Source organism: Spirosoma agri (assembly GCF_010747415.1).
Lineage (GTDB): Bacteria > Bacteroidota > Bacteroidia > Cytophagales > Spirosomataceae > Spirosoma > Spirosoma agri.
Map to the genome: position 1 here is coordinate 865,068 of NZ_JAAGNZ010000001.1, position 57,671 is coordinate 922,738.

Annotated in this window: 54 protein-coding genes and 1 riboswitch (1 of these 55 only partly in view); of the genes, 25 read left to right on the forward strand and 29 right to left on the reverse strand. The window is 48.7% G+C overall.

All coding sequences use genetic code 11. The features are described 5' to 3' along the window. Positions 1 to 824: 824 nt before the first annotated feature. The 3 genes from GK091_RS03635 to GK091_RS03645 all read right to left on the reverse strand — a co-directional run bounded on the left by GK091_RS03635 (position 825) and on the right by GK091_RS03645 (position 5,761). The gene (locus GK091_RS03635) at positions 825 to 2,255 is read right to left on the reverse strand and encodes a hypothetical protein (RefSeq protein WP_164035252.1); all 1,431 of its coding nucleotides are present in this window, start codon (positions 2,253 to 2,255) and stop codon (positions 825 to 827) included. Between the two features lie 155 nt (positions 2,256 to 2,410). Further along, complete coding sequence (locus GK091_RS03640; protein WP_164035253.1) at positions 2,411 to 3,718, reverse strand: BT4734/BF3469 family protein; 1,308 nt, start codon at positions 3,716 to 3,718, stop codon at positions 2,411 to 2,413. Positions 3,719 to 4,369: 651 nt separating this feature from the next. After that, entirely contained in the window at positions 4,370 to 5,761 is a 1,392-nt protein-coding gene (locus GK091_RS03645) for a site-specific integrase (protein WP_164035254.1), read from the reverse strand. Between the two features lie 445 nt (positions 5,762 to 6,206). On the opposite strand from GK091_RS03645, the gene GK091_RS03650 reads away from it, so the two are divergent. The 4 genes from GK091_RS03650 (at position 6,207) to GK091_RS03665 (ending at position 10,955) form a co-directional block, all read left to right on the forward strand. Then, complete coding sequence (locus tag GK091_RS03650; RefSeq protein ID WP_164035255.1) at positions 6,207 to 6,551, forward strand: hypothetical protein; 345 nt, start codon at positions 6,207 to 6,209, stop codon at positions 6,549 to 6,551. Positions 6,552 to 6,787: 236 nt separating this feature from the next. Further along, positions 6,788 to 7,183 (forward strand): hypothetical protein, encoded by a 396-nt coding sequence (locus GK091_RS03655; protein ID WP_164035256.1) that lies wholly within the window; start codon positions 6,788 to 6,790, stop codon positions 7,181 to 7,183. 623 nt (positions 7,184 to 7,806) lie between these two features. Continuing rightward, positions 7,807 to 10,194: a family 78 glycoside hydrolase catalytic domain gene (locus tag GK091_RS03660; protein ID WP_394351873.1), complete on the forward strand. Its 2,388-nt coding sequence runs from the start codon at positions 7,807 to 7,809 to the stop codon at positions 10,192 to 10,194. A gap of 293 nt (positions 10,195 to 10,487) precedes the next feature. Further along, complete coding sequence (locus tag GK091_RS03665; protein ID WP_164035257.1) at positions 10,488 to 10,955, forward strand: hypothetical protein; 468 nt, start codon at positions 10,488 to 10,490, stop codon at positions 10,953 to 10,955. A gap of 398 nt (positions 10,956 to 11,353) precedes the next feature. Here GK091_RS03665 and GK091_RS03670 read toward each other — a convergent pair whose 3' ends face one another. Continuing rightward, a complete protein-coding gene (locus tag GK091_RS03670) occupies positions 11,354 to 12,100 on the reverse strand; it encodes an SDR family NAD(P)-dependent oxidoreductase (protein WP_164035258.1) in 747 nt (248 codons plus the stop codon). A 371-nt stretch (positions 12,101 to 12,471) separates the two neighbouring features. Between GK091_RS03670 and GK091_RS03675 the strand changes: the two genes are divergently transcribed. Then, the gene (locus tag GK091_RS03675; protein ID WP_164035259.1) at positions 12,472 to 13,458 is read left to right on the forward strand and encodes a glycosyltransferase family 2 protein; all 987 of its coding nucleotides are present in this window, start codon (positions 12,472 to 12,474) and stop codon (positions 13,456 to 13,458) included. Between the two features lie 96 nt (positions 13,459 to 13,554). Here GK091_RS03675 and GK091_RS03680 read toward each other — a convergent pair whose 3' ends face one another. Continuing rightward, entirely contained in the window at positions 13,555 to 14,496 is a 942-nt protein-coding gene (locus GK091_RS03680; RefSeq protein WP_164035260.1) for a hypothetical protein, read from the reverse strand. Positions 14,497 to 14,722: 226 nt separating this feature from the next. Here GK091_RS03680 and GK091_RS03685 point away from each other — a divergent pair, with 226 nt between their 5' ends. The 7 genes from GK091_RS03685 to GK091_RS03715 all read left to right on the forward strand — a co-directional run bounded on the left by GK091_RS03685 (position 14,723) and on the right by GK091_RS03715 (position 23,642). Continuing rightward, a complete protein-coding gene (locus GK091_RS03685) occupies positions 14,723 to 15,886 on the forward strand; it encodes a 3-dehydroquinate synthase (protein ID WP_164035261.1) in 1,164 nt (387 codons plus the stop codon). After that, positions 15,883 to 17,121, forward strand: coding sequence for a metabolite traffic protein EboE (gene eboE / locus GK091_RS03690; protein WP_164035262.1), 1,239 nt, complete (start codon positions 15,883 to 15,885; stop codon positions 17,119 to 17,121). Before GK091_RS03685 ends, eboE begins: the two co-directional genes overlap by 4 nt. Beyond that, a complete protein-coding gene (locus tag GK091_RS03695; RefSeq protein ID WP_164035263.1) occupies positions 17,118 to 18,506 on the forward strand; it encodes an alkaline phosphatase family protein in 1,389 nt (462 codons plus the stop codon). The genes eboE and GK091_RS03695 overlap by 4 nt, the downstream gene beginning before the upstream one ends. Before the next feature lie 39 nt (positions 18,507 to 18,545). Continuing rightward, a complete protein-coding gene (locus tag GK091_RS03700) occupies positions 18,546 to 19,103 on the forward strand; it encodes a hypothetical protein (protein WP_164035264.1) in 558 nt (185 codons plus the stop codon). Between the two features lie 83 nt (positions 19,104 to 19,186). Further along, positions 19,187 to 19,696: a hypothetical protein gene (locus GK091_RS03705; RefSeq protein ID WP_164035265.1), complete on the forward strand. Its 510-nt coding sequence runs from the start codon at positions 19,187 to 19,189 to the stop codon at positions 19,694 to 19,696. A 1,020-nt stretch (positions 19,697 to 20,716) separates the two neighbouring features. After that, complete coding sequence (locus tag GK091_RS03710) at positions 20,717 to 22,015, forward strand: glycosyltransferase family 4 protein (RefSeq protein WP_164035266.1); 1,299 nt, start codon at positions 20,717 to 20,719, stop codon at positions 22,013 to 22,015. A gap of 250 nt (positions 22,016 to 22,265) precedes the next feature. After that, positions 22,266 to 23,642, forward strand: a complete 1,377-nt coding sequence (locus GK091_RS03715; RefSeq protein ID WP_164035267.1) for a Gfo/Idh/MocA family protein — start codon at positions 22,266 to 22,268, stop codon at positions 23,640 to 23,642. Between the two features lie 78 nt (positions 23,643 to 23,720). On the opposite strand, the gene GK091_RS03720 is transcribed toward GK091_RS03715, so the two are convergent. The 7 genes from GK091_RS03720 to GK091_RS03750 all read right to left on the reverse strand — a co-directional run bounded on the left by GK091_RS03720 (position 23,721) and on the right by GK091_RS03750 (position 30,566). Beyond that, entirely contained in the window at positions 23,721 to 24,428 is a 708-nt protein-coding gene (locus GK091_RS03720) for a carboxylesterase family protein (RefSeq protein ID WP_164035268.1), read from the reverse strand. Between the two features lie 93 nt (positions 24,429 to 24,521). After that, positions 24,522 to 26,081, reverse strand: coding sequence for a sensor histidine kinase (locus GK091_RS03725; RefSeq protein ID WP_164035269.1), 1,560 nt, complete (start codon positions 26,079 to 26,081; stop codon positions 24,522 to 24,524). A gap of 75 nt (positions 26,082 to 26,156) precedes the next feature. Then, positions 26,157 to 26,954, reverse strand: coding sequence for an alpha/beta fold hydrolase (locus GK091_RS03730; RefSeq protein ID WP_164035270.1), 798 nt, complete (start codon positions 26,952 to 26,954; stop codon positions 26,157 to 26,159). Positions 26,955 to 27,193: 239 nt separating this feature from the next. Next, positions 27,194 to 27,847, reverse strand: a complete 654-nt coding sequence (locus GK091_RS03735) for an alpha/beta hydrolase (protein ID WP_164035271.1) — start codon at positions 27,845 to 27,847, stop codon at positions 27,194 to 27,196. Positions 27,848 to 28,049: 202 nt separating this feature from the next. After that, a complete protein-coding gene (locus GK091_RS03740) occupies positions 28,050 to 28,448 on the reverse strand; it encodes a hypothetical protein (RefSeq protein ID WP_164035272.1) in 399 nt (132 codons plus the stop codon). Positions 28,449 to 28,512: 64 nt separating this feature from the next. Further along, positions 28,513 to 29,514, reverse strand: a complete 1,002-nt coding sequence (locus tag GK091_RS03745; protein ID WP_164035273.1) for a bile acid:sodium symporter family protein — start codon at positions 29,512 to 29,514, stop codon at positions 28,513 to 28,515. A 113-nt stretch (positions 29,515 to 29,627) separates the two neighbouring features. Next, a complete protein-coding gene (locus GK091_RS03750) occupies positions 29,628 to 30,566 on the reverse strand; it encodes a Ppx/GppA phosphatase family protein (RefSeq protein WP_164035274.1) in 939 nt (312 codons plus the stop codon). 57 nt (positions 30,567 to 30,623) lie between these two features. On the opposite strand from GK091_RS03750, the gene rpsU reads away from it, so the two are divergent. The 3 genes from rpsU (at position 30,624) to GK091_RS03765 (ending at position 32,695) form a co-directional block, all read left to right on the forward strand. Beyond that, entirely contained in the window at positions 30,624 to 30,821 is a 198-nt protein-coding gene (gene rpsU, locus GK091_RS03755) for a 30S ribosomal protein S21 (protein WP_018622005.1), read from the forward strand. Positions 30,822 to 31,041: 220 nt separating this feature from the next. Next, positions 31,042 to 31,965 carry a tyrosine-type recombinase/integrase gene (locus GK091_RS03760; protein ID WP_164035275.1) on the forward strand — a complete coding sequence of 308 codons (924 nt, stop codon included), beginning with the start codon at positions 31,042 to 31,044 and terminating at the stop codon, positions 31,963 to 31,965. Positions 31,966 to 32,020: 55 nt separating this feature from the next. Beyond that, positions 32,021 to 32,695: an EboA domain-containing protein gene (locus tag GK091_RS03765; RefSeq protein ID WP_164035276.1), complete on the forward strand. Its 675-nt coding sequence runs from the start codon at positions 32,021 to 32,023 to the stop codon at positions 32,693 to 32,695. 161 nt (positions 32,696 to 32,856) lie between these two features. On the opposite strand, the gene GK091_RS03770 is transcribed toward GK091_RS03765, so the two are convergent. Then, on the reverse strand, positions 32,857 to 33,528 hold the full coding sequence (locus GK091_RS03770; RefSeq protein ID WP_164035277.1) for a porin family protein: 672 nt from the start codon (positions 33,526 to 33,528) through the stop codon (positions 32,857 to 32,859). Between the two features lie 6 nt (positions 33,529 to 33,534). Next, positions 33,535 to 34,200 (reverse strand): DUF4136 domain-containing protein, encoded by a 666-nt coding sequence (locus tag GK091_RS03775; RefSeq protein ID WP_164035278.1) that lies wholly within the window; start codon positions 34,198 to 34,200, stop codon positions 33,535 to 33,537. 225 nt (positions 34,201 to 34,425) lie between these two features. On the opposite strand from GK091_RS03775, the gene GK091_RS03780 reads away from it, so the two are divergent. The 4 genes from GK091_RS03780 to GK091_RS03795 all read left to right on the forward strand — a co-directional run bounded on the left by GK091_RS03780 (position 34,426) and on the right by GK091_RS03795 (position 38,615). Continuing rightward, on the forward strand, positions 34,426 to 35,358 hold the full coding sequence (locus tag GK091_RS03780) for a TatD family hydrolase (protein ID WP_164035279.1): 933 nt from the start codon (positions 34,426 to 34,428) through the stop codon (positions 35,356 to 35,358). A 72-nt stretch (positions 35,359 to 35,430) separates the two neighbouring features. Continuing rightward, positions 35,431 to 36,312, forward strand: a complete 882-nt coding sequence (gene eboC / locus GK091_RS03785) for a UbiA-like protein EboC (protein ID WP_164035280.1) — start codon at positions 35,431 to 35,433, stop codon at positions 36,310 to 36,312. A 138-nt stretch (positions 36,313 to 36,450) separates the two neighbouring features. Next, a complete protein-coding gene (locus tag GK091_RS03790; protein ID WP_164035281.1) occupies positions 36,451 to 37,287 on the forward strand; it encodes a 5'-methylthioadenosine/adenosylhomocysteine nucleosidase in 837 nt (278 codons plus the stop codon). A 113-nt stretch (positions 37,288 to 37,400) separates the two neighbouring features. Further along, entirely contained in the window at positions 37,401 to 38,615 is a 1,215-nt protein-coding gene (locus GK091_RS03795; RefSeq protein WP_246202136.1) for an amine oxidase, read from the forward strand. A 141-nt stretch (positions 38,616 to 38,756) separates the two neighbouring features. On the opposite strand, the gene GK091_RS03800 is transcribed toward GK091_RS03795, so the two are convergent. The 3 genes from GK091_RS03800 to GK091_RS03810 all read right to left on the reverse strand — a co-directional run bounded on the left by GK091_RS03800 (position 38,757) and on the right by GK091_RS03810 (position 41,388). Next, entirely contained in the window at positions 38,757 to 39,485 is a 729-nt protein-coding gene (locus tag GK091_RS03800) for an esterase family protein (protein WP_164035282.1), read from the reverse strand. A gap of 54 nt (positions 39,486 to 39,539) precedes the next feature. After that, a complete protein-coding gene (locus GK091_RS03805; RefSeq protein ID WP_164035283.1) occupies positions 39,540 to 40,148 on the reverse strand; it encodes an SGNH/GDSL hydrolase family protein in 609 nt (202 codons plus the stop codon). 181 nt (positions 40,149 to 40,329) lie between these two features. Continuing rightward, complete coding sequence (locus tag GK091_RS03810) at positions 40,330 to 41,388, reverse strand: homoserine O-acetyltransferase family protein (RefSeq protein WP_164035284.1); 1,059 nt, start codon at positions 41,386 to 41,388, stop codon at positions 40,330 to 40,332. A gap of 174 nt (positions 41,389 to 41,562) precedes the next feature. Further along, positions 41,563 to 41,681, reverse strand: a riboswitch (SAM riboswitch). Between the two features lie 189 nt (positions 41,682 to 41,870). Between GK091_RS03810 and GK091_RS03815 the strand changes: the two genes are divergently transcribed. Then, on the forward strand, positions 41,871 to 42,197 hold the full coding sequence (locus GK091_RS03815) for a DUF721 domain-containing protein (RefSeq protein ID WP_164035285.1): 327 nt from the start codon (positions 41,871 to 41,873) through the stop codon (positions 42,195 to 42,197). An 8-nt stretch (positions 42,198 to 42,205) separates the two neighbouring features. Here the strand turns inward: GK091_RS03815 and GK091_RS03820 are convergent, their stop codons facing one another. The 4 genes from GK091_RS03820 to GK091_RS03835 all read right to left on the reverse strand — a co-directional run bounded on the left by GK091_RS03820 (position 42,206) and on the right by GK091_RS03835 (position 45,983). Beyond that, a complete protein-coding gene (locus tag GK091_RS03820; protein WP_164035286.1) occupies positions 42,206 to 42,916 on the reverse strand; it encodes a class I SAM-dependent methyltransferase in 711 nt (236 codons plus the stop codon). 87 nt (positions 42,917 to 43,003) lie between these two features. Then, positions 43,004 to 44,185, reverse strand: coding sequence for a glycosyltransferase family 87 protein (locus GK091_RS03825; RefSeq protein ID WP_164035287.1), 1,182 nt, complete (start codon positions 44,183 to 44,185; stop codon positions 43,004 to 43,006). Positions 44,186 to 44,217: 32 nt separating this feature from the next. Further along, positions 44,218 to 45,033: a polysaccharide deacetylase family protein gene (locus GK091_RS03830; RefSeq protein WP_164035288.1), complete on the reverse strand. Its 816-nt coding sequence runs from the start codon at positions 45,031 to 45,033 to the stop codon at positions 44,218 to 44,220. Beyond that, a complete protein-coding gene (locus GK091_RS03835) occupies positions 44,970 to 45,983 on the reverse strand; it encodes a glycosyltransferase family 2 protein (protein ID WP_246202137.1) in 1,014 nt (337 codons plus the stop codon). The genes GK091_RS03830 and GK091_RS03835 overlap by 64 nt, the downstream gene beginning before the upstream one ends. Before the next feature lie 162 nt (positions 45,984 to 46,145). Here GK091_RS03835 and GK091_RS03840 point away from each other — a divergent pair, with 162 nt between their 5' ends. The 3 genes from GK091_RS03840 to GK091_RS03850 all read left to right on the forward strand — a co-directional run bounded on the left by GK091_RS03840 (position 46,146) and on the right by GK091_RS03850 (position 48,991). After that, positions 46,146 to 47,132, forward strand: coding sequence for an ion channel (locus tag GK091_RS03840; RefSeq protein WP_164035289.1), 987 nt, complete (start codon positions 46,146 to 46,148; stop codon positions 47,130 to 47,132). A gap of 78 nt (positions 47,133 to 47,210) precedes the next feature. Then, complete coding sequence (locus tag GK091_RS03845) at positions 47,211 to 48,116, forward strand: S66 peptidase family protein (RefSeq protein ID WP_164035290.1); 906 nt, start codon at positions 47,211 to 47,213, stop codon at positions 48,114 to 48,116. A 68-nt stretch (positions 48,117 to 48,184) separates the two neighbouring features. Next, positions 48,185 to 48,991 carry a hypothetical protein gene (locus GK091_RS03850; protein ID WP_164035291.1) on the forward strand — a complete coding sequence of 269 codons (807 nt, stop codon included), beginning with the start codon at positions 48,185 to 48,187 and terminating at the stop codon, positions 48,989 to 48,991. A 99-nt stretch (positions 48,992 to 49,090) separates the two neighbouring features. On the opposite strand, the gene GK091_RS03855 is transcribed toward GK091_RS03850, so the two are convergent. Continuing rightward, positions 49,091 to 50,161: a M42 family metallopeptidase gene (locus GK091_RS03855; protein WP_164035292.1), complete on the reverse strand. Its 1,071-nt coding sequence runs from the start codon at positions 50,159 to 50,161 to the stop codon at positions 49,091 to 49,093. 136 nt (positions 50,162 to 50,297) lie between these two features. Continuing rightward, positions 50,298 to 50,966, reverse strand: a complete 669-nt coding sequence (locus tag GK091_RS03860; protein WP_164035293.1) for a peptidoglycan DD-metalloendopeptidase family protein — start codon at positions 50,964 to 50,966, stop codon at positions 50,298 to 50,300. A gap of 137 nt (positions 50,967 to 51,103) precedes the next feature. On the opposite strand from GK091_RS03860, the gene GK091_RS03865 reads away from it, so the two are divergent. After that, positions 51,104 to 52,078: a Kelch repeat-containing protein gene (locus GK091_RS03865; RefSeq protein WP_246202138.1), complete on the forward strand. Its 975-nt coding sequence runs from the start codon at positions 51,104 to 51,106 to the stop codon at positions 52,076 to 52,078. Between the two features lie 98 nt (positions 52,079 to 52,176). Continuing rightward, positions 52,177 to 53,682, forward strand: a complete 1,506-nt coding sequence (locus tag GK091_RS03870) for a peptide MFS transporter (protein ID WP_164035294.1) — start codon at positions 52,177 to 52,179, stop codon at positions 53,680 to 53,682. Between the two features lies 1 nt (position 53,683). Here GK091_RS03870 and GK091_RS03875 read toward each other — a convergent pair whose 3' ends face one another. From GK091_RS03875 to GK091_RS03900, 6 genes are all read right to left on the reverse strand, one after another. Continuing rightward, the gene (locus tag GK091_RS03875; protein ID WP_164035295.1) at positions 53,684 to 54,019 is read right to left on the reverse strand and encodes a translation initiation factor; all 336 of its coding nucleotides are present in this window, start codon (positions 54,017 to 54,019) and stop codon (positions 53,684 to 53,686) included. Positions 54,020 to 54,072: 53 nt separating this feature from the next. Continuing rightward, positions 54,073 to 54,309, reverse strand: a complete 237-nt coding sequence (locus GK091_RS03880) for a hypothetical protein (RefSeq protein ID WP_164035296.1) — start codon at positions 54,307 to 54,309, stop codon at positions 54,073 to 54,075. An 11-nt stretch (positions 54,310 to 54,320) separates the two neighbouring features. Next, positions 54,321 to 55,103, reverse strand: coding sequence for a LytR/AlgR family response regulator transcription factor (locus GK091_RS03885; protein WP_164035297.1), 783 nt, complete (start codon positions 55,101 to 55,103; stop codon positions 54,321 to 54,323). 11 nt (positions 55,104 to 55,114) lie between these two features. After that, positions 55,115 to 56,608 carry a histidine kinase gene (locus GK091_RS03890; protein ID WP_164035298.1) on the reverse strand — a complete coding sequence of 498 codons (1,494 nt, stop codon included), beginning with the start codon at positions 56,606 to 56,608 and terminating at the stop codon, positions 55,115 to 55,117. Between the two features lie 116 nt (positions 56,609 to 56,724). Then, on the reverse strand, positions 56,725 to 57,378 hold the full coding sequence (locus GK091_RS03895) for a hypothetical protein (RefSeq protein ID WP_164035299.1): 654 nt from the start codon (positions 57,376 to 57,378) through the stop codon (positions 56,725 to 56,727). Between the two features lie 88 nt (positions 57,379 to 57,466). Continuing rightward, positions 57,467 to 57,671, reverse strand: partial view of a TonB-dependent receptor gene (locus GK091_RS03900; RefSeq protein ID WP_164035300.1) — the 3' end only. The gene runs 2,000 nt beyond the window's last position; 205 of the gene's 2,205 nt are visible here — the last part of the coding sequence; the start codon falls outside the window, past its right edge; its stop codon occupies positions 57,467 to 57,469.

Sequence of the window (57,671 nt, forward strand, 5' to 3'; positions counted from 1 at the left end):
TTTTACCTTAAAAGTCTAACTATCAACACTTTATAAAAAATTTACTGAAGTACCCAGATTCTTCCCTTATATTATACCCCTTCAAATAGTTTAATTACTACTTTTATACTTATTTAATCTTTATTATTATATTATAGCTCACTCTATTCATTAATTCATACTCATAATAGTTCTATTGTATGTTAATACTTTTACTCTAACCATTCAACCTATTTTTAATAAATTTTATACTTATTTTTTTTCTTGTTTAACAAATAAGTCAAATAGTTTTATGTATTTATTTGCAGATAGTCAACCTTTGAATCAACAATTTAGCAATTAACCTTAAAAAGGATAAATCAATTACTAATCTTTCAGTATATTTTTACTTAATTCTGTTTATTTATTTCTTTTTATTCACTAGTGTTCACTAATTTAATTTAAAAAATAGTTCATTTTAAATTTTCATAATTTGTCTCACGTATAAGATAGTTTTCATTATTAACTAGAATGCTTTCTTAGTAACGGTAGTGGCAGCTTTATCTTCGATTTAATTATTACCATTATCAGTTTCCTAACAACCAGTTAGTCTAAACCAAATCTTATTTTAGCTTTTATTTTGTAACTAGTAAAAATAAATTAGAACTTATGCATTGAACAAACTTCTTTTAGTAGCTCAATTCAATGTATAAGTTCTGAACAGTTATGTTATTTCAACAGTAGATACCTTTTCAACATCCACAATTGAGCTACAGGCAATTATCTCTACCTAAATGGATAACTATATCATTTAAGCACATATAACGTCTTAAATCAACTTTTTAGAGTTTTGACAGATACAAATTCTATTCAAACTTGTCTGGATGCCAACGTTCCAATTTTAATTTAGGTGGTAGTCCAGTAAAAGCCATCAATTCTTCATACATGATAGTTTGCAATGGTTTCACAAAGGGCTCTGTAGTGGCTACACTATCATGAATGGTGAATATGGGTGCCTTGGGATGTTGTTTGGCAAATCGTTTCGTTATGACTTGAAGTACCATATAGGACTCGATACATTGAAGTAGGCAGGGTAATACTTCTTTTTGAGTTTGTTTGAACTGACGTAATAAGGCGTCAACTGTTGGAAAAAGCGTTTGAAAGCATTTCTTCGATTTTGTTGAATACTGATTGGCAGTATATAAAATCTCAATCACAACTTGTTTTACCTCATCTCTACTGTTGTAATCGATACCCATTTTTTTAAATTCATCCTTCATGTAGAGGTACAAATCAGATGGATTGTCATCCACTCCACTAACCAACGACTTATACTGAATAACATCATGATTGGTAAACTTTCCGAAGAAATCATCCGAACTCATCAGACCATCTGGAAATAGCACAGATTCAACGGTGGAATACAGATCTTTGTTGATTTTGTACAGATTGATCGTTTTTTTATCGTCTATGTATATTTCCTTCTTGAACAGGGCTGTTATAAAATAGGGTTGACTATTCTTGATGTCAATGGACGTTAAATAGTTACCTTTGTAGGTTATAAATTTTCTATTTTGGCTGGACATATTCGTTAATGCGGTATGGAGTCTTTGACCTTTATCATCTACAGAAAAATGAGTATGGCCAATAGATAAAGAAATTATATTCACTTTGTTGCAGTTGTATTGCGTTATTGGATTTTTCACCTCAATTGTATGCTTCCGTTTGTTATACTTTTTTTCACGTAGCTCAGGATGGAGAAGTAACATAGTACGTTTCCGTTCGGCCTCTTTTAATGCAGATTGATGATCAATAGATAGTGAACAGACCGGCCATAGATCTCTTAATAAGTGCCCATAATTAGGCTTCAATTCAGTAAACTTGTTCTTATCTTTTTTCTTTAGAATGTTGACGAAATTTTTACTGTAATCTACCGTCTTTATTTCAGCACTGCTAAATTTAAAAGTAAACCTATATCCGTAACTTTTTGCTTTATCACTGTTAGTACCGCGGATGAAATAATTATCTGATTCAATTACATGCGTACTGATGAAGTAGTCTATATACTGCCGGTAACTGTGGACATATTCCTGCAATCGATTAGAATATAATGGCGTGAAGTTTTTAGTGATGTCCATGTTGTCAAGTAGTTCATGATCCTGAGCTGGGGCAATAATAATCTGGCTCAAACAATACAGTCCATGATCCCTATTAAAATTAGAAATTCCGTAAAAATTGGGTGGATACTGGTCTAAATGCTCTTCAAGATTGAAGTTTTCTGGTACTATGGCTTTCATTGCTCAAATTAGTAAGTAATAATTAGCTAGTAGAATGATTACAGCAACTAGCAGGGATGAAGCTATACTTATAGTTGAACGAATAGTCTAAACATTTTAAGTGAGTAATGGCAACACAGAGTTTTATGAATTGCCATTACAATTCCCGAAGAACATCAATCAATTTGGCTTAGATACAAGTAATGTTTATTGCCATCACTACGTTTTGCCACTATAACTGATTTGCCGCTAGTATTTTTATGAATCGATTGGTCAGCAATAATCCGTGTTATCGTATTTCGAATAGTTCTGTTTTTACGATTATATTTCATTTCGAGTAGTTGTTGAACTTCTCCTTGTGGTATCTGACCAGTTTCTAATAACGCTACTAAATATACGTTAACTTCAGGATGATCAATTGCCTCCCTATGACCCTTTGATGAGTTAGGTTCTCCTACCTTATTGCTACAAATTATGATTGCCTTACTTATTGAGTCGTATTCAAAATTGATTGATTCTCTCTTTTTACCTTCTGTTCTTCCAAAACTGATCTGAATCAATTCTTTGTTATTAGAATTAGGTTTAACTAAAATCTCTGTACTTGTTTTTGTATCATAATGGTTACTATGCCACTTGTAGATGTTAAATATGCTACTTAATACAGAAGCAGTTTCTCGTTCATCATCGAATGAACTACCATCATGATTTTGGTTATTCGTTGAAGTAATTAAACTCAGTGTATTCTCAACTGGTGCGTCTTCTAAAACTGGTTGCCTCATCTCTTTGATTTCCTTAACAATGGGTTCATTATCATCAAATAAAGTAATGACCTTACTCACTGGGTTGTAGTGTACATTTGGATTATGGCAAACACTAAAACCTCGGCTTATCGAAATTTTAAGTAATGCAGAGTTAATTGGCATTAATGATTGGTAATGGCTTGCTACCTTTTTCGAATAATTTTTTTCATTTATTTCGTCTTGACATCCAGTTTCTACTATTATAACTAGACTTGAACCTTTTTTATATGTATAGGTCAAACGTGTATATGGATCGTTAGCTACAATCGACTGCATTTGTCTACTGGTCTTATAACTTAAACCATAAAAGCGAATACACACGTAACCAGAAATCTTTGTTATATCAACTTTTCCGTCAATAGCTTTAATACTCTGGTTCCAACATACATAACCAAAACTATTTCTTGAATTAACTTTAAATTTGTTTGGTAAATAGTCAGTCATGTGCTGACTCCGTGGAAAACCAAATTGAATTAGGTGGGCTATTTCTGTTACAGTTAAGTGTAATTTTATAGTTTTCCCTTGATCGTCTTTGCATTTTGTAGTTAGACTGATTAAAGGAATAGTTTTGTCCGTAGAACTGACTCGATTTGCACTATTGATCGAAAAATTACATAAAAGATCTGAAACAGACTTCTGTATTTCAGTTGGTATTGAAATAGTTGAATTGATTGAAATTTCCATAGTAATTTAAAATAAATTTCCCACAACGGCCAAATTTTTAGCCGCATTGCATAAATTGCGTTAAAATAATTGTGATGATTGTACTTGTAGTTATCCCGTTACTTCACCTGCTATTTTGTCCTGTTATCTCTTATCCGTTCTCGTTATCCTAATAAAGTAGCCTAATCAATTTTCCGTTTCTATTCCTAGTTTTATTTCCTACTTTGTATCTTCTTTTGTTTGTACCTTCTTCCGTTTTTATGTGCAACCAGAATTTCACATACGATAGTTCCCCAACTTTAAAAGTAAACAGAATCTTATAGAGGTAGTTTATAAACTACTTTATATATTATTCTTGTATTAAAAGATTTTGCAATATATTATTCTTAAAATGTTCAATAAGCAATCTTTACATTTTATAGAAAATTACTCAAGCAAAATCAAAAAAATCATACAAAGTTCTGTAAATTTTTGAATTTGGTCATAATAACTATTAATAGAGTGAAATATCTTACTTATGTCTTTGTTCAAGTGATGAGTTAGCCACCTTTGTATTTGTCTTGGAGCTAGGTTAAAAATAGTTAAAGTAGGCTTAGCAAAATAGTTTTAATCATAGATGTGATCGATAATGAACCAAAACAAAGTTTAATTATATCTATTTCATATAAATGGTTACAATAATGCTTCATAAGCAGAATCAATTGCTTCAGATGCAAACGAATCCAGATAGATGGCAGTAACCGCTTCGGTTTTATGACCCATTGCCTGACTTATAACAGCAGTACTAGTACCCTTTTGTCGTAATGTAGTGGCAAAGGAATGTCGGGCTACGTATGTCGTTAGTGGAGTTTCAATGCCGACTCGTTTCCCTAAAACCTTTAGATCTTTGTTTACTTGACCTAACACCTTATGCAATCGGTTATTAATCTGTGTTTCGGTTTTATGCTGTCCAATGCTTAGGATAGGGAATACATAACTGTCGGGACTAACGTATGTCGATTGTCTGTAATCGTTGATAAGGGCAACTGCAGATTGGATTAAGCGAATTGTGAATTTTCCGCCAGTTTTCTGTCTAATGTAGATTAGTCTGGTATACCCTTCGGCATCAGTACTAATGTTGTGCCAACGAAGTTTAGACAAATCGACAAAATTGATGCCTCCACAGTAGAAAGAAAACAGAAATACATGTTTTGAAAGACTTAGTCGTTCAGTCTCCGCTAAGTTCTTTATTTTAGCAATTGCAATCGCATTGCGTTTACCTTTGAAATCATCAGCAGAATATAATCCGATCGGCGTAAAATTTTCGATTTTCCGTATGTCATCTCGACTAATAGCGCGTTTCTGAGTTGAGGTATCGAATTTACCTATACTAAATTTATGTTTGTCAGCAGCACTTCGAGCAAAAGGATAGTGTTCTGGTTTGGCTACACCTTCAGCAATAGCTTTGTTTATAACAGCCCGTAAAGTCCTGAATCTGTTGCTTAAGGTTGTATCCGAATTTCCTCTCTGACGAAAGAAGGCTTCCAGTTGATTACACAATCGAACAGTAACTTCACTAATGGCTAAATCCTCCTTTTTGTAGACACCGTCAATAAAGTCAGTAAGTTGGTTTCTAAGATCCCTATAGATTGTACTGTTACCATTTTGACGGGCTATAACCATAGTCGATGTTATTTCATCTATGTAAGCTAACAGCGAAATGCTACGAATCTGTTTGCGGCTTTCTACGGCTTTATTGGCTACTGCTTTCGCATCGTGCTGTTCATCGGCCATAGACAGTGTACTAGCAGCTTGACTATACTTTTTCTCCCAATTCTCTAATTCTGTAATAAGGTCGTTGCGAAGTTCTTCCGTATAACTACGCCTTATTGCTTCCTTGTAACCAGTGTATTTGCTGTTCCAGTACTTAGGGTGTAAGCTCAAACCAGTTGCAACAAACTTGCTTTTACGGTCTTTTGTAATGCGTAACCAGAACGGATGAGAACCATCTTGTAACACTTTATGAGTGCGATATATGATCTTTACTGTTGCCTTACCTTCTTTAAATTCAGTAGTCCTTGCCATTTGTTGTACCTAATCATTCGAGGTACAACGTTAGGTACAACAAATATAAAAAACTTTGTTGTACCTATAAAAAATTTGTGTAGAAATTTACAAAAAATCTCTGTAAATCAATAAGTTAAGTAGTTATTTTCTGTTAAGTTATACTGCCTTACAAGCAGAGGGTCGGGGGTTCGAATCCCTCAACTCCCACACTAGAAATCAAGCACTTAGCAGCAATGTTAAGTGCTTTTTGCTTTTAGGTACAACGACAGTATGCACTGTGTTTACTCCTCCGTAAAGTGCATACCTGCAAAAGCTACTCAGTCTGCGCTGTAGCTATTTTAGTCTAGCTGTATAAAACTTACAAAGACTTTCTGTTGAAGCCATACAATCAGTTGTAGGCTTAGTTGTAGCCAAACTCGTCATAATCGTTGTTCTAAGGGGAGAATTTCAATCATATCAGGCTATGAAAACTAGAATGCTATCTGCTGTTGCGTTGGTTATGTTGATGACCCACTTCAGCGTACAGGCACAAACGACGCCAAGAGCGGCTGCAACCGGTAAGCCAGCCAATTCTCAAATGAATGGACGGTCACCGAAGAATTCAAATGCGATGAGCCGGGCAACGGTAGACGGTTCAGATGGTAGCGCGACTAATGATGGAGCCAGCGGTCAGAGTGGCCGCCCGGCTCCTTTGCCGGTAGTTGCCACTGATAAGAAAACGATCAAAAGCAGCCGGAATATGAAAAACAAGTCCGTCAATATGAATCGTACATCAGCATCGCCCGGTAAAAAATCAGCGGACCAATAGAAAGGCAAAACAGTTCAGTATGATTGATGTTAATCGCAGGATATTAGTTGTCAGTGCGTTAACGTGTAAGAACACCCGCGTCTTATCGAATGGCGTTGGGAGAGCGTGTACCAGATGCAGTTACCCCAGTCTATTGTTTTGGAAACAGGCAACCAGTTTACGGTTTCGCTGCCACTGCTTGCCTGACTGGCTGGCCGGGCCTTAGTTGGAGAAAGCCATTCATTAACTTACTTCTGATGAAGTTATTCTTTCTGCTTCTGGTTATCAGTATAACCGGCACGTATGGACAATCCGCTTTATATGGCGAAAAGCTAGATAGCCCGTTGACGTTGCGCAATGGGCTGGTAATAGTTGTTGGCGATACAATCCATTTTGGCAAAGGAACACTACCAAATGGTGATTTCAACTACATCACCAGATCAGGTAAAACGCCACTGACTCGTCAGTGGTGTGGGCGTTATGCCATCGTTCAGGCAATACGTGGTAATGAGCGAAAAAAATACATTGTTGTTCGGGCTGGTCGGACTGCGGTAATTGACATAACGGCCGCTATCAGCGTAGCAGAAATAGTGGGAATAAATAAATCTAGCTTAACGCTTACACCTGTCCATATTCGGGGCGATTACAGATGAATGCCTGTAATACATGTGACTAGACATATAGTAGGATATGACCTCCCGGGCAGTCAGCAATGCGCTTCTGTTCCGTTCAGATAGGGTACGCGGTCAACGTAAATGCGTCTTCTGGCTTGACCTATTTGTTTAGCTTACAGCAAGTGAGGCTGGCTAATCCGACAAGTAAAAACCCGGCAGCTCTGTTACAAGCTACCGGGCCGCGGTTAAACTACTCCACAAAGCATCCTGCATGATGAAGTTACCCCAAAATTAAGACCTAATCATGATCGTATCAACTAGTATTGATTCATGTGTGTTGAATTACATCACTAGTTCTGCCTTTTTTCATCCACGTGTGATTCGTTTAGGTCGGTACAGGCTCGTTGGTAGTTTACATGCGGTATCTTGCCCCCGTGCTCATCACCGGGTACACACGACGCAGTAGCTCATTATTGAAGAATATCGTCAGGTAATCTGCCGGTCAACTCTTTAGCAATAGTTTAGAAACAACGGTTTGGAACTGTTACTTTACTTCAGGGGGTATCAGTCGTAAAACGGGCGGAAGTCGTATTTTTGTCAAAAATCGTATCCGTGTGACTGTTCTTTTCCGAGTATATCGTTCGTTGCTACCAGTTGTAGGGTTGCTGGTCTTCGCCAATCTCCTTTGGGCCCAGACACCACCTCCCGACTGGACCTCCCAATACTGGACAGCCCGCTGGATTTTGCACCCTACCGCTCCGTCGCGGCAATACGGCGTTTTTCATTTTCGCAAAACCGTCGAACTGGCCCAGAAACCAACGCGCTTTGTAGTTCACGTGTCGGCCGATAATCGTTATAGGCTCTTTGTAAATGGCAAATCGGTAGCGATGGGCCCCGCCCGCAGCGATACACAAAACTGGAATTACGAAACGATTGATCTTGCTCCTTATTTACAGGCAGGGCGAAATGTGCTGGCGGCACAGGTATGGTACATGGGTGAGGGCGCTCCCTTCGCGCAGATGAGTTACCAGCTCGGGTTTCTGGTACAGGGTGACAGCGATACCGAAAAAGTAGTCAACACGGACGCTACGTGGAAAATTTTCCAGAATCCGGCGTACTCACCCATTAAAAACGATATTCCTAAACTGCGTACCTATATTGTGGTGGGCGATGGGGATCGGGTCGATGCGGCAACGTACCCGTGGGGGTGGGAGCAGCCGAGTTTTGACGATAAAGCCTGGGTTGCGGCCAAAACGCTTAATTTTCCGGCCAAGCCACGCGGTCTGGGCACCGATGGGAACTGGGGACTGGTGCCACGAACAATTCCGATGATGACCGAGAAACCCCTCCGGCTGACTACGGTTCGGCGGAGTGAACACGGTAAAATGGATAACGCCTTTCTACAGGGCAAATCGCCGGTGACGATTTCAACGAATACGAAAGCCGTTTTTCTGCTGGATCAGGGATACCTCACCAATGCCTATCCTGAACTGACCGTTTCTCAGGGAAAAGGGGCAACCATAACACTGAGCTACGCCGAAGCACTGGTTGACAGCAAAGGCCAGAAAGGAAACCGGAACGAACTGGAAGGGCGGACACTACGCGGCTTCGATGATCAGTTTGTTGCCGATGGCGGTAGTAAACGTACGTTCCGACCGTTGTGGTTTCGAACGTATCGCTATCTGCAACTGACGGTTGAGACCAAAGGCGAATCGCTGGTGCTGGATGAGTTGATCGGGCAGTACACGGCTTATCCATTCGAGGAAAAGGCGCAGGTCGTAACCAGTGATACAACCCTGAAAGCGATCTGGAATGTCGGCTGGCGAACGGCGCAACTTTGTGCGGGCGAAAACTATTACGACTGTCCGTACTACGAACAACTGCAATACACGGGCGACACCCGCATTCAATCGCTGATTTCGTTGTATGTAACGGGCGATGATCGACTGATGCGGAAAGCCATTGCCGATTATGACCATAGCCGGTTCAATGATGGACTGACCCAAAGCCGTTACCCTTCCGCCGATTTTCAGGTTATTCCAACGTTTTCGCTGTTCTGGGTCTGCATGATTCACGATTACTGGATGCATCGGCAGGACGACGCATTTGTGAAGTCGATGCTGCCGGGCATACTGGGCGTGCTGAACTGGCACGAACAGCGAATTGCCAAAACAGGGCTGAACGGTCCGCTGGAGTGGTGGAACTTCGTTGACTGGTCGACGTGGCAGAATGCGAAAGATGAAACAGCCGGTGGTGTTCCGGCGGGTGCGCGGAAGGGCGGATCGAGTATCTTGTCGCTTCAACAGGCATACACTTATTTTCGGGCGGGTGATCTGTTGGCACACTACGGACAGAACGAACGGGCCGAACATTACCGCGAACTAGGGCGTAAGCTAAATAAAGCCGTATATGCGCAATGCTGGGATGCTGGTCGGGGCTTAATGGCTGATACGCCCATCGTTCCTGCCGGACAGGCTGGCAAGACGAGCTATAGCCAACACGCCAATATTCTGGCCGTATTGACCGATGCCGTGCCAGCTGCTCAGCAAGCGGCCCTGTTACAGAAGGTCATGGCCGATCCCAAGGGCGGGCCGGATTCGCTAACCCAAGCTACGTTCTATTTTAAATTCTATCTGTTCGAAGCGTTGAAGAAAACGGGCCTTGGTGATCAGTTTGTGAGCCAGTTGAAGCCCTGGCGTGACATGCTGGCTATTGGCCTGACCACTTTTGCCGAAAACCCCGAGCCAACCCGTTCCGACTGCCACGCCTGGAGCGCATCGCCACTCTACGAACTGTTATCGATCACCTGTGGCATTCGACCGGCAGAGCCAGGATTTAAGTCCGTTCGGATTGAGCCGTATCTGGGCAATTTAACGACGGTTAATGGACGGATGCCGCATCCACTCGGCGACATTGCGGTACAATTCCAGAAGACAGCGACGGGCGGATTGACGGGCACCGTTACGCTACCTACCAACGTGACCGGGACACTCCGTTGGAAAGGGAAGGCGTTGCCCCTGAAAGCTGGTCAACAAACGGTGACTCTATAGATGGCTTACGAACCTGTAGTCGTTCCTGAAGTTACTGTTTATATACATGTATCCTCTTTGATTAACTTGATATTGTTAGCTTCTTTTTTTACAGATGAGTGCTCCCTAATCCCCGTAGCTCAGCAATACATTCGACGTTTTTTCTATTTTTGTCATTTACAAGTTACGGTGGGTATCAAAACGCTCGGGCAGATTGGCCGGGCGTTTTTTGTTTCTCCACGACCGGGACGATTCGGTAAAAGCTGGTTACTAATGCCACGTACACGGCTATCCATACATTGCTTATGCACACGATGATGAAGTTATTTCTCTGTCTTGTTTTTAATCTGCTGGTTCTTTCACTGGTCGCCGAAGCGCAGAAGATACCCAAAGATGCCGATGCGATCGAACTGACCACCAGCTTGGCTGATTCGGCACTGTTTGAGTCGGTGCAATCGTACCTCGAAGAAGCCGGTTTTGATATTGAGATCGCCAATCAGGAGGATGGTACAATCGTGACCGAATACCGACTTATTGCTGAGTTTAAGACGATAAAGGAGCCTATCGAAATACGCATAACTGCTACACTATCCGGCGAAGTCGTACTGTTCAAGGCGCAGGCTACATCGCATAGAGCAGGTAACTCCTACGAAAATGAACCGATCGTCAATAAAGAGTCGGCTGATGGTGTCAGTAATGGCGAGTTCCTGCTTTTTAACGAAGTGATAACCAAATACGCTAAAACGCTGGACCAGGTAACCGTAGATTACAACGTGCCCTGATCGGAGCCGTTTCATCGAAAAGATGGTCGCGTATGGCCCGGAAATCGTTTGCGCACAAACACTTAACTCGCACACGGGGTTAGGCAATTGTGCCTGTGTGTGGGCACTGTGTTAATGTACACTACCAAGGAGGGGCCCGGTTTATCCGGGCTTTTTTTATCAAAGAGGTGCCGCTACTACAAGAGGGGCAAAAAAATAGGCCACTCCCGAAAGAGCAGCCCGCGAAAAGAAAAGTGTTATCGCACATACATACGCGCTCGAAACAGATTCAGATTTCTCACATCGGAGAAAAGATAAATTTTAGGTCGGTTTTCGGTTAGACTACTTTTCTTTACTATAATAGTTCGTTGTTAATCAGTCCTTAACGCAAATTAGTAAGCTTCTTGATCAGACAAAAATCACTTCCGATGAATCGTTGTAGCTGCTGCCTGAGCACTGGCTAAAATGGTAATATCGGCGATGGTGACGTGAGCAGGAGCGGTTACCACATAAACAATTGTATCGGCTATATCGGTCGGTGTCAAAGGGGTGAAGCCCTTGTATACGTTGGCCGCCCGCTCGGTGTCTCCTTTAAAACGCACGACCGAAAACTCGGTTTCAACAGCCCCCGGCGCAACGTTGGTAACTTTGATGCCGTGCTGAGTGAGATCCAGTCGCATGCCCGTACTTAAGGCTTCGACGGCCGCTTTGCTGGCGCAGTAAACGGCTCCATTAGCATATGTTTCTTTCCCCGCAATCGAGCTGATATTGATGATGTGGCCGCGTTTCCGCTCAACCATGCCCGGTATCACTGCTTTCGACACATACAGAAGGCCCTGAACATTGCCGTCGATCATTTGGTCCCAATCGGCTGGGTCACCGTCCTGAATGGGCGACAGACCATGTGCATTGCCGGCGCTGTTCACCAGGATGTCAATCGTTTTCCAGTCATCAGGTAAGGTGCGGATGGCGTGATCCACTTCGTCCCAGGTCCGTACGTCGAAATTGAGGGTAGTCACAGGCGTTTTTGCGCTGAGCGTTTCCTGTAGTTCGTCTAACCGTTCCTGCCGACGTCCACACAGAATGAGCCGATAGTTGAGGTCGGCAAAGGCTTCGGCGGTAGCACGGCCAATGCCAGAGGTTGCGCCGGTGATGAGAGCAATCATAGTAGTCGGGTTGTAAAGTATTCGACAAAACTAACAGAATCCCGTCTTATCAATTCTTCTTAAAGCACAAAACTGAACTAAGCGCATCGATACGTGTAAACCGGATACTACGTTAGCCACAACTGGCGCAAAAATTGTGGTGTGTATCCAGTACTTTATTTTAGTCTCATACACTAAATTGTCGTCACAAATTTGGGTAATAAGTATATTTTTAGTTACCGTTCGATTGGTTAGCAAGGAAGTCATAAACGGCTTTATCAGTTTTTTTGTTAAGCACTGAAAACCAGTAAATCACCGTTGTTCAGGGCGCGTTTGGTCATGACGTTGCCGAGCGTTAATTATGCATCAAATGAGCTAAACTCGCTTCCTCTATGCTACCCGATTTTTCGGTGGTGATACCAACGTGTCAGCAACCGGCTCTACTTCTTACTTGCCTCGAGGCACTGGCTCAGCAGCGGCTCCCCCGCGACCAGTATGAGATCATTGTTGTGGACGATGCAAATTCGCCCGAAACGGCAACGGCTGTTGCTTTACTAACAAAACAGATCGCCCGATCAGGTGGACCGCTTGAAATTCGCTACTTAGGCCAACCGCAGCCGAAAGGACCTGCTGCGGCCCGCAATCGGGGTTGGCGGGCCGCAAGGGGCCACGTAATCGCCTTTACCGACGACGATTGTTTGCCCGATTCCAACTGGCTCTTATCGGCACTGACGGGTTTCCAGCGTGGAGCGCAGGTCATGACGGGCCAGTTATGTTTGAGGTTCACCACGAACACAACGCCGACAAATGCCCGAACGGCTTACCTAGACATGAGTGAGTTTATTTCGGCCAACTGTTTCTGCCGTAAATCGGCCATCGAGCGGGTAGGCGGTTTTGAAGAAGCGTTTGATCTGGCCTGGCACGAAGATAATGATTTACAATTCAAGTTCATTCAGGCGGGCATCCCCATCAGCAAGTGTCCACAGGCCATTGTGGTTCACCCGATGCGCGAAACGCCGTGGTACACCCCCTTGACAAATGAGCGGAAAAATCGCTACGATGCCCTGTTGTTCAAGCGGCATCCTGAACTGTTCCGACAGCGCATTGCCACCGACCGGAGTTTGATGCTTGAACAGTATGCCGCTGTCCTGGGGGTGATGTTTGGTGTTGCTGGTACGTTATCGGGTAGCGCCATTACCTCAACCGTCGGCTTTGGCATGTGGGGGATCGTATCCGCAAACCATATCTGGCACCGGTTGTCCGAGGAAGCCAATACGGCAAGTTTGATACAAACCGTCACAACAACACTGGCTACTCCCTTTGTGGCCGTGTATTGGCGACTGTACGGTGCCGTAAAATACCGAGTACTATACTGGTAGCCTGGAAACTTATCACGAGCCTTGACCCATTCGCGGATTAGCCAGGCAGCGGATTAAAACTCGTAATATGTTGTAGTGGCAAAGTACTAGATTGCGTCAAACTTCTTCGAGGAACGTTTGCAGGGCTAAACTTTTCGTGGCCAGTGCATCCTTGAACGGACCGATCTGGTTGGCAAGCTGATTAACGACCGGGATCAGAATTTGGCGCACTTCTTCCGAAGCATCCAGCGCATTCTCGATGCGCGTCTGCGTGATTCTATCGCTGAACGCATTATCGAAGAACGCATCGCCGATCAGATACCAGCCGGTTATGTGGACCTCCCGTCGCAGTTCGTAACCCAGATCAGCGTATTCCCGCTGGAACTGGTAGAGTGCCTGCTGTAACGCAAACGTCTGCGCCCGAACGTCGTCCAGCTTCTTCAATTTGGCATAGGATGCCAACGTCAGGCCCACCAGATCCAGATAGCCAATGTGCTGGGCATCCATGAGCATTGTGTTCGTTTTGTAAAGTTCATCGAGCGCCAGTCGGCCAGCTCTGAATGCCTGTTGCGCTTCGATGAACTGACGATCGGCCGCTTCAACGTCAGCCACGAGTTGGTCATACTGCCGACCGATACTATCCCAACGCAGCTGAATGACCGCTCGCTTCTGGGCCATCAGAGCCTCGTAATCACGATCGACCGATGCGTAGGCGGTAAGTTTCTGGCTGTATGTCTCGATAAGCTGCCTTGTCTGCTGGAGTTCGTCAGTCGCTGTACCGTAGGCAAGTTCAAGTTGAGCGACTTCTGCTTCTTCGTTTGTCAGCTGTTCCTGCTTTCGCTGGAGAATCGTGTAGTAGATAGTACGCCAACTCAGGCCCGTTAGCTGATCGACATCCCGTTGCTCCTGACTCAGCTGATCGGTCAGCATAGCCAGTTTCGCCAGTTGACTGGTTTGCACGGCTTCGGCGTCGGCTAAAAAACGGGTAAGTCGTTCTCGTTCATTGCGTTGGTTAACTAACGAAAGTAACTGGTGCTGTTGATTGGAGGTCCAGGCCATTAGGGTGTGGTGTGAATTGTCATGCAAATCAATGCGTTTCTGACATGGATACAATCAGCTTTGTATGGGTGGTCATTAGTGGCGACAAACGAGCCGGTAACTGCTGCGATCGGTCATCAGATGAATTTATGCATCAAATGAAGATACTGTAATGCACTTTTTTGGGCAATACTATTGTTTATTCGGTAATTTTGAAATTTTACAGCCAGGGTGAATTTATATGGAGATGAGCCATTTGCAGCAGTCTTTCACGGTTCGATTTGCGTACAACGTTTTCTTTACTGAAAAACTTTTCGATACAGCTAATCCGCTCCTTGCCGATTTTTTTGTCCAACAGGCCAGCGAAACCCGAAAAAAAATACTGGTCGTGATCGACTCCGGTGTTACGGAAACGCACCCTGATCTGTTAACGACCATCAACACCTATTTTGCTCAGCATACGGATGTTGTTGAACTGGTGCCGGACCTTCTCGTGATTCCGGGCGGTGAGGTGGCCAAGAACAACCCGGCTTTTGTCGAACAGATTGTCGATGCGGTCGATCGCTATGGCATCGACCGGCACTCGTATGTAGTGGCTATCGGGGGTGGATCCATACTCGATATGGTCGGTTATGCGGCTGCCATATCACACCGGGGCATTCGCCACATCCGGATTCCAACAACGGTGCTGTCGCAGAATGATTCCGGAATCGGTGTAAAGAACAGCGTCAACTACCGGGGTAAGAAAAATTTTCTTGGCACGTTTGCTCCGCCCGTAGCGGTTTTCAACGACAGTGATTTTCTGCTGACCCTCGACGATCGCGACTGGCGGGCGGGGATCTCCGAAGCCGTTAAAGTAGCGCTCATCAAAGACGCCCGGTTTTTCGAGTGGATCGAAGCCAACGCCGAAGCCCTCGCTGCCCGCGACATGGCGACGATGGCGTACCTTATTCACCGCTGTGCGCAAATGCACCTTGACCACATTGCGGGGGGCGATCCGTTCGAAATGGGTTCATCTCGACCGCTTGATTTTGGCCATTGGAGCGCTCACAAACTGGAACAACTCACCAATTTTGAACTGCGGCATGGCGAAGCGGTAGCCATCGGTATTGCCCTGGACAGTCTGTACTCGCAGCAGCTCGGTTGGCTCACGGGCGTTGACACCGACCGGATACTGAAGACGTTGCGCACGCTGGGCTTTTCCCTCTATCAAGCCATGCTCGACGCCGACAAAAGCGCCGGTATCGTGAAAGGGCTGGCCGAATTCCGGGAACATCTCGGTGGTCAGCTGACCATCATGTTGCTGGAAGGGATTGGCAAAGGCGTAGAGGTTCACGAAATCGATACTGACAAAGTGCGCCAGTCGATTGCCACCTTAAAAGAACAGGAGCAATCGGCTCAACTGGTATGAGGACACCACTGGGACACCTCGGTTACTGCACAAACATCCATGCGGGTGAAACGTGGACCGATCATTTTGCCGCGCTTCAGCAGGCGATTCCTGAACTGAAACAGCGGCTGTCGCCCGGTGCGCCGTTTGGCATTGGCCTGCGGCTGTCGGACGTGGCCAGTGAAGAACTGGAAATACCCGAAAATCTGGTAGTCTTTCAGCATTGGCTGGCGGCTAACGATTGCTACGTATTCACGATGAATGGTTTTCCGTTCGGAGGCTTTCACGACACAGTTGTTAAAGATCAGGTTCACGCACCCGACTGGACGACCGAAGCGCGGGTCGAATACACCAAGCGATTGTTCCGGATCTTGTCTGTGCTGCTGCCGGTCGATGAACTGGGCAACGCCATTCAGGGCGGTGTTTCTACGTCGCCCCTATCGTATCGTCGCTGGTTCGAGTGGGAGCAACCCGCAGCCCGCGACTATATTCTTTCGCAGACGACTCAGAATGTGCTCGAAGTCGTTGCGGACCTGATTCGGCTGCGGCAGCAAACGGATCGATTGATGCACCTTGATCTGGAACCAGAACCCGATGGCGTAATTGAAACCGCCGACGAGTTCATCACCTGGTATACCGATTACCTGTTGCCAATGGGTATCGAGCAGCTGACGTCGCAATTCGGTTTGACCGACGAAGAAGCCGAGGCCCGAATATGCGAACACGTGCGGTTGTGTTACGATGTCTGTCATTTTGCCGTTGGCTACGAGCGTCCGGCTGCCGTGCTGGACAAACTAAAGGAATTTGGTCTTCGCGTTGGTAAAATTCAGATCAGTGCGGCTTTAAAAGCTGAATTCCCTGTAGAAACTGCGGATCGGGAGGTCGTCAAAATGGCGTTTGACCAGTTTAATGAGCCAACGTATCTGCACCAGGTTGTGGCGCGAACACAGGCAAACGAACTACGCCGATTCCCGGATTTGCCGCAGGCACTGGCTGCGTTCAACGAAGACCATGCGGAGTGGCGGGCACATTTCCATGTTCCGCTTTTTGTGGCGGATTATGGGGTGTTGCAATCGACACAGGACGATATAGTAGAGGTGCTTCGTCTTCAGGCCGAACGGCGATTTACGAATCAGCTGGAGGTAGAAACCTACACCTGGGGTGTGTTGCCGGATGAACTGAAAGCACCACTGGTCGATTCGATTGAGCGCGAAATGAACTGGGTGATAACAAACGGAATAGAGTCGAATACATGAAAAAGACGGTAGTACTCGATGTTGTGGGGTTGTCTTACTCGCTGATTGGCGACCACACGCCCTTTTTGAAACAGTGGTTTGCCAGCAAGCATCAGGCCACCATCGATCCTATGCTTCCGGCCCTGACAACATCGGTGCAGTCTACGTATGTAACGGGTAAATGGCCGAGTGAAACTGGTATTGTCGGCAATGGTTGGTACGACCGGACCGATTCGGAAGTGAAATTCTGGAAACAGTCGAATAAACTCGTCGCGGGCGAAAAAATTTGGGAACGGGCCAAAAAGCTTGATCCTTCGTTCACCGTTTCGAAAATGTTCTGGTGGTACAACATGTACTCATCCGCCGACTATTCAGCAACGCCCCGCCCACAGTACCCATCCGACGGGATGAAACTTCCCGATTGCTACACCCAGCCTGGCGATCTGCGCGACAGGCTTCAGAAGGAACTTGGCACGTTTCCGCTCTTTCAGTTCTGGGGACCCGCAACGACCATAAAAAGTAGCCGTTGGATTGCCGACGCATCGATGCTGGTCGATAAATGGCATGACCCGACCCTCACGCTAATTTACCTGCCCCATCTGGATTATTGTTTGCAGAAATTCGGCCAGGATTTCGCAAAAATCGGTACTGACCTTCGCGAGATCGACGACGTCTGCCGCGATCTGATTCAGTATTATGAGCAGCAGAATGCCGAGGTCATCGTGTTGTCGGAATATGGGATAACCAACGTCAGCAAGCCAATTCACATCAACCGGATTCTGCGGGAAGCCGGTATGATTCGCTATCGGGAAGAGCGCGGTCTGGAAATGTTCGATGGGGGCGCATCACCCGCCTTTGCCACACCCGATCACCAGATTGCTCACGTGTACATCAACGACCCCACGGTTTTTGATGACGTACGATCACTGCTCGAACAGACGCCGGGGATTGAACTGGTATTGGATAAAGAACAACAGAAAGACTACCACATTGATCACGAACGCTCCGGCGACCTTGTCGTCGTGGCTGATGCCGATAGCTGGTTCACCTATTATTACTGGCTCGATGATGCCCGTGCCCCGGATTATGCCCGGTTAGTGGCCATTCACCAGAAGCCCGGCTATGACCCCGTCGAAATGTTTATGGACCAGACGAATCCGCTCATTAAACTCAAGGCGGGGTATAAGTTAGGGCGTAAGTTGCTGGGTTTCCGCTACCTCATGAACGTCATTTCGCTCGACGCGACGCTTGTCAAAGGATCGCACGGACGCATTGATACGGCGCGGGAGCATCATCCGGTATTCGTGAGTAGTCGTAACGTAGGTAACGCCTTATCGGCAGTTGACGTTTATGATCAGATTTGGACTGCGATGACCACGGGAGTGTCTGAAAAACAGACGATTTAACTTCTTGGTTATTCAGCCGAAAGGATGTAATTTAACTTCATGAAAGCCCTCGTCGTTGTTTTTCTGCTTGCTTCGGCCTGTGCGTCGAACCGGCTGCCGAAGGTGAATGCCCCGGCTGACGGCGCTGAATATTACTTGCCTAATCAGCCAACGCATGCCCTTCAGTCGCGGATTCTACCAGACCCGCACGGTGGGCTTGGCCATTCTCAGGACCCCGATATTCGCGTAACCGACATTCGGCTGACGGCCACCTATACGGTCGTTTACCTCACATATGGTAAAGACAAAAGTGATCGCTACTTTAATTACGCCGGCACAAGTAGTATCTCATTTAATCCAAAGGCGGTTCTGGCTTCGTCGGATGGCAAACGGACGTTTGCCCTGCTGAAGACCGAAGGCATTCCTATGTCACCGCAGACGACGGAAATCAAGAATGACGAAAAGCTGTCCTTTATTCTGTACTTTGAGCGGCTGGACAAGGGTATTGAAGCGTTCGATCTGTTTGAATGTAAGAGCGATACCGAAAATTCATGCTTCAACGTAGCCGGAATAACGATCGAGAATCCAGCTGATTCGGGCGTACAACTACCGAAATAATCAATTTTTTGCCGGTCAACAGCATACTGACGGTCCACCGCCGGACGTTAGCACTGTATTGCTGTAGTCCTGTTCCCCGTAGTATGTCGTTTTTTGCTTTTTTCCAGCGCCGTTTATGTACCCCATTTGTTGCTGCTGCCTGCTTGCTCATAAGTCTGGTTACGCTCGCTCAGGTCACCCTGAAATACCGGGTCCTGAATGGCTACTTTCTAAGCAGTGAGGCTCCTGTCAATAAAGGAAAACCGACGTTGTTTGTGTTTGAACAGGCCGATACATTCGCTGATGTTTTCAAGCCAGCCACGACAATGAGCAGACGGCCCGATATGCCGAATTTCAACAAAGAAATGGTTGTTGGTATTACGCTCCCCGCCACAAATAAGCCGCCTAAATTATCGATTAGCCGCGTGTTTGTGCAGGACTCTGTCATGACCGTTCGCTACATCCGTATAGCCGATACGACCCTGACCAAAACGCCCCAATCGTTTACATCCCAGCCTATGCTGCTGGTGGCTATACCCGCACAGGTTGTATTGAGTACCCGACTCATCGAGAACGGAAAAGTTGTATTAACACTTAAGAAACGGAACGACTAACCCAGTCGGCGAAAATAGTGCCTTTGGTTTGGGCGATAGGACAACCAATTGTTCGTTGACTGACAGACTGAAATACAGCCGCGCACAGTTTACATGAATGCGTTCTTTTGCAGGCTTTTTTACCGGAAACAATCTTATTGAAGAAGATTATTGGTCGCACCTCCCGGACTGATGACGCGCAGTGGTATAGCACTGATGACGACCACAATTATCGTCGAATACACGTAAGTTTTCATACGAATGAAAAGCGGCCTTTCTAACTTGATAAGCCAACGATGAGCGCGTTACGGACTAACCAATATTATTGGTTTACGGGACTGAATTTAGGTATGAATGACAAGGAAAGTTGGGCGATAAAAGTAGATACAGTAACTGAAAAGAATAGTGGTTAAGGGGTACATGTCAAACCGTTACGCGAAAATCAGGTGCATGTTGTTACATGATAAACATGTAGAAGCAGGCAACGGTTTAGTCACTACGTAGTCAGCAAGGATTTGTTTAAAATAGATTACTGGCAGTAACACAACTATGAAGGACACAATCCATAAGTCAATAAACTTGGCTCATCACGAATCAAGTAAAAACAAGTTCTCTTAATTTGTGAAACTTATATCTTAGTATACCAAATAAGGTATATTAATTCCAATATTTTAACAAAATAAAAAATCTGATACAGCTAAATAGGTTTGGTATTCTTTTTGAGTGAGTAATTGATAAATTAAATGGTTATTTTTTGTAAATTGGTTGCAAGCTTGTCGAGCAAGAACAGAGAGAAATGAGTCAATAATTTTGCTGAACGACAGGTCGACGCGTTCGAAAATACCGTTCGCGAAATATAGACGATTATTTCTAAAGTCAATTTTGAATAATTGATTCACCGTAATAGTTTAAACCGCCATTAGTCAACGTATACGTCTTTAATGTGTCGATATACTGTATAACAACTACTATTGAGTCTTACTGAAAATACAATTGTCAGTGCTACTGACTTAGTCTATTCATACCATTAACCAAATGCGGATGAGAATCGCAGTATGGCATAACTTGCCCAGTGGAGGGGCAAGCCGGGCTTTGCATCAACACATTAAAGGACTAGCTGAGCGTGGTCATTATATTGAGGTCTGGACATCATCATTAGCCGACAGCCGTTTTCTGGACGTCGATCAGTACGTTGCCAAAACACACATTGTTCCCCTAAAAATTGCCACCCGAGTTCGTATCGATCGGATTGACGACGTTCGTTCAGTTGCATTCCAGAACAGCACCCGTATCAACAGAATGCTGGCTTTTTGTAAAGAATGCGCTCAACAGATTGGGGAAGGTGATTTCGATGTTTTATTTGCCAATTCCTGCCATTATTTTAACATGCCGTTTATCGGCCGGTTCATCAACAAGATTCCCAAATTACTGTACTTGCAGGAACCAAACCGGTCGCTTTATGAGGCTTATCCAAACCTGCTCTGGCGAGGTTTGGCAGCCTGGTCCGAAAATTGGGCTTCGTTGTCTTACTATGAGCGTGTCTGGCAGGATATGGTAACGACTCACCGGGCACGGGTACTAGTCCGCGAAGAATTTACAAATTACCGTAGCTACGACAAAGTACTGGTCAATTCGTATTTCAGCAATGAGAGCCTATTGCGGGCCTACGGCGGAGGGGGCGAGGTGTGTTACCTGGGTGTCGATCTCGACCTTTTTCCTTTCCTCGATCTGCCCCGTGAACCGTTCGTGATGGGGCTAGGCTCCTTTCATCAGCCGAAACAACCTGATCTGGCCATCAAAGCGCTGGCTCAGATTCCGGAATCGATCCGACCCCGACTGGTTTGGGTTGGCAACATTGGCAATAAAGAATACATGGCAACGCTGATGACGCTGAGCAGCCAGCTTAACGTTGCGTTTGAGCCAAGGCAGTATGTGCCCCATCAGGAATTGATTGAGTTACTGAATACAGCATCGTGTCTATTGTATACATCGGCACTGGAACCCTTTGGTTTCGCTCCGCTGGAAGCCAATGCGTGTGGACTTCCCGTCGTTGCCGTGGGTGAGGGCGGTGTTCGGGAAACGGTGCGGGATGGCTACAATGGGTTGCTTACGGGACGCAATCCTGTCGATATCGCAAATGCCGTCCAACGGATACTAGAAGATCCGGTCCTGTTTCAAACACTATCAGCGAATGGGCGGCATGTAGTGCGCGAACGATGGGGTATCGAACACGCTGTTGATCGAATCGAAGAGGCTTTACTATCGATGGCAGCGCCCAAACGCTATGTGTCCGACGGCCATACGTCAACGAAACAACTCTTAAATAAAGAAAATCGCTAACGTGTAGGCAACCTACCGCCGGTGACATCAATAGTCCCTGTCCATAACGTATGGGCAGGGACTATTTTTTGGCCTGCTTGTGGGGACTGTCAAAAGCATCAGATTCTTATCGATGGACTGGTAGTTTCGGTATTTTTTTGCTTTTAACTATATCGGGCTCGTCATTTGATCGCGCTTTAAGAAGGAGTGCTAAGCCCGGAGTAAAGTATCCATAAAACTCGGCTGTAGCCGCCTGAACCCCTCAACTTGCATGCATAATTTCAATATTAACCGGCGCCGTTTTCTTCAGGGAACCACGGCTTCGCTTGCCCTTAGCACATTTGGAGCCAGAGGCATGGACCTGATCAACCCCGCAAAAACGCTTCGTGTAGGACTGATTGGCACGGGATGGTATGGGAAAAGCGATCTGTTTCGTCTGATTCAGGTAGCCCCCGTTGAGGTTATCGCGCTCTGTGACGTCGACAAAAATATGATGGCGGGCGCGGCAAAACTCGTCAGCCAGCGCCAAAAATCGGGGAAGACTCCGCGCCTGTATGGTGATTACCGGAAAATGCTGGCTGAGAACCAATTCGATATTGTGCTGATCGGTACGCCCGACCACTGGCACGCGCTCCAGACAATCGACGCCCTGAAGGCGGGTGCCAACGTGTACGTGCAAAAGCCAATCAGTGTCGATGTTATAGAAGGGGAGGCTATGGTAGCTGCCGCTCGAAAGTATAATAAGGTCGTGCAAGTGGGAACGCAGCGCAAAAGTACACCCCACCTGATCGATGCGAAAACCAATATTGTCGATGCGGGCTTACTAGGAAAAGTGTCGCACGTCGATATGTGCTGTTATTACCACATGCGCAATAATGGCAACCCACCCGTACAGGCTGTCCCCGATTTCCTGGATTATGAAATGTGGACCGGCCCAGCCCCCCTGCGTCCTTACGACGGACTGCCGCACGTACGCTGGTGGCGAGCGTTTATGGAATATGGCAACGGAATCACAGGTGACATGTGCGTTCATATGTTCGATACGGTGCGCTGGATGCTGAAACTTGGCTGGCCCAACCGGATCAGTTCTACGGGGGGGATTTATGTGCAGAAGGAAGGGAAATCCAACATTTCGGATACGCAGTCGGCGCTGTTTGAGTACGATGGGCTGACCTGTTCCTGGCAGCATCGGACCTGGGGAACGCCCGCCAATCCGGACTATCCCTGGTCGTTTACGCTCTACGGCGAAAAGGGAACGCTGTGGGCGAGCACGATGGCCTACGATTTCATTCCGGAGGGGAAAGGTGAAAAAATCCACAAGGATGTTGTCTACGAAAAAGAGAAATATCCGGAGGATGTAACCGAACCTACCGAGCCCAAAATCGAGTTGAATGCGGCTCCGGCTACGCGCCTGCACATGCTCAACTTCCTGGATGCGATCGATAAGGGGAGCCGCCCGGTTGCCGATATTGAGGAAGGGCATATCTCGACGGCCAGTTGCATTCTGGCTAATATGTCGATGAAAACAGGTCGCCCAATCGTTTATGATCCCAAGAAGCGTGAGATCATTGGTGATCGGGAGGCCAACGGCCTTCTCCAGCGGCCCTATCGCCAGCCTTATACTCACCCCGATCCGAATAAGGTCTAGGTTGGAACGTTCGTCGTTGCCCAGTTTGATCGTCTGATTTCAGACGGGAAATCTGAGCAACGATGAGCTATCTAATCGTCACTTATGCTGCTTCAGCAGCCAGGCATAGATCGATTTGTCTTCGTAGAGATACCGGATATCGTGCCCTTCGTTTTCCAATCGGGTAAATTTTACGGACCCATGGCATTGTTTCAGGCGATTGACCAATCGCTCCGTTTCGTTGATTGGAATAAGATCGTCGGCTGTTCCGTGAAAGGTCCAGACGGGAACTTGCCTGATCGTACAGATTTGTGTTGAATCGTCGCAGCCTCCACACAGCGGGACGACTGCCGCAAATTTATCCGGATAAGCCACCGCTGTCTGCCAGGCACCGTAGCCCCCCATGCTGATGCCGGTCAGGTAAACACGCTTCGGATCGATACGGTATTTTGTTGCCAGGTCAGCATAGAGTGAATCGAACCAATTATCGGTCGACCAGAATTTGCCGTCCGGACACTGGGGCGACGCAATGATAAACGGAAAATCGGTTCCCTTCTCGACCAGATGAGGCAAACCGTAGATCTTGAGCTTGTTCAGATCAGTACCCCGCTGTGACCCGCCATGAAGATAGATGACTACCGGATAGGCTGTTTTGCTCGTTGCATAATCCCTGGGTAAGTAAAGCAGATAGTTATATTTCTCTTTGGCTTTGGCGATAGATGCAGACTGAGCGATGACGCTTATGGACAGTAAGAAGAGGCATAGAAACCCAGCTACTGCGCGCGAGTATTGACTTGTGAAAACCATATAGTAACGAGTACCAATTTCCTGCAAAATAGTAACGTGGGTGGAAACCCGCGATCTATCTCAACAAATTGCAAGTTTCCACCCACGTTACCACTATTTCGTGACCAGCGATTCGCCAATACGAACGTAATCGGCAGGGAACACCAGCCGGAACGTTGTGCCGCTATTCAGCACGCTATCGACTTCAATGGCTGCACCTAACTTATCGGAAAGGGCTTTGACAATGGACAGACCGAGCCCCGATGAGCCTTCGTTGTTGGTGGGCTGCGCCGATAGCCGCTGAAATCGCTTGAATAACTTCGTGCGGTCATCCGATGAGATACCCGGTCCTTCATCTTTCACCGAAATCGTGAGCTGATTATCCCGCAACCCAATCTGAACGTAAACATTACGACCGAAGGGCGAGAATTTTACCGCGTTACTGATCAGGTTGTCGAGGATTCGGACCAGCGATTCCGGGTCGGAGTGGAGCAGAATGGCCTGATCGCTGTGCTGAGCGTGTAGCGTTATTCCTTTTTGATAAGCCTGCGCCGAAAATCCTTCGACAAGTACATCGATCAGCTCCCTGATCTCGATATCTTCCATCTGCACCGGCAGGTTCGACGAGATCAATTTGTTGAAGTAGACAATACTGTCGATGAGATTAAGGCCACGCTTGATTGTTTTCTGTCCATACTCGATGTTTTCGTTCTGTTCTTCATTCAACGGCCCGTGCATGGGCAGAAAATTGAAGATGAAGCTTAACGTTGCCAGTGGCGACTTCAGGTCATGCGCAATAACACTGATCAGGTTCTCGATTTCGCGATTGGCGTCCGACAACTGCTGATTTTTATGGTATAATTCCGTTACGTCGTTAAATAACCAGATACGACCTTTGAAGTAGGGTGAAAAAATGGGCCTTGTCAGCACCGATAAAATCTGGTCCGTAAAAATCCAGAGCCACTCCTTAATGCTAAAATTTGGATTACGAACAAACTCGTTTGCCGTATGATTGATCGCATCCAGATTAAGCGCCCGGTTGCGAAGTTTGAGCATACCCATCGATAAACTGGTCGGTGATGGCCGCAGGTCGCCCTGTTCAAGATCCAGCAATTCGATGGCTGCCTGATTTACCCAGCTTGTTTCATCCTCCTCGTTGACAAGTACGATGCCCTGGGGAACAATGCCGAAGATGAACCGGTATTGCTGTTCGAGGGCGATACGCTGAAGTGATAAATTGCTGATCAGCACCTTGTCCCCAAAGCGATACAAGGCATCTTCGACATCGTCGGCCGGACTATCCGTTAGTGTTTCCCAACCTATTAGAATCCAGCCTTTGAATGTGTAATTCGTTAGCCGGAACCCCGCGACCTGTCGGTAGTCGCTAAGCATTCCCTTCAGCGCCCGGCGTGGCGTAAAATTTTTGATCAGGAAAAAGGGACTTTCCTGCGTCAGTTCTTGTAATTGGGTTGGATTGAGCGACAGCAGATCCAGTTTTTGTGGACTGGAAAACTGGATGGTTGCTGTCCACTCATCACGCTCCTGTACAATATAGCAGCCATCCGCTTCCAGAAAAGCCAGCATCTCAGCTATATAGGCTTCTAGAAGTTTCGGGCCGATTTCGGTGGCTTCAATAGTCCGGAAACGTTTTTCAAGAACTTTAAAGTCCATCATACAAGAGTAGCCACCAGTCGGTCTGCCAACAGTGTTCTGACAGTCACCTTAGACAATACGTGGGATCGGAAACAGTTAATTCAAAAAGGGTTTGATTGCTTTTATGACTTCATCGGCACCACTAATATGAGGTAAATGGCCTTCTGTATCGATAAAAGACAGCACGCCATTCGGAATCGTTTTTTCCATAAAGTGACTTACATGCACAGGGACGGCAATATCTTTTTGGCCCTGAATCAACAGTGTTGGGTGCGGCAACCGGGCGATGTCGTTTCTGTGGTCGGAATAGAAAATGACCTTTGCAATGGATAAGGCTACGTCAGGGCGCATGGCCGACAGGGTTTTTGCGAACGCTGAGGCAAACTGAGGCTGGTCGGGATTAGCCATGATCATGGGCGCAAACCCGCCGACCCACGAATGAAAATTACCTTCCATTTGCGAGAAAAGTTCTTCGAGCGTCTCCTGACTGAATCCACCTACATAACCCTCTTGGTTAACGTAACATGGCGATGAATTTAGCAGAATAAGTTTTGAAAACCAGGTTGGCTCCTGAATAGCGGCCAGCGCTCCACTCATACCACCGGCTGAGTGTCCGACAAAGATGACATCTTTAAGCGCCAGCTCTTCAAGTATATCCAGAATATCGTCAGCGTAGGAGTACAACTGCTTGTATTTTTTTTGGCTAAAATACGGTGCAGTTTTTTCGTTTGCCCCAACATAATCGAACAAAACGACTTTGTGATCGTCGTAGAACGCGGGCGCAATCGCGCTCCAGGCAGTCTGATCAGTACCAAATCCGTGAGCAAACACGACGGTTTTATCAGCTTGCTGATTGCCGAGTAAGCGCACATTGTTTCTGGTTACTATAGTCATGTAAATGTATTGCTTTATGTTACTAAAACTTTATATTATTATCTTAGTGTTTACATTTTTATGCTTAAAGTCGAAATTTATAGAAAATGGTTCGTTTTTACACTATGATATTCGATAAGTACTCATGAAAAGATTGCTTCACCACCAAAATTGATTAGAAGGTAGATAGACGCTGTAACAGAGCCGGAAAATACGGGACAAGTGGCCCATGGCTACGCAATCGGCGGATTTACGAGCAGCTACACCGATTTCAGCAACTCAGCCAGCACCGCCGTCTTTACCTGATGACCGCCCGTAAATGGGGTCACGGTCAGGGAGGGTACATCAGCCTTGAGCTGCTGCAAATACAGGTCGACATCAGCCAATTGGACAATGTATTCGTCCTGACGCCCATACACATAATGAGTGTCAACGGTCGCCAGCTTGTCAGGGGCTACCAACTCGCGTAAACCGGCTGGAAAGTAACCAGCCCAGAGAATCAACCGGTCAACCCGAATATGGCCATTATTCAGCCAGCGGCAGGCTGTGGCTGCCCCCTGCGAAAAGCCGAGCAGGGTAATGGGCAGATTCTCCGGTGCACAACTCGCCAGAACAAGATCGTAGAGGGCGTTCAGGTAGGCCAAAAAGTCGCTGATTTCATGCTCTCTGTCTTCACGCGTCATCCACGATGCACTAACTCGCTGATAGCTGGTATCCAGATACGATCGGGATAAACCCTCCGGCACAATCACCAGCGTTTGACCATCATCCAGCTCGGTAAACTTACGGCCAAAATATTGAGCTAGTTGCCCAAAACCATGCAGGCAAAACCAGATATGTTTCGTTCGTTCGGTTAATTCACCAATCGTGTAATAGCGGGCCGTACGCCTGACGCTGAGGTGATGTTCGTTCATGGTTGTGCACCTGGCCAGCTTCAAACGGAGCGATCTTTTGCTCCTGATTACCAGAAAAATGGTCTACAGATTGTAAATACTTGTGCCTAGAGCTTGCCTACCCACAGGTTTCTCACCAACCGGGGCTGCTACACAACCGGCGTGTACAAGTATAAACAACTTCGAATTGGTGGGAAGGACAGGCTGAGCAGGAGCCAGGTGGTCAAACTTTACTTTCGGGATAGATTTTCTTGTGTTGAGCAACCAGGATTGCGTACTGTTCGGGTGTTAGAATGGGTTTATACTGGAGTACCTTTTCCGTTTCTACGGCGACTGCCAGTGCTCTCAGTTTTTGATTCGTAAGCCCCGCTTTCTTTAACTTCTTTACACCCTCATTAAATTTGACCGTAGCATCGGTAATGACTTGTTTAGCCTTTGGCACCTGCTGATCAGTGAGTTTAAGCCGCTGCTTGTCAGCCTTGATCACGGATTTGATAATCATGCCGACAGTTGCTCCGTTATTCAGCAAGGCGAATTTCTCGTTTTCTACGGACTGCGTTTGCGCAAACAACAGTGTCGACAACCCAACCAGAAGGGCTGTTAAGGTGAGCCTGATTTTCATTATAGTTGCTTGGATAAGAAACCCGTTTCGGTACGTTTCAAGAGGGCTAATATAGGTTTTTTTGTTAGACGTCCTGCGTTTTTGCCAATTGGGGCGACGTTTCAGTGGGTGCCATTTCTTTCGGTGGGTGCTGGCTCCAGTACGTTGCCAACAGTGAACCGGTGGTATTCATGATCGGACCAAACAGGGCAGGGGCAAGGCCAACCGTAGCCACTTTGCCCATCTGCACGGCAATCCCCGACGCTAATCCGCCATTTTGCAGACCAACCTCAATGGCGACCGTACGACAGCTTTGTTCATCCATGCCGAACAGCCGGGCGGCCCAGTACCCCAGGGTGAAGCCCGTCAGGTTATGGATCAGCACGCAGAGCGCCAGTGTCCAGCCAACGGTCAATAAACTATCGCGACCGGCGGCCGTGATGATCGCTACGATGAGTACAATACCCGCCATTGAAATCAACGGCATAATGCGGTTAATGACCACCGCCGACTTGTGGAAAATACGATTCAGGATCAGTCCAACGATGACCGGGACGATAACAATCTCCGTAATGTGAATCATCATAGCCCACAGCGATATTTCGATGAACTGACCAGCAAACAACTTCATCAGTGCAGGCATCAGAAAAGGAGCCAGCAGCGTAGCCAGTGTCGTAATCGTGATCGATAAGGGAACGTTCGCTTTGGCAATAAAGCACATTACATTGGAGGCCAGTCCGCTCGGTGAGCAACCGATCAGTACGACACCAGCCGCAATTTCGGGCGGAAACTTAAAGACATTCGCCAGCGTGAAACCGAGCAGGGGCATGATTAGAAAGTGACACGCGACACCAATAAAAACGGCCCGTGGTTGCTTGATGACACTTTCGAAATCCTTGATCGACATGGTGGTGCCCATGCCCAGCATGATGACTTGCAGTAAGGGGACAATCAGTTTCTTCAACGAAAAACCATTGAATTCCGTAAAAGGCCCCGGAAAGATCATGGCCACAGCTACAGCCGTGATGATCAGGGCGGTGTAAATTAAATTACTGTACGACGAGCGTTCATTGGTTTCGGCTTTCATGCGCGTAACTGAATCGGACCAACGGTCTGGCGGCCGTTGCCGAATGAAAGATTAGTTAAGATTCAGGAATAGGTCACTGAACCGTTTGGTCAGCTACGGCAAAAAGCCGTGACCTACCCTAAGCTACTCAATACGCCTTCTTTCAGTGAGTAGGTCGATGTGCGAATCCGCGAAATACCGTATGTTTTTAGCACATAGTCGATCAGGCAAACGGCCACCACGATCATATCGACCCGTAATTCGATCATGCCGGGGATCTGCATCCGTTCACTATGATTCCGCGTAGTGAGGAGTTCGTAGGCACGCTGAAACTCCGTAATCGGGAGGGTAAAGCTACTTTGCGCGGGGTCGGGCAGGTGGCCGTGTTCGTGCATGAACCACATATCGACCAGCGTATCGAACGAACCCGATGAGCCAACCAGCACGGCTGGCTGATACTGGTGGACGCCATTCGCCAGCGGTACCAACTGTTCCTGAAAATAATCGTGTAGCCGCCGAACGCTGGTCGGGCTAATTGGGTCCTGGCGGTCCGGCGTTTCCGGCATGAAGCGTTCGCGTAGGCGCTGGCCACCAATCTCGAAACTTTGCTTCCAGAATATCCGCGATTGATTCCCCAGGATAAATTCGACGCTACCACCGCCAATGTCGATCACCAGCGCCGTCGACTCGTCCAGTGCTCCCGCCGACCGGACCCCTTTGTAAATGTATTCGGCTTCCTGCTCGCCCGAAATCACCTGAATCTGAATGCCCGTTTCCTGCTTCACGCGATCAATGAATTCGCGCTGGTTGCGGGCAACACGAATCGCACTCGTCCCCGTTGCTATGACCTGTTCCGGTGCGACCTGATACTGATCGAGCACTTGTCGGAAGTAAGCCAGCACGACTAAGGCCCGACCGATACCATCGTCCAGAATAACGCCCTGATTAATACCCGCCTGGCCAATTTTAGCCGGACGGCTTTCGCGGAACAGGGTGTTGTAGCCATCCTCCGTTTTTTCGACGATAAGCAGGTGAAATGTATTGGTGCCTAAGTCAATAATAGCTTGTTTCATAGTCGCAAATCTATTACCTTTGCCGTCCGGTTTTAGCTAAATCACAATATTTAAAACATGCTTATCATTAACGTAAAAGACAACGAGTCGATTGACAAAGCCCTGAAACGCTTCAAGAAGAAGTTCGAGAAAACGGGTGTGTTACGGCAGTTGCGGTCGCGGACGGCTTTCCAGAAACCGTCGGTAAAGCGTCGCACAGAGGTTATCAAAGCCGCTTACAAAGAAAGAATGTACGGCAACCACACCGAGCAATAGTCATTTGCGGGTGATGGGTAATTGGGCATGATTCGCTGATTGCGCAGTCAGTAGATTTATGTACCAAGCAAAAATACAGGAGCAGCAGACAGCAATGTCTGCTGCTTTTTTGTTGCCAGTACAATCGAAGTCAGTATTTCCATGATTTAACTACTAATCATGATTAGATTTGACAAAGCGAATCAGAATCCCGCGTGATTTAGTGCAGCAACCTACTCAAATGAATCAACCCAATCCTGCCGGGCCGACTGGCGATTCAGACGAATTTCTCCGGTACATCCGCTATGAAAAGCGGCTAAGTCATCACACGCTGACGGCCTATGCGAACGACATGGAGCAATTCGGCGCGTTTCTGATGACAGAATGCAACATAGATTTGCCGGAGAAGGCAGATTATCGGCACATTCGCTCATGGATCGTGAGCCTGGTCGAAGCAGAGCTGGATAAAACGTCGGTGAACCGAAAAGTGGCCACGTTACGGTGTTATTACGGTTTTTTACTGCGCCGAAAGGTCATCACGATCGATCCCATGACGAAAGTGCAGGCGTTGAAGACCAATAAGAAGTTACCCATGTACGTTGAGGAGAAGCCAATGGACATGCTGCTCAACGACATCGATTTTCCGGATACGTTTGAAGGCGTTCGCGATAAATTGGTGCTTGAGCTACTATACGGAACCGGAATCCGGCTGAGCGAACTGACGGGCTTGAAAACGGCTGACGTTAATCTGTACGAAAAGACGATCACGGTGCTTGGCAAGCGGAACAAGCACCGCATTATACCGCTCACGCAACCTTTGTTCGAGCTTATTCGACAGTATGGCCAGCATAAAGAGACGACCTTCAGCGGGCAAGCCGACACCATACACCTGATCGTGAGTGACAAGGGCGTGCCAGCCTATGCAATGTTGATCCAGCGGATTGTGAAGCGGAACCTGAACCTGGTAACGACGCTCGAAAAGAAAAGCCCGCACGTGCTGCGCCATTCGTTCGCGACGCATTTATTGAATCGCGGGGCGGATCTGAACGCCATTAAAGATTTGCTTGGGCACAGTAGTTTAGCCGCTACGCAGATTTATACACATACGAGCCTGGAGCAGCTGAAACAGACTTATGATCTGGCACATCCAAAGGCCAAGAAGTAACGCGGACTTCTAGTCTGCCCACGTTAAAAAGCGGACTGGAAGTCCGCGTTACGGTATGAATATTCTCCAAATGAGCCAGACGCTGTTCTACATGATCGAACAGCAGGCCAATTCCGACAAGGCAGTTACTTACTTACGGCAGCAGGCTGATTTGTTTCAGCGTAATCCGCAGGTGGCTGATTTCTATCGTGTTTTCACGGCATTGCCCCGCTTTGTCGGCAAACAACCCGTCGATGTACCGGCTGATATGGCGTTTGCGCTGGCGCGGATTCGGCCCGGCTTTACCGTTGAGGGCTGGACGGTCGATCGGCTGGCGCGGGTGTGGTGGCTGTTACAGTTTCCGGTTGAGGACGAAGCTGCCTATGTCAAAACTATCTCGCGACTCTTCAAAGCCGGTGAGCTCAACGAGCTTGTTGCCTTATACTCGGCGCTTCCGGTGCTGGCGTTTCCGGAGGCATGGCGGTTCCAGGCGACGGAAGGAATTCGAAACAACATTGCCGACGTACAATCGGCGATCATGCTCCATAATCCATATCCGGCTGATTATTTCGACGAATCGGCCTGGAACCAGCTCGTTCTGAAAGCGTTTTTTACGGACAAGGACGTTACCCAAATTACCGGGCTTTACGAACGCAAGAACGCCCAACTCGCCCATACGCTGGCAGACTATGCTGCCGAACGTCGGGCTGCCGGGCGCAGTTTGCCGTCAGCTATCGAAACACTGATGTAACGCAGGCGGTCGGCCGGTGCCGCGGAAATCCGCATAAGCCCTCTTGTAACTAAATGCATTATAACTGAGCTTCCGCATCGCGTGATGTTTCGACTACGAAGAAAGCTACTTGCATTTAGTCACAAGCGGACTTCCACGGCGATGGCCGACCACCCGCCTTACTAATACCATCGATATGTAATACCGGCTGACAACATCAGGGATGGGCTGCTGTTCTTCAGCTGGTCGTAGTTGAAGAACACGTTCTGATACTGGGCCTGAATTTCGGCCCCAAATCCCTGCTCACGTCGACCGTAATATTTCAAGCCGATAGCCGGAGCGATAGCGCCCTTGAAGCCGGATTTCTGATCAGCCAGTGTACCAAAATAATTGGTGTAATCGACAAACGCACCACCACCGGCAAACTGTACGTAGGGTCTGATCGCAGCGGTATTATCGGCGAAGTAATACGAGAGCGATGCCATAGCCGGAATGATGGATAGGGTTCGCGTCTGAACCGCCGAAACATCCTGGCCCGTGTTGCCATCCGTATAGCCTATAACCTGACGACCCAGCCGTTGCTTCGCGTATTGATAACCCGTTTTCAGTCCCAGCGAGAACCGTTGCGGAAAGAGCCACTCGCCTTCCAGCGCGAAATTAGTGGGCGACGTCCGGTCAATATACCCTTTCTGACCACCAAACGGCATTGAGACACCATAGCGCGCCGAAATGTTGAACGTTACATATTCGTTATAAGGCGATGGGAATGCATTGACGTACTCATCGCGATTCGTTTGCGCCCAGGACACTGTCGTCAATGTCAGCAGGGCCAGTATTGATAGGATCGATTTCATGATTTCTTATTCTGTTGCCTTTAAATAGGCCGATTGATTGAAGATGGTCGTCGTGGCCACATCGACTGCCTGCTGATCGGGAATATCAGTTCCCCGGACGGTAGCATCGTAGATGACATTCAGCTGAGGTTGGGTCCCTGTCCCTGTGGTTGGGCGATTTTTCAGATCAACGATCTGAATTTCCCAGTATTGATCAGCCACCTGGTACGTGTAGTAGCTCGGATAGTATGGATAATAGCCACCCAAACCGCCGTATCCACCACCCCAGTAGCCGCCATAATACCCGTATGGGTCAACACCAACACCTGTGTACAGGTTATTGACCCGAATAATAGCCACCCCCAAATCAGCGCTTTCGCCCCTATTTACCCGCTTGAAGCCACGACTGGTGAGCGTATTGGCCACATTCGATACAAAACGACCTTCGAGCGGGCCGAGTGATGGCTGATAGCCCGTATTGGATTCAATGACTACGGAGTCGGGCAGGCTAAATGTTTTATACTGGCTGAAGTTGACCGAGCGGTCATAATTGGTAATGTAAACAGGGGCATCGGCCGGACTCAGATCGTTCACCGCATTTTCTTTGCAGGCTGTCAAACCCGCGCCGGTCACTAGCAGCGCAATGGCATACAGGCCCCACTTTCCTTTTCTCAGCTGTTGAAGCGTTACCATGATTGTATTTGTTGTTAGTCTATTTCCCGGACAGGCCGGTATTCATTAATAACGTTGGTATACGACAAAAAATTAAGTACTGTCTATAAAACGCATAGAGTAATCGAGGGTTTGCAAAAAAGATTAAAATGAGGATAAAAAATCGTGCACGATGACGCTGAATTTTTGCGGAACTTTGCCTGCCAATCGGGGTTTTACCAAAATACCCTTACAATCGATTTACTCATGAGTTTCATGGATTCCATTCGTGGCATGTCTTTCTTCGACATGCACGTTCACATGACTTCCCGCACCACCGACGATTATCAGGCTATGGCCGACGCGGGTGTGGTAGCTATGATCGAGCCAGCGTTCTGGCTGGGCCAGCCCCGAACGGGCGTTGACTCGTTCCGGGATTATTTCGCCAGCCTCGTCGGGTGGGAGCGTTTCCGGGCGTCACAGTTTGGTATCCGCCATTATTGCACCATCGGTCTGAACTCCAAGGAAGCCAATCAGGAAGAATTAGCCGAACAGGTTATGGAAATCCTGCCGTTGTTCATCTATAAAGAAGGAGTAGTTGGCGTTGGGGAAATTGGCTTCGACGATCAGACTCCTGCCGAAGATAAATACTACCGGGCGCAGTTGGATCTGGCTAAGGAAGCGGGGCTGCCCGTACAAATTCACACGCCACACCGGGATAAAAAACAGGGTACCAGTCGAAGTATGGACATTGCGCTCGAACATGGACTGGACCCCGGCATGGTCATCGTGGATCACAATAATGAAGAAACGGTTCGGGAAGTGCTGGATCGGGGATTCTGGGCGGGCTTTACTATTTACCCATTCACCAAAATGGGCAATGAGCGCATGGTCGACATCGTAAAACAGTACGGTCCCGAGCGAATTATGATCAACTCCGCTGCCGATTGGGGCATCAGCGATCCGCTGGCCGTACCAAAAACAGCGGCTTTAATGAAGCAGAGCGGGATTTCGGACGAAGCCATCCGGCTCGTAACGTTCACGAATGCCGTCACGGCCTTCGCGCAAAGTGGACAACTGAGCCTTGACGAACTTACGCAGCCATTGGGTATCGACCAGAGCCAGCGGTTCAATGGCAGTTCGGTGCTGCGCGGTGGCCAGGCCCCCCGAGTGGATAAGGATTCGACAATCATAAAATAGGCAGGTGGAGCTGGTTCTGAAAGACCGTCACTCCGTTTACATGTGTCAGTTGATCAGAACTGACACCACTCCATGAGCAAACTAAAGGCGATTCTGTCCCTTACCCGTCCTGCCAATCTCGTCACGGCTGTTGCCGACGTACTGGCTGGAATGGCCATTGCGGGTTATTTCTCAATTTCTAATCCAGCTCCGGCTCCCGTAGGCTGGCTGGCGCTGGCAACGGTTTTTCTGTACGGGGGCGGGGTCGTTTTTAATGATGTGTTCGATGCTGAACTGGACGCTGTCGAACGGCCCGAGCGTGCTATTCCAAGTGGCGTAGTCAGTAAACGTACGGCTACGATACTAGGGTCAGTTTTATTGATCCTGGGCATTGGTGCCTCGTTTCTCGTCAACCAGACGGCTGGCTTGTTGGCGATCGGTATTGCCGTTGCCTCGCTCGTTTATGACCGGTTTGGTAAGCATCATATTTTGTTGGGACCTGTCAATATGGGATTATGTCGCGGCCTGAATCTCCTGCTGGGCGTGAGTGTTATTCCCGATCAGGTTCTGCCGTGGGCATGGGTAGGACTGGTGCCCATTGCGTACATCGCAGCCATAACCATGATCAGTCGGGGCGAGGTCCACGGTGGTAGCGTAACAACGCTTCGGGCGGCTGGGTTGTTGTACGCACTTGTTATTGGTTGCGTAGCCGCGCTGGCCCAGCAGCGGCAGCAACTGGGGACGGCGTTGCCCTTCCTGATTTTATTCGGGTATTACATTTTTCCTCCGCTCTGGCGGGCCGTTCGCGAGCCGGTTGGTCAGAACATTGGCCTGGCCGTTCGCGCAGGAGTTCTGTCGCTCATTGTCATGAATGCGGCCTGGGTCGCAGCGTTTGCGTCGTTTCCCCTGGCGATGCTGGTATTCTGCTTACTGCCATTATCGCGGCTGCTGGCCAAGGTTTTTGCCGTCACCTGATGGGTATGCGGCCAATCAACGGGGTAAAGAAATACACCAATTCAAGGTTTTGTGTAAGCGGGTAAATAAGCATCTTCGAGGTAATTTTTATGCACTGTCAGCCGGAGGCCGTACCTTGTCGTGGCTTAATACAACCGCATGGAAACTAATCTCACCCGAAATCTCTTCCTCGTTCTTCTCTTACTGACACAGACTACCTTTGCGCAACGTTACAAACCACGCTCGATAACCGGATTGCTGGGAGCCTTCGGGGCCGAAGTCGAGCTGGTTAAACAGACGCTGCAAAAACCCAAAACGGTAGTTGTCGATGGCGTCTCGTTCACGACCGGGCGCATCGGGAAACACAGAGTCGTCGTCGCCGAAACGGGTATCGGCAAGGTCAATGCCGCCATGACAACGGCGCTCATGCTCGATCATTTTCGGCCCGAACGGGTACTGTTCACGGGCATTGCCGGTGGAACAAATCCCGATCTTCAACCGGGTGATATTGTGATCGCGGGACGGACGGCTCATCATGATTACGGCTCCATCACCGATAAAAATACGCCAACACGCCAGACGCGCAACGTTATCACCAAGCAATTCAACCCGGTCTATTTTCCTGCCGATTCGTCGCTGATGCGGCTGGCCGAACAAGTGGTAAAGGGCGTTACGCTGGAAGGAATTCCACTCGCGGACGGCGGTGTTTCGAACCGTCCAGTAAAAGTGATGACCGGTACAGTGGTAACGGGTGATGTATTCGTTGCTTCGCCCGTGAAAGTGAGCAGCTTACGGGCTGATTTTGGGGCTGATGCTACCGAAATGGAAGGAGCTGCTATTGCGCAGGTGTGTTATCAGCTACAGGTGCCTCATCTGATCATCCGCAGTCTCAGCGACCGCGCCGATGCAGAAGCGCATATTGCCTACGATAAATTTTACCCCACAGCCGCCCGCAATTCAGCGAAATTAGTCATCGCGATTGTGCAGGCACTATAGTCATTTGCCGGTCGCTGGTTTAGTCGGAGGAGCTACGTGTTCCTTCGGAGAAAACGAAGCGGTTTCCCGTCCGGCTTTTTTTAATCCAATTAACTAGTTATACGTTCAGCCCGATGGCTGCCAGTTCTCTTATGCTCAACACGGACAAACCTTTTTCCAAGAACCCCTTCCAATCTTTCTGGTGGGCAGGTTATGAATGCACCGACCAGCTCAATTGCTTTGGAAATCGGGTCGATTTTTTGCCGCTGACAGGTCATTCACAGTTGCTTAGCGACGATTATAATCAACTCAATTCGTTTGCCATTCGTACCGTTCGGGAAGGTATTCGCTGGAGTCAGGTCGAAAAAACGGCTTACCAGTACGACTGGACGATGGTCGAGCGTATGTTAGCGGAAGGACATCGGCAGGGTGTTCAGCAGGTCTGGGATTTGTGCCATTTTGGTTACCCCGACGACCTGACGCCGTTGCATCCGATGTTTGCCCGGCGTTTCGCGGCCTTGTGTCGGGCATTTGTTCGTTTTTACCGGGACTTGTACCCCGATGACGTGCTGATCGTAACGCCGATCAACGAAGTAAGCTTTATGTCGTGGCTGGGTGGTGATGTTCGCGGTACATCGCCCTATTGCACCAGGCAGGGCTGGGAGGTGAAGTTGGGGCTAATGCGAGCCTACATTGAGGGCGTGGCTGCGATGCGCGAAATCGACCCGTCTATCCGCATCCTTACGACCGAACCGCTGATTCAGCTGGTACCCCCGCAGAATGCTACCAGAGGTGAAATTATGGATGCGGCCATTGCGGACGAAAACCAGTTTCAGTCCGTCGATATGCTGGCCGGAAAAATCGCTCCCGAATTAGGGGGCTCACCCGAATACCTTGACATACTGGGGTTCAATTACTATTACAATAACCAGTGGGTCAACAAGACGGGTATATTTCTGGGTTGGAACGACGCCGTCCCCGATCCGAGATGGGTTCCACTGCGACGCTTGCTGATGAAAGCTTATCATCGGTATGGCAGACCCATTGCCCTGACCGAAACGAGCCATCCCGGCATTGACCGGCCCGGCTGGATTAGTATGATTGGGCGCGAATGTGCGGCTGTTCTGGAAGCGGGTGTCCCACTTTGGGGCGTATGCTTGTATCCGATCATAGACCGACCCGATTGGGACCATCTGGACAACTGGCATCGTTCTGGCCTATGGGATGCCGATTTAACCGTCGATCCACCCGGTCGTATCCTGTATAAACCGTATGCTGACGCATTGCTGCAAGCACAACGTGCGGTGTCTGACACGTCTTTACTCGTAGCTAACTCATCCGTTGTCTAGGGAGTTACCACGATTGAGAAGAGTGTGGACCAATCAGATGCCGGGGGGTCTATACTGAGGGTTGTCTTCGGGGATGGTAGGTTTCGACGAGGCTGAATGGTGTATTTAGCACCATTCAGCCTCGTATTGATAATCAGTATATTATAGGTATATCTGGACCATTTTATGCCAGTCATCGGCCTGATGCGCCCGCCCGTCCCATATATGTAATTCGTGCTTTATATGTTTCGTGCAAAGCGTTTCGCTCAGGGCCAGATTGCTATTCAGAAACGGATCGGCAGCGCCTACGGTCATGACGATCTGCATCCGGCGCAGATCGTCCAGCACGTCCGTATTTTCCAGATTTGGTAGGAAATGATTTGGGTTGTGAAAGTAAATATCTTCGTCGTAATAGTCATCGAACAAGCCACGGAACTCCGCAACGGGGGCGGATAAATCGTACCGGCCACTCAACGCGACTAGTTTACCGAACCATTGGGGATGGCGAAATGCAATGTTGGCCGCATGATAAGCCCCCAAACTACAGCCATGTGAAATCATGAAAGGCTGCGGATTTTTCAGCCGGGAAAACGGCAGGACTTCGTTCAGAATGTAGTGTTCATACTGGCCGTGCCGTTTGATCCGATCCGGTGGGGGAATATAGCGGTTATAGATGCTCTCCCGATCGATGCTATCGACGCAGAAAAGCTGGAGCCAGCCCTTATCGAGTCGATCGGCAAGTGCGTTGACAAGGCCTATCTCTTCGTACTCATAAAAACGGCCACGTCGGGTCGGAAAAACTAAAACCCGAGCGCCAGCATGGCCAAAAACCAGCAATTCCATGTCACGGTTCAGATTTGGGCTGAACCACTTGTGATACTCACGATCCATAACGAAGCGGAAAGGTTTGATGAAATTGCAGCCGTCGACGCAAACTAAGGCAACTTAGTAGGTAAACAAATTATTAAAAATTTGCGATTCCTCTAAAACCTGCTTCCAGACCTGGTAACCTGCCGAGTTGAGATGAAGACCATCGGCTTCAAAAAGTTCACGACGTGGCCGACCATCGCCACCCAGTAGGGGCGATGTCATGTCGATCGTCTGAAAAAGAGGATTTTTACGAACCTCGTCAGTGATGAGCCTGTTCGTTGCGCGAATTTTATCCCCGATTCCCCAGCGGGCCGGACTCAGTTTTATGGTAAGAAAAGACAGCGAAGTATCGGGCAACTGCTGGCGCATTCGGTCGGCAAGGGCGCAAAAAAACAGGCACACTTCTTCTGGGTGTCGTCCATCGCCGAGGTCATTATCACCTGCATAAAACACGATGGACTTTGGGTTTACCGGCACCACCAGCCGGTCAAAAAACCAGGTGCAGGCTGCGAGCGTTGACCCACCGAAGCCCAGATTGAGTGTGTTTATCTGGGGGAAATCGTTTGCCAAGGTTGTCCAGAGCCGGATCGATGAGCTACCATAAAACACAACCCGGTCAGCCGTGGGATCAATTGTCTTGGTTTTGGCTTCGAGTAGCCGAACTTCGTCTTCGTACCAGACCATCTGGTTATAGTAGGATTAAGTGTTGCCTGACGGCTTCTAATAAACTCTCTGGATAGGCTTTCGCACCAGTATTTATTAACTCAAAAGTAGAAGAATGAGTTGCTATGCGTTCTAGAGTTATTAGCTTTTGGCACTTATTTGTTGAGGTAAATTTGTCTTTTAGGATAAACCGTACGATTTTTTACTTTTTCACCGGCTCCGCCAGTTTCTTTAAATCCGGTTCAGCTGCCGCCATCCATTTGCGGATAATGCCACCCAAGGGCCGGAATTCGATCAGAAAACCATCGTGTCCATAGAGTGAATCAATCTCTTCGTAGGTTGCATCCGGAATGTGGCGGGCCAGAAACTGCTGTTCAGTTGGAGGAAACAGCAAATCAGACCGGATGCCAACAACCAGCGTTCGGGCTTTTATCTGATTCAGGGCGTTCAGAATGCTGCCCCGGTTGCGGCCAACATTGTGCGAGTCCATTACCTTCGAGAGTGTCCAGTACGTAAACGCGTTGAATCGTTCGGCGATTTTCTCACCCTGGTAGCGCTGATAACTAGCTGACTTATAGCCGTCCAGCTGCTCGTTGTTGTCGAGCGCCTGCGTGAACCCGTACGTATCGTAATTTCGGTACGAAATCATCGCCATGGCCCGAGCCGCTTTCATGCCCTGCGCCCCGGCATCGTCGCGCCGTTCGATCCAGGTCGGATCTGCCTCAATGGCCATCCGTTGCGCTTCGTTAAAGGCAATGCACCAGGGCGATGCCACCGCGCTGGCGGCAATCAAGACTAAGTTGTCGATCAGATTTGGTCGCAGGATGGCCCATTCGACGGATTGCTCACCACCGACCGATCCGCCGACGCAGGTGTGGATTTTTTCAATGCCCAGTTCCTGACGCAGCAGGTCCATCGCTTCGACCATATCGCGCACGGTTATGGCCGGAAACTCGTGGTAGAACGGTTGTGTGGTGGCCGGATTGATCGAAAGAGGGCCGGTCGATCCGTAGCAGGAACCCAAAATGTTGGCACAGACGATGAAATTGGTTTCCGGATTGAAGTATTTACCGGTTCCAACCATGCCAGACCACCAGTCACCCGGATCGGCATTGCCCGTGAGCGCGTGGCAAACCCAGATAACATTGGATCCGTCATTGTTCAGGGTTCCACGCGTTGTGTAAGCCAGCCGAAAACCCGGCAGACTCTCTCCCGATTCGAGCGGGAACGAATATTTATAGTCGAAATACTGGATGTCCAAAGGATGATGCGTTTTCTGCTCTGACGTTTTCAGCGGTGGCGGAGACACAAGCTGAAAACCATAAACGAACTGGAACCGCCCAAGACCACTCCCGGTCAACGGTGCGATAAGGTGAGTAAGACTTAGTAGGCCGTGGAAGGCATACCGTGCTGTTGGTAGAGCATGTGAGTATACGATTTATAGTCCCTAACGATCCGCCATCGCGGTTGCTTTAGGCAGGAGTTAGCACCTTGCCGTGTGGTAGGTTGCCAGCGATTCACAGAGCCTGATCTCTCCTCGCTTCTTTATAAATCAATTGACGCCGGTAGTATTGTGCGTGACGTCTGGTAATTGACTTGATAACGCAAGTATACTAGCCAAACCGCGCCAATCCAAACACCATCCTTATTTTCTGGCCATTGCCTTATTTTTTTGACTTCGTTCCTGAACAGGGTATATTTAATCAGCGGTATATTTACTTTTGTAGCGAAGACACGTCACCGATGAGCAAAACGTACCATTACAATCGCGAGAATGCTACCCGCGCAGCTGGCACTACGACCCTGAAGGACGCCATCGGACAGCTATTGAAAGCGTATCAGCTTCAGACCCGCTTTAACGAAACGTATCTCGAAGCATTCTGGGGACGCATGATGGGACCAACGATCGCATCACGCACAAACCGGCTCTACGTTCGGGATCGTAAACTGTACATCGAGATTGCCTCAGCCCCGTTGCGTAACGAACTTGTCAATGCCAAGCAGAAGCTGATTCAGCTCGTAAACAAAGACATGGGTACCGATGTGATTGACGATGTAATATTTATCTAGTTTCCTGCCTAGAACTGAATCAATAAGTTCTGCCGCTCCTGCTGCATCGTTAAGGGCTCATCAACGAATTTGGCGTTCAACCCCAGCCGCTGACAGATTGCCAGCCATTCCTGTTTGGGAACCACCAGAAAACCATTGTTCTTACGGACCTTGTAATACGAAGAAAATCGCAGGCGTACCAATAGGCGGATCATCGTCAGTAACTGACCTTGCCGGAGCGACCGGCCGATAATGCTCCCGATATCTTTCAAAACACTGCCGCCAACCATCAGGTCACAGATCATCGCTTTGGCACCGGGTGCCGCAACCTGCTTCATAGAAGCCAGCAGTTGCTCAACTTCGGCGACGTTGCGGTAATACTGAACCACGCTCATAACGATAATTACATCAAACCGCTGGTTTAGGACCGGGCTGAAATTGAGGTAGTCGTCCGCCGGTAAATCGTGAAAATGAACCGTAGGATGTTGGGCGTGTACGTTGCGGGCGATCTCGTTATAACGTTTGGATATGTCCAGTCCGTGCATCTCGGCAACCCGGTCGTGCCAGGCTGTTTCCAGATTGCCAGGGCCGGAGCCAATATCCAAAACTTTTAGATTTTTCGACAGTGGAATGTATTTTTCTACCCGTGCCAAGAAATAGCCATAGTTAACGGACATGGAATTATCAAATTCGTTTTCCTCCTGCCAGAAATCGAGCCACGTTGCTGCTTCGTTAGCCATGTTTAGTTTGGTCGCTACTGAATTGTCTACTTGATTGTATGAATATACGCTGACCCGGAGTCAGCAGACTGTGGTTCCTGAATCGCGTCAATAGCTCTTCCCCAATGACAACTCCGAATTGTGAACATCCGCCGATGCACCAGTTGATGAAGGTATGTGCATCTGCCAGATAATTCGAAACCAGATCAACACGCAGGGTAACGCTTTGAGAACGTAAGGCAACACGAATCGGTCTCGCAAAACAGGTGGAAATATATCACTCGGCGAAAAAACCGTTAATACGAGGCAGCTGATCAGGAGCGTCTTATCCAATAAACTCCGGGGGCAATAGAACCACCAGATCATGACCCCGGTAACGGCCGTAATGTACGTAGGCGATTCCGAAACAGGATTGAAAATGACCTGAAAGATAAGCACCGAGGCAACCATCAGCATCCGAAACCAACGCTGGCCAAATCGTTTGGTATGAATGTATACGGTACAGAATAAGACCACGCCAAAACCGATAATAACCGGTGTGGCAACATCGGGCGAAATAAACGTATGGACAAGCCGGTGAATGGACGTATTCGCCCATTTGTCGTGATCGGATTTGATGAGCAACTGATTGACCCACAGCTCATACTGCCACCATAATTTAGCGGGCGACGTGAAAAAGATCGGTAGCAAACCCAGTACCACCGCCCAGCCGACCATGGCTACCAAAAAACGGGGCTTCTGCGGATAGAGTAGAAACAGAGCCGCAGCAACTAGGCTGTAAATTTTGATATTGAAGCCCAGCACAATGAAAAAGGCCGCCCAGATGGGTTGCTTTTTCTCGAAACTGATAAAAGCAAATAAGGGAATAGCCGCAATGAATGGATTCGTCTGGCTGTTGACCAGTGACGTGAATAACTCCTGTAGACAAAACCAGTAGGCGAATACTTTCTGCTGGTGCGTAAATGGCATACGGTATATGGCCAGTACCCAGACGCCCGCGAACAAAAAATGCCAGAGAAATAAGCCTAACCGAAACGGTAACCCAAAAATAGGTGAAAACAACGCTGCGAAGGTAGGCGCATAGTGATAATGGTCTCCATATTCGGCTGGGTACTCATTATACAGGCTTACACCATCGATCAAATGGTAAAGCGAATAGTAGAAAATCTTGTAATTATTCGAATCAAGGAGAATAACTATCCGCGTACTGGCGAACAGTGTAAGGAGGGCGTAAACACCAAAAATAAAGCGGTAGTCGCTGAATATCGGTTTCTTGAAGAATGATAACATCAAAAGGAAATGTCAGACATAAGAGTAGGTACTCAATGGGAAGTCGCTGTCAGTTGCTGCGTAAAAGCCCCCATTGTGGCAAACTCGCCCATCGGTCTCAGATACCGCAATAACGCTTCAACCCGGTCGAGTAATGCATCGCGGGAGTGTCGACGAACGTACGTGGGAATTTTTTCGTAGCCTGACAGGTCCGTAAACTCCCACGGATGAACGTACAGATTCAGGAATCCTTCGGTTTGAAGCGTCTGCTTACACAACTGCTTGTAGTAGGCAAAGGGGAAGTTTTTCAGGCTTAACCAGAACAGCGGTAAGCGGAGCGTAGGCGTAACTGAGGCCGGAATTTGCCAGACGCCTGCTTCCTGAAACGGTTGCTTCGGTTCGCCCCAGTGGTTGTAGCGGCCCGGTAGCCATGTAGGATGCAGCGACGAATTATACGCATAGCCAGCCTGTTGAACATCATGTGGATCGACAAAGCCCATCCGGGCCCGCCGAAAACCCGTAATGGGCTTATCCAGCAATTTTTCCAGTGCCAATCTGGATTTTAGCAAATCGGCAGGTTCGAAGGTTGTGTGGAAATAGCCATGGGAAGCGATTTCGTGTTTGCCTGCTAGCTGGCGCACCAACTCTGGTTCATGGAGCGCATAATTGGCCGTTGTGAATAAGGTGGTACGGGCATCAACGGCATCAAATCGTTCGGCCAGCAGGCGTAGGCCCCGCGTCGAAACGGCCACTTGTTCACGCAATGAGATATCGTGACCAAATTCGACAGCGGTATCAAACTCCTCTACATCGACGGTGAATAATATATAGTTCCCAGCGGGTGTTGCTCGTCGGTCGGGGCTTCCCATATTGTCTCAGTCTCCTCAATATCGCTCGTGTCGCCAATGATGTAGGCAGGACGTTGTTTTACTTCCACGAACGTTTTGCCCAAATATACGCCGATAATGCCGATCATGATAAACTGAACGCCACCAATTAGTACAGAAAGCAATACCAGTGTAGTCCAGCCCGATACGGTTGCATCTGTAAAAAAGTACTCATACAACGTCTCCAGACCGAACAGCGTAGCAAACAGAGACATGCCGAACCCGAGCAATACCGACAAATAAAGTGGCTTCGTGGAGAACGATGTAATGCCCATAGCGGCCAGTTGCAGCATCTTCCGGAACGAGTATTTGGAGCGACCGGCGTATCGGGCAGCGGGTTGGTAAAGAATCCGGCATTGGCGGAAACCTACCCACGAAATGGCACCACGTAGAAACAGATCATTTTCTTTGAACTGCTTTAGCGTATCGATAACTTTTCGATCGAGTAACCGGAAATCAGCGGCACCGTCTTCTATTTTCAGCCCCGATACCTTCCGCAACAGGCTATAGAACTTCTTGGATGTCGCGCGTTTGAACCACGATAGCTTGGGATCTGGCTGACGAACCGTATAGACAACGTCGAAGCCCTCGCACCATTTGTCGACCAGCGCGGGTATCAGCTCGGGGGGGTGCTGAAGATCGGCATCGAGACAGATAACAGCCTGACCTCTGGCGTTTTCGTAACCAGCGCGTAGCGCCATCTGATGACCGAAATTACGGGAAAACGACAAAAAGCGTACAACGGGATAAGCCTTACTCAACTGACGGAGCACATAGCGTGTCTGGTCGGAACTGCCATCGTCTACGATCAGAATTTCGTAAGACTGATAACGTTCCATGACCGCCATGAGCCGATGCACCAGAACGGGTAAATTCTCTTCTTCGTTGTAGGCTGGTACGACTATACTAATCATACCTTGAGATGATTTCATTGTATCTTCGTGAGTCAAGATTCCGGTACGGGGTTTTCGGTCAATTTTTACGCTAAAGTAAGTATTTATACTTATTTATTTATTATACATGAATTAAAGTTGTTTTAAAAAAGTTCATAAACCCCTGTGCGTCGCTAAAAAGATCAGTCGCTTATACGCCCTATGAATACGTTGCCGAAGCAGAATTTACACGGTCGGGATAGTCAACTTGTTGAGCAAGAAGGAAAAAGACAGGATCTGGGATTTGGCACCAAACTGAACGACACGTATTCGCGGCTCGTCAATAAAGACGGCAGCTTTAATGTAGCGCACAAAAACGGTACGTTCTGGGACCGACTGAATCTCTATAATCGCCTTATCACGATGACATGGCCCCATTTTTTGGGGTGGGTACTGGCCTTTTATCTGCTTGCAAACGGTTTCTTCGCGGGCATCTACGTACTGGCCGGGGCTGAATATCTGCAAAGCACATCGGATCAGTCTTTTTATGGACCGTTCTGGAAGGCTTTTTTCTTCAGTTCCCAGACGCTGACGACGGTGGGGTACGGGCACATTGCACCCACAAGTTTTTTGTCGAGTATCATTGCTGCGTTCGAGTCGATGATGGGCTTGCTGTCGTTTGCGTTAGTAACGGGACTGCTATATGGCCGATTTTCGCGACCATCTGCCCATATCAAATTTTCCCAGCGGGCCGTATTCGCTCCGTATCTGGACGTTAATGGCTGGATGTTTCGGGTGATCAACGCCCGGTCTAACCAGTTGATCAACGTACAGGTAGAGGTGACTATGTCACGGATGGAGCTGAAAGCCGATGGCGATCATTATCGTAAGTATTATCCGCTGGCACTCGAACGGACGAAGGTGACCTTCTTCCCAACGAACTGGACACTGGTTCACCCAATTACCCGCGAAAGCCCGCTACATGGCTGCACGCCCGACGACCTTGCCAAATCAGACACTGAGTTTCTGATTCTGCTCCGGGCCATGGATGATACCTTTTCGCAGGAGGTGCACCGGCGGTATTCGTACCGCTACGACGAAATACTCTGGGGACATAAATTTCGCCCTATGTTTGATAACAGCCAGCAAAGTATGCTCAACCTCGATCTCGACAAATTAGACGAAACGGAAGAAGTTGCGCTTAATTAGCGAATAAGTAGGGCGGGTGGAAACCCGCCTGAAACAAAAAAGGACACTCCCTACATAACAAACTTAAGACTCATCACCTTGATTAAACCCCCTTTTCTGCGTCCCGGCGATACGGTCGGTGTAGTGGCTCCTGCCAGTTGGTTTCCTTACGAGGAAATGGCTGAGGGATTGCGTATTCTACGCGATGTCTGGCAACTCAACGTCATTGAAGGTGATAGCCTGCGCGCTGTTGACGGGCCATTTGCGGGTTCGGATGCGTTACGACGTGATGATTTGCAACGGCTTTTTGACGATCCATCCGTGAAGGCTGTTTTTGCGGCCCGTGGTGGGTATGGCTGTTACCGGATTGTTGATCAGCTGGATTTGACGGGCCTGACGCAGCAGCCTAAGTGGCTGGTCGGTTTCAGCGATGTGACAGTTTTGCTAAGCCTTTTCTATCAGCACGGTGTACAGAGTCTGCATGGCCTGATGCCCCGGCAGTATGGGCAACCCGATCGGGCTGAATCGCTCGAATCAGTGCGGCAATGGCTGTTTGGTGAATCACCGGACGCATATTCGATCCCATCGGATTCGTTGAATCGGCCAGGCAACGCAACGGGGCCACTGGTAGGGGGGAATCTGACCATGCTGGTCAATTCATTGGGAACGCCGACCGATGTGGATTTTTCGGGAACGATCCTGTTTATTGAAGACATTGACGAGACGCTGTTTTCCCTCGACCGTATGATGACGCAGCTCCATCGGGCGGGGCGGCTGGCAAAGCTGGCTGGTTTGATTGTGGGTCAGTTCACTGATATGCGCACAAACGCGTCATTGCCGTTTGGGAAAGATGCGTTTACGATCATTGCCGACGCGGTTGCGGAGTACACGTATCCCGTCCTGTTCAACTTTCCGGCGGGGCATGTTGATTATAATCTGGCGTTGCCGATCGGGCAAACGGTTCGAATGACGATTGATAGCACGACGAGTCGACTGGTCTTCTGATGCCTATGCGGCTGGTGGGTAGGTTCCTGAGTAGTTGTACTTTTTCCGTAGACCATTATCTATCGCTCATGATTCGCTCACTCCGTTGTTTATGGTTAAGCCTGATCGTGCTGGCGAGTGTTGTTGTTGGCTGTCAGAACGATCCGAATCCGCAGAAAACCAGGTATCGGGTCAGTAAAGCTGTTCAAACAGCCTTCAATTCTGACGTTACAATGATTTATCAATACGACAGTCTGGGGCGACTACAGCTTGTTAACGAGTACCCAACCGTATCGGCTGAGCTGACTGGTGTGACCCCGACCGCGCAAACGATAATTTACTACAAGTCAGTAACTTCAGAACAGATCGACCGGGTTGACCGGCGCTTGACCCGACCCGTTTTGGGCGAAGATGGACTGGAAGCAGGTACGCAACGGCTGTATCATTACGACAATCAGGGGCGACTATCGTACGTCAAGGAGTCGAAAGCATTGAACGGCTTTACAGCGTTTAAACTCATCCAGGCTTTTCAGTACGAATACAAGGCGGATAATCTACCGCTGCAACTGATTGTGTCCGGACCCCCTCCGCTGCTGGAACGCAATATTTACACGTACAAATTCGACAAGGGCAACGCCGTCCATATCGATCTGACGGTCGTTACGGCCCGAACAACGACGCCCAGAAGCAGCGAATCCGACGTGACCTTCGACAAAGCGCCCGGCGTTTATAGTAATTTCTTCGCTATCTATCCGGGAATCACCTCGTTTAACAAAAACAATGTCATCAACGCCAATACGACAATGATCAACAATGAGCGTGGTCTATTGGCAAAACGGATCAAAAAGGGTGCTTATGTTGATGAAGTAACAGAGTATACGTATGAACTGTATTGACAAACGCTGACCACAAGACGCTGACTTAAAACCGGTCGTTGTGTGTGCCGAGTTCAAGCCAGAGTCTACTAGTCAGCGTGTTTATCGGTTACAACTCAATTACTTAATATACCGAAAATCTTCGTTGCCTTTCAGCGCCAGCAACGTTTCATACATCAGTTTGATAACGTTTTGTACGTCCTCCTTATGAACCGTCTCGACTGTTGTGTGCATGTACTTCAGCGGTAACGAAATCAGCGCGGACGCAATGCCCTCCGTAGCATACGCAAAGGCATCGGTGTCCGTGCCGGTCGAGCGGCTAACCGCCTGCCGCTGGAACGCAATCCCTTGTTGATCAGCAACGCCGATCAGAAAATCGAGCACATTATTCTGTACCGCCGGGCCATAGCAAAGCACCGGTCCATCGCCACATTTAAGATCGCCCTGTTCTTTTTTATCGTACTTCGGCGATTGCGTGTCATGGGTAACGTCTGTGCAGATGGCCAGATCAGGGCGGAGTCGCCGGGCAATCATTTCGGCACCACGAAGCCCGATTTCTTCCTGTACCGCATTGACCACGTAGAGCGTGAAGGGTAGCGTTACGTTGTTTTCTTTCAGGAGCCGGGCCACTTCAGCGATCATAAACCCACCCATGCGGTTATCCAGCGCCCGACCTACGAAAAACCGATCGTTCAACTCCATCAGGCCGTCGGAAAATGTACAGACCGTTCCAACGTGAATCCCCATGTCAGCCACTTCCTGCTTGGTAGCCGCGCCCACGTCAATGAACAGGTCGGTTACTTTGGGTGCAGTGTCTTTAGCCAGGTCGCGGACGTGAATGGCAGGCCAGCCGAATACACCCTCGACGACACCCTTCTTCGTGTGCAGGTTAACCCGCATTGACGGTGCGATCAAGGCATCGGAGCCGCCGTTGCGTCGGACAAACAGATAACCGTCATCAGAAATGTAGTTGACGAACCACGAAATTTCATCGGAATGGGCCTCAATAACTACTTTATAGTCTTTTCCGGGTCCGATAACACCCACAGCCGTACCGTATGTATCCACGATATGTTCGTCGATATACGGCTTGAGATAATCTAGCCATAGCTGCTGCCCTGACGATTCAAAACCAGTTGGCGAGGCATTGTTAAGGTATTGGTACAGAAAACTTTTACTGTGTTCGTTCATTGTGCGCTGAAAATAAACTATTCACGAATGACTAGAGAGTCAAACTCGGAATACGGAATTAATGAAAATCAAATATAGGCGATTGCTTAACGTACCATATGGTCTGGTGTTAAAACAATTGATAAACTAAACCACGTCAGTATAACCCCGAAATGCCCAATAAGTCATTCGGATTCGGGCAAATGGCCAGAAATTGGTCTCGGTCACGCAGTGAACAGACGCCGGGAAAGTCGCCCGTCTTGCCCAACAGGTCGGTCATAAACTGAAAGTGTAGGTGCGGAGGCCAGTCGCCGTTTTCGGGGTAGGGACCAATGGCGCCGATCGGCTCACCTGCCGCGATTTCTTTTCCCACGAACAAGCCTTCCAGCGATGAGCGGGTCAGATGTCCGTATAGCGAATAAAGCGTCCGGAATGTTACGCCGTCAGGCTGGTTCAGGACTACGTTACGATGTTCCAGGATAATGGTCGGGCCGTAATCCCCGAAGTGTGCGTTGTCTTGAAAACTGTGAACGATGCCGGTCAAGGGTGCTGAAACGGGTGTTCCGGCGTCGGTCCAGAAGTCGATGCCGAGGTGGATCTCACGAGGCTCTTCGGTCGTGTTGAAGTGTTCGCTTCGGCGGTAAATAACACGATGTTCGTTATAACCACCGACACCCACAACGGCACCTGCTTCGCGTAATTTCCCGAACACATACTCTGTGAAAGTCGCTGTATTGGTTAAGTCGAGCGTTGCCAGATCGGGATTCGTAGCCGAAAAATCAAGAATCAGGTAAGGGTCTCGTTGGAAATTGACAGGGAGAAGCATGAGCAGGCAGGTGACGTCGCAGAAAAGACTGGCTCAAAAGGTAAGAATTGTTTCATCAAAATTGGTAAGAATCACCGATTATAGACTTTTCGCTTTTATAAAATCGTTTTAGTGTATTAACCGCACTATCAAAGCGTATGAATCATATACATGCATCGTGGGCTTTACTGATCTGCCTGAGTCTTTCACTGGCTGGTTGTTCGATGAATGACTCGGAGGTATCACCCGGCAACTGGCGAACCAAGTCTGCGTTTGGAGGCACAGCCCGGAATGCGGCTGTTACGTTCACAATCAAAGACAAGGCCTATGTTGGAACGGGATCGAATGAGGATAAAGATGGGCTTTCTGATTTCTGGCAGTATGATCCGGCCGAAAACAAATGGACCCAGGTCGCCAACTTTCCAGGTAAAGCCCGCAGCGAAGCCGTTGGCTTTTCGATTGATTCCCTAGGGTACGTCGGTACTGGCCTGGACAGAACGACCGGCGATTTGTTCAACGATTTTTACCGGTATGACCCAGCGACCAATAAATGGACACAAATCGCCAATTTTGGTGGGTCTGCCAGACGGTCGGCCATTGCGTTCACCGTAGCTGGAACTGGTTTTGTGGCGACTGGTTCGGATAGCCCCGAACTGCGTGACCTGTGGGCGTACGATCCGGCGAAAGATGCATGGACGCGTAAGGCTGACTTTGGTGGCAGGGCGCGGATCGGGGCGGCTGCGTTCGTGATCAACAACGTGGCGTATGTGGGCACCGGAAGCACAAACAACGTGAATCAGAACGATTTCTGGGCGTACGATCCAGCGAAGGACACCTGGCGGGAGCGTAAAAACTTCACGGGAACATCACTCGCACGTTCCTACGGCGTAGGCTTTTCAATTAATAACATTGGCTACTTCGTAACGGGTTCCTGCACGCAGCGTTCCGGAGACTACGATGTCTGGGGGTATAACCCGATTACCGATTCATGGACTATGCAATCGTCTTTCGAGGGAACAGCCCGAACAAGAGCGATTGGGTTTTCTACCGGCACAAAAGGATACGTGTCAACGGGGGCAACGGGTCAGGCACGCTTCAATGATTTGTGGGAGTTCATGCCAGACGGTAACTGAGCAGTTTTGTTGGTCTCGGATGCCGAAGGTATATTTACGACCATTTTTCTGTTCTTACAGACATATTCTTCGGCAAACTGACCAATTAACCTAACTGCATGGAATCTACTATTGAGAAGCCTATCAACCAGGCCACGCTTTTTGGCCACCCGATGGGCCTTTTCGTTTTGTTCTTTACCGAGATGTGGGAGCGCTTCAGCTACTACGGTATGCGGGCGATCCTGTTGCTGTTTCTGATCGACAACGTTCGGGGCGGCATGGGCATGAACGAAGCCGATGGGGCCGCTATCTACGGAATTTATACGGCCTCGGTGTACCTGCTTTCGCTGCCCGGTGGTTGGATTGCCGACAACCTGCTCGGGCAGCGCAAATCTATTTTTTATGGCGGTATCGTAATCATGCTCGGCCATATTATTCTGGCCTTTCCGGCGGGTCCGGGACTTTTTTATGCGGGCCTGTGTACGGTAGCGATCGGGACCGGGCTATTGAAACCGAATATCAGTAGTGTTGTTGGCGAGCTGTATCCGGAAGGGGGCGCTCGGAAAGATGCCGCTTTTTCAATCTTCTACATGGGCATCAATACCGGCTCACTGCTTGGCATTTCGGTCGTTGGTTATCTGGGACAGAAAGTTGGCTGGCACTACGGATTTGGCGCGGCTGCCGTAGCGATGTTGCTCGGCATTATCACCTTTCAGGTATTTGCTCCGCGTTACCTGGGCGATCGGGGTAATTTCGTAGCGCCCCCGGTAGCTAACGCTGGTGAACCGTCGAGCGGGAATCGTTCATTACTCTTATTTCTGGCCGTAGTCGCTGCGGTGCTGGCAGCGTTTCAGCTGACGGGTGTACTGGATATGACCACTGCTCAGGGTCTTGCCAAGGCAATGGGAACGATTATTTCACTGATTGCTGTAGGCTACTTTCTGTATATTCTGATTGCGGGGGGACTGGACAGCGTAGAGAAGAAGCGGGTGGCCGTTCTCTTTGTCTTTTTTCTCGCTGGAGCCGCTTACTGGGCTGGTAATGAACAGCAGGGATCATCGCTCCAGATTTTCGCCGACCGCTATACGGACCTCAATTTATTCGGATGGGAGATGCCGTCGAGCTGGTTCCAGAACCTGAACCCGGCCTTTATTCTTCTTTTTTCGCCAGTTCTGGCGGGCCTGTGGGTTTTTCTGGCAAATCGAAAAATCGATTACTCCGTACCGGCGAAAATGGCAACCAGCCTGATTCTGCTTGGTATTGCCTACATTATCATGGTCGTTGCGGCTAAGCTGGTACTCACCGGCGAACGAACCTCTCCTTTGTACCTGTCGTTTACGTACTTCTTTTTTACGCTGGCGGAGTTATTTCTGAGCCCGGTCGGTCTCAGCTCGTTCTCTAAACTCGCCCCCAAACGTTACACGAGTCAGCTGATGGGTCTTTGGTTCGTCGGTTCGTCGCTGGGTAATCTGATCGCCGGATTATTTGCGGGTGGCTTCGACGAAAAAAACGTTGCGCAGATGCCCGACCTGTTTCTGAGCGTTGTGTATTTTAGCCTGGGTTTTGGCTTCCTGTTGCTGCTTTTTGTAAAACCACTGAAAAAATGGATGGGCGGAATTCAGTAGACTATCCGCCTGCTTTTTTCGCCTTATACCCTTTGCCGGTGAGCCACGCCAGCACTTTATCGCGGTGGTCGCCCTGAATCAGAATTTCGTCGTCTTTTGCTGAGCCGCCTGCCCCGCAGGCGGCTTTTAGCTGCTTGCCGAGGTCAGCCAGATCGGCGTCTGTACCGATGAAGCCACGTACCGTTGTTACAACTTTACTACCCCCCAGTTTCACCAGCCAGATTTTGAGTGACTGCTGGGCAGGGGACAAGGTTTCGGCTGTGGGTTCGTCGCCGGACTGGTATTGAAAATCCGGATCAGTTGAATACACGACGCCGGTTCGATTTTTCTTGCTCATGACTAAGCCGTTTTTTTCGCAAAAGTACAGTTTTTGAGTTATTCAGGCGGTAGTCACGACACAGTGCGCCACTTAGCCGTGCGCCACTTTGCCGTGCGCCACCATTTTCGGAAATAGTGGCCTAACCAAAGCCAGAACCCAGACAGGACAACAGCTGGAAGAATGACAAATTTCACCGCGAAAGCTGGTTCCGGTAGGGCTGCAACTGGCCCGTAGATGTAGCCGAGAATGGGAACGCTGGCCAGAATATGAAACCAGCGGATGAGTTTACGTTCGGTAGCCGCTTTCATGCACGTGTTGATCAAAGTTCCAGTAGCTGCCGAACCGTGTCGCCGTAGGTACTGCCGGTGGTCAGTTTCGTGTGTTTTTTGTCGCTCATGGCCAGCAGAAATTTGCCGTCGAAATGCTTGTGAATTTCCGTGATCTTATGTCGGTTAACCATAACCGACCGGCTGACGCGAACGAAGGTATCCGGTAGTTTTTCGTCGAGTGTGGTCAGCGTGTAGGTCGTCAGGAATTTTTGTCCGTCCATCGTGGACAGAAATACGTATTTATCTTCGGCCTCGAAATAAGCAACGTCGGAGAGGGGCACCAACCGGATCTTTTCGCCTGTTTTGACGGAAATCGAATAGATTTCCTTCTTCGGTTGCATTTGCGACAGAAGCCGCATCAGATTCTCTGACATTGGGTTCGTCTCTGATTGGGATGAATCGCTTCGTTCGACTAACGATCTGATTTTCTGAGTAGTACGAGCTAGCCGATCTGCTTCGATGGGCTTGAGCAGATAATCGACGGAATTTTCTTCGAAGGCTCGAATAGCGTACTGATCGAAGGCGGTAGCAAACACGACCAGTGGCATCGTCGTCAGGCGAGAAAGCATTTCGAAACCGTTCAGCAGGGGCATTTCAATGTCCAGGAAAATGACATCGGGCCGTTCGGCTTCGATAAGCGTTAGCCCTTCAGCGCCATTGGGTGCGTCGCCAATTACGTCAAACGTATCGCTGTATTTGACTAGCAAACGACGTAAACGACTGATGGCCAGCGGTTCGTCGTCAATAAGTATAGTTTTGAGCGGAAATGTCATGTTTAGGGAAATTAGGCGTCTGTGTTGGGAATTATGAGCGAATGATCACTTCGAACCTTACTCATGAGAATAGAGAGGAGCACCTGCTTGAGCGGCCAGTTCTGGAGTTCAACGCGGGCGTCGTCGCCGTAGAGTAGCTTGAGTTTATCCTGAATGCTCCGCAGTCCGTAGCCGCCCCCCATGTCGTCGGCAAAAGCGGGGCCATTGTCGTGGACACACAGGTGCAGTTCGACCGGTCCGGCGTCCCGGTTTTTCTCGTAAATACGCACATCGATACGTCCTGCATCGGCGCGTTTGGCAATACCATGTTTGATCGCATTTTCGACAATGGGTTGCAGCAGGAACTGGGGCAGTTTTAACTCATTCAGAGCGGGATCGGACACCTCGACGCTGAACGAAAGCCTGTTGCCGAAGCGTACCTGTTCCACCTGCAGATAGGTGCGAACCATCTCCAGTTCGTCGGCCAGCGTGGCAAATAATTCGCCATTGCGGCTGGTCGAGTACCGGAACAGTTTCGATAGCAGCAACGTCATTTCCTCCGCTTTATCGGGATTATCGTGAACCAGACTGGCAATGCTGTTGAGGGCGTTGTACAAAAAATGCGGGTTGATCTTTGCCTGCAAGGCATCCAGTTCGGCCCGCGTTTTTAGTTTTTCCAGATTAAGCAGCTGAAATTCCTGGTCTGAGAGTTTGCGGGTTAGCTGCCGCCCCTGCTGAAGCACGTACAGAAAGAAATTGGCGACCAGTAGATCACCCATCCCGTAAAAATACCAGTCAGCTGTTTTTTCATAACCACCCGGTCGTCTGGCCAGTGCTTCGATGTACGGTTTTCCCAACGTTACGTACAGACCGGAGTTGACCAGAAAAAAACTGAATATAACGGCGACGCAGACGATTAGATGGCGCACCCATACCGCCGAAAACTGTCGGGTGAGCCAGCCCGACAGCGCCCATGTCAACAGAAAGACAATGGCCCCGTCGGTCATGTTCTGCACGATCAGAAAGCGGTATAGGCCCGCTGTCAAGGTATCGTTGCTGGTCCAGATTAAATTGGTAAAGTAAATAATGGCGTTACACCCGTAGACCAGTAACGCCCCCAGCAAGGCACCGATGAACGTTCCCCAGCCGGGTTTTTGCAGAACTGTTGTCAGCGTGATACGTTCTGCTTTCGTCTTTTTGGGTACGTATTTGCTGCGCCCCGCGAAGTTGAACGTCGCGCCCTCCACGTTTGCACCGGAGAGATTGACATTCTGCAGACCACAGAAATTGAAGTTCGCTTCGTACAGATCGGCATCGGTAAAGTCGGCCCCGCTGAGTTCCGAAAAACTTAGATTGGCCTGTCGCAAAACAGCGCCCCGAAAGTTGGCTCCGCTGAGGTTGGAGAAGCGAAGATCGGCCTGCGTCAGGTCAATACCGCTGAAGTCGAAACCGGCCAGATCAGACGCCCGCATGTTGAGTCGCCTGCCGTTTTTGCCAATCGTGCCGATAAGTTGCTCGCGTGTCATTGGTTGCTTGGGTGTTTATTCGGTTCGGGATTGGTGGGCAACATTTTCGGCTCCGTTGGCAGGGGCCAGTTGCTTGACTACAGAAAACCATAATTCAGCGACTGGCCCGGTTGACCTTATTTGGGGCATTTGACCAGTAACGGCTCAATTTGCTTCTGACCCCACATGGGCGACAAATCGCTGGCAGGTTTAAAACTAGCAAATTTTTCGGTGGCCTGCTTCAATACCGGGCAGCCTGCATCAGCACCGCCCCCAAATTGCTCGGGTGTGTACATCAGCGAAGACCCTTCGAGGACATAAATACGCGGGTTGTCGGCGTTCAGGCTTTTCGCTTTGGCCAGACCCCCCTGAAACAACGGGCCGTATTGCTGCCAGCGGTTCATCGGGTCAACGACCATTCGGGCCTGGGCAACGTACGCTTTTAAAACGGCTAGTTCGTCGTTATCGGGCGCGATGGCTTCGGCTGCTTTCAGGTTTACATCGGCCTGATCGAGGTACTTGTCTTTCGCTGCTTCGTCTTTGCCTGTAAAGCCTAACAAAATGTAGTTCAGTGCTGCGTAATAGCGTGGTAGCCATTCCTTCTGTTCAACGCCGGCAATGCGCTCGAACTGATTGGCCGTTGCTACCAGATCAGCGGTGGATGTCTTGTCGGTATGGCCTTTCATGGTGCCAATGGCTTCATTCATGGCTTTTTTATACGGCTCCGATTGGGCCCAGACAGGACTGTTGGCAGCCAGAGCCGCGACGATAAAAATGATGATCGTTTTCATAGGAATGATTTAAGTGGGATGAAACAGGCTCCGGCTGTTTCGATGAGCTATCATGTAGTAGGAGCAGCCGGGGCCTGCTCGCTCATTGTTACAATTCGTTGATATTTACCTTTGCCTTTTTCGAGAGCATGATCATGCCACCGATGAAGAAACTGCGGTACGATTGCGGCCCAACGGCATACCGTGTCTGCTCCGGGTTGCCATCGCGGCTGGGCGTGTAGCGATACGTGTAGACATTGTGCGTATTGAGAATATTATCGACCGAAGCGTAGAGTATGACGAAATTCTTCCTG

Coding starts and splice junctions, on each gene's coding strand:
- GK091_RS03640 (WP_164035253.1), bottom strand. CDS start 3,718: ATGGAAATTTCAATCAATTCAACTATTTCAATACCAACTGAAATACAG.
- GK091_RS03770 (WP_164035277.1), bottom strand. CDS start 33,528: ATGAAATCGATCCTATCAATACTGGCCCTGCTGACATTGACGACAGTG.
- GK091_RS03780 (WP_164035279.1), top strand. CDS start 34,426: ATGAGTTTCATGGATTCCATTCGTGGCATGTCTTTCTTCGACATGCAC.
- GK091_RS03885 (WP_164035297.1), bottom strand. CDS start 55,103: ATGACATTTCCGCTCAAAACTATACTTATTGACGACGAACCGCTGGCC.
- GK091_RS03730 (WP_164035270.1), bottom strand. CDS start 26,954: ATGACTATAGTAACCAGAAACAATGTGCGCTTACTCGGCAATCAGCAA.
- GK091_RS03895 (WP_164035299.1), bottom strand. CDS start 57,378: ATGAAAACGATCATCATTTTTATCGTCGCGGCTCTGGCTGCCAACAGT.
- GK091_RS03685 (WP_164035261.1), top strand. CDS start 14,723: ATGAGCCATTTGCAGCAGTCTTTCACGGTTCGATTTGCGTACAACGTT.
- GK091_RS03645 (WP_164035254.1), bottom strand. CDS start 5,761: ATGGCAAGGACTACTGAATTTAAAGAAGGTAAGGCAACAGTAAAGATC.
- GK091_RS03695 (WP_164035263.1), top strand. CDS start 17,118: ATGAAAAAGACGGTAGTACTCGATGTTGTGGGGTTGTCTTACTCGCTG.
- GK091_RS03740 (WP_164035272.1), bottom strand. CDS start 28,448: ATGAAAATCAGGCTCACCTTAACAGCCCTTCTGGTTGGGTTGTCGACA.
- GK091_RS03825 (WP_164035287.1), bottom strand. CDS start 44,185: ATGTTATCATTCTTCAAGAAACCGATATTCAGCGACTACCGCTTTATT.
- GK091_RS03760 (WP_164035275.1), top strand. CDS start 31,042: ATGAATCAACCCAATCCTGCCGGGCCGACTGGCGATTCAGACGAATTT.
- GK091_RS03855 (WP_164035292.1), bottom strand. CDS start 50,161: ATGAACGAACACAGTAAAAGTTTTCTGTACCAATACCTTAACAATGCC.
- GK091_RS03725 (WP_164035269.1), bottom strand. CDS start 26,081: ATGATGGACTTTAAAGTTCTTGAAAAACGTTTCCGGACTATTGAAGCC.
- GK091_RS03840 (WP_164035289.1), top strand. CDS start 46,146: ATGAATACGTTGCCGAAGCAGAATTTACACGGTCGGGATAGTCAACTT.
- GK091_RS03655 (WP_164035256.1), top strand. CDS start 6,788: ATGAAGTTATTCTTTCTGCTTCTGGTTATCAGTATAACCGGCACGTAT.
- GK091_RS03670 (WP_164035258.1), bottom strand. CDS start 12,100: ATGATTGCTCTCATCACCGGCGCAACCTCTGGCATTGGCCGTGCTACC.
- eboE (WP_164035262.1), top strand. CDS start 15,883: ATGAGGACACCACTGGGACACCTCGGTTACTGCACAAACATCCATGCG.
- GK091_RS03875 (WP_164035295.1), bottom strand. CDS start 54,019: ATGAGCAAGAAAAATCGAACCGGCGTCGTGTATTCAACTGATCCGGAT.
- GK091_RS03800 (WP_164035282.1), bottom strand. CDS start 39,485: ATGGATCGTGAGTATCACAAGTGGTTCAGCCCAAATCTGAACCGTGAC.
- GK091_RS03775 (WP_164035278.1), bottom strand. CDS start 34,200: ATGGTAACGCTTCAACAGCTGAGAAAAGGAAAGTGGGGCCTGTATGCC.
- GK091_RS03805 (WP_164035283.1), bottom strand. CDS start 40,148: ATGGTCTGGTACGAAGACGAAGTTCGGCTACTCGAAGCCAAAACCAAG.
- GK091_RS03795 (WP_246202136.1), top strand. CDS start 37,401: ATGGCTGCCAGTTCTCTTATGCTCAACACGGACAAACCTTTTTCCAAG.
- rpsU (WP_018622005.1), top strand. CDS start 30,624: ATGCTTATCATTAACGTAAAAGACAACGAGTCGATTGACAAAGCCCTG.
- GK091_RS03815 (WP_164035285.1), top strand. CDS start 41,871: ATGAGCAAAACGTACCATTACAATCGCGAGAATGCTACCCGCGCAGCT.
- GK091_RS03635 (WP_164035252.1), bottom strand. CDS start 2,255: ATGAAAGCCATAGTACCAGAAAACTTCAATCTTGAAGAGCATTTAGAC.
- GK091_RS03745 (WP_164035273.1), bottom strand. CDS start 29,514: ATGAAAGCCGAAACCAATGAACGCTCGTCGTACAGTAATTTAATTTAC.
- GK091_RS03675 (WP_164035259.1), top strand. CDS start 12,472: ATGCTACCCGATTTTTCGGTGGTGATACCAACGTGTCAGCAACCGGCT.
- GK091_RS03750 (WP_164035274.1), bottom strand. CDS start 30,566: ATGAAACAAGCTATTATTGACTTAGGCACCAATACATTTCACCTGCTT.
- eboC (WP_164035280.1), top strand. CDS start 35,431: ATGAGCAAACTAAAGGCGATTCTGTCCCTTACCCGTCCTGCCAATCTC.
- GK091_RS03820 (WP_164035286.1), bottom strand. CDS start 42,916: ATGGCTAACGAAGCAGCAACGTGGCTCGATTTCTGGCAGGAGGAAAAC.
- GK091_RS03880 (WP_164035296.1), bottom strand. CDS start 54,309: ATGAAAGCGGCTACCGAACGTAAACTCATCCGCTGGTTTCATATTCTG.
- GK091_RS03715 (WP_164035267.1), top strand. CDS start 22,266: ATGCATAATTTCAATATTAACCGGCGCCGTTTTCTTCAGGGAACCACG.
- GK091_RS03765 (WP_164035276.1), top strand. CDS start 32,021: ATGAATATTCTCCAAATGAGCCAGACGCTGTTCTACATGATCGAACAG.
- GK091_RS03830 (WP_164035288.1), bottom strand. CDS start 45,033: ATGGGAAGCCCCGACCGACGAGCAACACCCGCTGGGAACTATATATTA.
- GK091_RS03705 (WP_164035265.1), top strand. CDS start 19,187: ATGTCGTTTTTTGCTTTTTTCCAGCGCCGTTTATGTACCCCATTTGTT.
- GK091_RS03850 (WP_164035291.1), top strand. CDS start 48,185: ATGATTCGCTCACTCCGTTGTTTATGGTTAAGCCTGATCGTGCTGGCG.
- GK091_RS03735 (WP_164035271.1), bottom strand. CDS start 27,847: ATGAACGAACATCACCTCAGCGTCAGGCGTACGGCCCGCTATTACACG.
- GK091_RS03890 (WP_164035298.1), bottom strand. CDS start 56,608: ATGACACGCGAGCAACTTATCGGCACGATTGGCAAAAACGGCAGGCGA.
- GK091_RS03720 (WP_164035268.1), bottom strand. CDS start 24,428: ATGGTTTTCACAAGTCAATACTCGCGCGCAGTAGCTGGGTTTCTATGC.
- GK091_RS03870 (WP_164035294.1), top strand. CDS start 52,177: ATGGAATCTACTATTGAGAAGCCTATCAACCAGGCCACGCTTTTTGGC.
- GK091_RS03665 (WP_164035257.1), top strand. CDS start 10,488: ATGATGAAGTTATTTCTCTGTCTTGTTTTTAATCTGCTGGTTCTTTCA.
- GK091_RS03710 (WP_164035266.1), top strand. CDS start 20,717: ATGAGAATCGCAGTATGGCATAACTTGCCCAGTGGAGGGGCAAGCCGG.
- GK091_RS03700 (WP_164035264.1), top strand. CDS start 18,546: ATGAAAGCCCTCGTCGTTGTTTTTCTGCTTGCTTCGGCCTGTGCGTCG.
- GK091_RS03860 (WP_164035293.1), bottom strand. CDS start 50,966: ATGCTTCTCCCTGTCAATTTCCAACGAGACCCTTACCTGATTCTTGAT.
- GK091_RS03790 (WP_164035281.1), top strand. CDS start 36,451: ATGGAAACTAATCTCACCCGAAATCTCTTCCTCGTTCTTCTCTTACTG.
- GK091_RS03835 (WP_246202137.1), bottom strand. CDS start 45,983: ATGAAATCATCTCAAGGTATGATTAGTATAGTCGTACCAGCCTACAAC.
- GK091_RS03865 (WP_246202138.1), top strand. CDS start 51,104: ATGAATCATATACATGCATCGTGGGCTTTACTGATCTGCCTGAGTCTT.
- GK091_RS03680 (WP_164035260.1), bottom strand. CDS start 14,496: ATGGCCTGGACCTCCAATCAACAGCACCAGTTACTTTCGTTAGTTAAC.
- GK091_RS03650 (WP_164035255.1), top strand. CDS start 6,207: ATGAAAACTAGAATGCTATCTGCTGTTGCGTTGGTTATGTTGATGACC.